The organism is Acinetobacter sp. FB, from assembly GCF_056033405.1.
The window spans coordinates 2,594,362-2,651,891 of sequence record NZ_CM148502.1; the positions used below are offsets into that span (position 1 = coordinate 2,594,362).

Here is a 57,530-nt window from a genome sequence, read left to right on the forward strand (position 1 = left end):
GATTCATTCGTTTAAATCCACAACATCCAAATGTTGATTACGCCTACTATGTTCGAGGTGTAGCCAATATGGAAATGAATTACGACAGTTTGATTCGTTATACTTCATTACAACAATCACATCGTGATGTGAGCTACGTTAAAGTTGCTTATCAAAACTTTGTAGATTTGATTCGTCGTTTCCCAAGTAGTCAATATTCGGTAGATGCTGCACAGCGTATGAAATTTATCGGTCAAGAATTGGCTGAAAGCGAAATGAATGCGGCACGTTTCAATATTCAACGTAAAGCATGGTTAGCTGCTGCTGAACGCGCACAATGGGTCATTGAACACTACCCTCAAACACCACAAACACCTGAAGCACTTGCAACATTAGCTTATAGCTACCAAAAATTAGGCGATCAAGCGACGTCTCAACAATATATTGATCTATTAAAACTGAACTATCCAAATTTAGTTAAGGCAAATGGTGAAGTAAATCTTCGTGCTGCTCGTAAAGAAGGTAGTTGGGTCAATCGTGCCACTTTAGGCTTGCTTGGTCGTGAATCTAAAACGGTACAAGTAAAAGAACAAACCAATGGTGAAACTGAGCAACGCAGCTTAACAAATCGTTTGAGCCTTGGTTTATTAGATAAACCGACAACTGAAGAAATTGATTCTGCTCCTATTGAAGAACCAACTGATAAACCAAGTTGGATGAACCGTTTAAGCTTCGGGCTATTAGATAAGCCTGAGACCAAAGAAACTTCGGGGGCTGATGCTGCAAATTAATTTGCACTCATCAAAACCACAAAACAGGCAAGTCTACCCTTGCCTGTTTTTCATTTTATGCAACAATGAATTCTGACACACTGACTTCAACGAAGATGTTATCTCTCAGTCCCAAATGGTTAAATGTACATGGCAATTCCACAACATACGATTGATCAAATCTTAGATCGAACTGATATCGTCGATTTAATCGGTCAACGTGTGAAGTTAAAAAAGACTGGGCGTACTTACTCAGGCTGTTGTCCATTCCATCAGGAAAAATCTCCATCATTCCATGTGTATAGAGATAAGCAGTATTACCATTGCTTTGGGTGTCAAGCCAATGGGAATGCGATTCGCTTCCTCATGGACATTGATAGTCGTAACTTTGTCGATGTGATGAAAGACTTGTCTAATCAGACAGGCATCGAATTACCGAAAGATAATCACGACAATAAAAAACTTTCTTATAAACGTAGTCCTCAACAAATTGCAGCGGCTCAACCAACAAACACGCCAGTCGCTGAAAATCCAGCACCTATTTCTGTAGCAGACGAATTTATAGATGGGCATTTTGTCGATATAGATCGTGTTATGGATGATCCTTTTGCTCAATTTGATCCATCCTTCTATATGGATGAACAAGTTCAAGAAGGTAATCTCTATGACTTATTGGAAAATGTTGCTCAGTTTTATGAACGTCAACTGCCATCGAGTCAAAAAGCACAAAATTATTTCAAACAGCGTGGCTTATCGGCACAAACGATTCAATTTTGGCGTTTGGGTTATGCACCAGAGGATTGGCAACATTTAGAAAAAGCCTTCCCACAAGATATTGAAGGTTTGAAACAGTTGGGTTTGATTCGTTCTAGTGATAGCGGTCGAGATTTTGATTTATTACGTGAGCGGGTAATTTTTCCGATCCGTGATCATAAAGGTCGCGTGGTTGGTTTTGGTGGTCGTGCGCTCAATGATGAAATTAAACCTAAATATATTAACTCACCAGACTCAGAGGTATTCCACAAAAATCAATTGCTTTATGGTTTATATGAGGGTCGTAAACTCAAAGCCAACGATTGGTTAATGGTCGAAGGCTATATGGACGTGATTGCATTGCAGCAATATGGTATCAATGGTGCTGTCGCAACACTGGGAACAGCCAGTAATGCGGATCATTTAACCACCCTATTTAAACAAAATTCTCGTATTACCATTGCCTTTGATGGGGATGCTGCTGGACAAAAAGCAGCACGACGTACCTTAGAAATTGCGCTACCCTTACTCAATGATGGTCGTGAATTAAAATTCTTTGTGCTTCCAAATGAACATGATCCAGACTCATTGATTCGTCGCGAAGGCTTAGAAAACTTCCAAAAATTATTACAACAGGCACCGCTTTTATCTGACTTTGTGTTTGCTCATTTAACAGGACAGCATGACGTTAGCACGCCTGAAGGTAAAAGTTTAGTCATGGGAGAACTACGTGAATTAACAGAGTTATTACCTAAACATGGCTCATTCCGTTATCTGCTGAGTCAATCTTTCCGTGAGAAACTCGGTCTAGGCAAACGCTTTACCCCTCAAATCAGCCACGATGCCTCTTTATCTTTTAATATTCAAACCAAAGATGAAGATTTTGCAATCGCAATTTTAATGCATCACCCATTTCTCTATATTCATTTTGAAGAATTACTGGCAGTGATTGACCAAACTGAGCTGCTGGCTAAAGTTTTAGCAGTGCTCAATATTGTATTTGATGATTTACCTGATGATCAGGAATTAGCAACCTATTATGTACTCGGTGCATGTAGTCGTTATAGTCATGAGATTGCCGATGTTATGCAGAGAACCAATATTGAGTCATTAACTCAAGCACCTGAGATTGCTGATAAATTGGCTAAGGACTTTTCATTAAATCTACAAGAAAAATATTTAAAATTAAAACTGAGATCACCTATCTCACTCATTGAATCACGCAATTTACGTCAACAATTAAATGAATTAACAAAACAGATTAGCTTGAAGTTATTGTCCTAAGCTAAGTTACTGTCTCGGTTTACGCTCATGCTCAAACACATCCTGTAGATGTTGCTGTAACCATTCAAAATAATCTGGATTTTCAGCTTTAGCAGCTTCTCTTAATAAAATAGAAGTTGGGTGCATAAGTTTCTGTGATAGGCGATGAGCAAACTCCTGCATCACCTGTTCTGCTGCATGACCATGTTGCAGTAACTCTAATGCATGTGCCAATTCTTTTTGGCTGACTTCTTCACTGTGCTGACGATAAGCTTGAATAGTGCTACTCGCCTCTTTCACTTTTTGTTGGGTCATCAATTGAGTAGCCAATTGATTCACCATAATTTCAGCCTCAACAGCCGCCTGACGACGTTGCGCTAAATTTTCATCAATCACACTTTGTAAATCATCTACGCCATATAAATATACGTTATCTAATGATTCGACTTTCGGATCAATATCACGTGGAACAGCCAAATCGACCATCAACATTTGCTGATAGCGACGTTTTTTAAGTGCGGCTTTAACATCTGAATATTGAATAACTTGATGTAAGCTCCCTGTACAGCTCGAGACAACATCTGCTCTATATAAATTCTGGGCAAGTTCAGCAAAAGGAATAATTTCAACCTCAACTTGATGAGCAATTTCTTGTGCCAGTAAATCAGCACGCTCACGGCTACGGTTACAAATTAGAATTTTTGCCACACCCATTTCCGCTAAATGCTTAGCAACCAAACTATTCATTTCACCTGCGGCAACTACCATAACCGTTAACTTTTCAGGGCGGCTAAATACTTGCAATGCTAACTGAGCAACTGCATAACCCATTGAAACAGCATGGCTACCTACAGAGGTTTCTGAACGAACACGTTTCGCTGCATAAAAAGCGTATTCAAAAACACTATTAAGTTCCGGCGACACAGTTTGTGCATCTTTAGATAAAGCCAAAGCACTTTTGACTTGCCCTAAAATTTGTGGCTCACCCAACATCAAAGAGTCTAAACCACTTGCAACACGCATTAAATGTGTAACAGCTTGGGCATTTTCGTAACGATAAACATGATGAATTAACTGTTTTACATCAATATTATTTACTTGGGCTAACCAAGTCAGAACACTATCAGCATCTTCAGTCATGGCATAAACTTCAGTGCGATTACAAGTTGATACAACAACTAAATCATTCAAAGGTGAATGTTTATTTTGTTCAAGCAATAGCGCAGCTAATCGCTCTGCATTGAAAGCGATTTGTTCACGAAGTTCAACAGAAGCTGTTTGATGGTTGACACCCAATGCAAAGAAAGACATATCAGATCATCATTTCGCTAAATTTATGTTATTGTGCAACATCGGTGTCATAAAAAGCATTACTTTGGATCAATAAAAATTGCGTCAGCTATATCGCCGTACCCTTTTTAGCGGCAAGACGATTCGACGGTATTCTACCACAATCTTGTTGTTAGGTAGCATGAGCTCGTATGTCTCTGCGCAAGCAATACACGACATGTATGCAGATAAAAGCTTTGACAACGCATTACAACAAAGTATGGTTGCTGAATTTTCTCTTGCTTATGATGATATTGCAACTGCATTACACAATTATACAGTGCTGGCAATTCGAAGTAATTCAACCACAATCAAACAGCGTGCTTTAGATGTCGCCTTAGAATATAACGATTTTCAATCTGCATTAGATATTGCAACACATTGGGTAGAACAAGAACCCAAAGATGTTCCTGCTTTGTTTTACTTATCACATATTGCCCTGAAAACCCATGAATATGAATTGGCAGCTAAAACATTAGATAAGATATTAAATATTGACCCAACTGCTGATCTCGAACAAATTTTGGCAGGGATTGCACCCGAGCAAGCACAAGATCGTGAAATTTTATTAAATGCCTTACGTACCAGTAAAGAACGTGAAAACCCATCTATCTTAGCTTTAATCGCTGGATTAGAAGCGCAAGATGGCTTATATGAGCAAGCATTAAATAATATCAATAAGGCCTTACGTAAACGTTCAAAATCGACCAGTTTCATTCTGATGAAAGCCAATTTATTAATGGCTTTACGCGACGATGCTGAAACACAAAAATGGTTTGCACAAGCCAGTCGAAAAAATAAAACCAATATTGATATACGATTAGCTGAAGCTCGCTATTACATTCAAATCAATCAACAACAGCAAGCATTAGATAAGCTTGAAAGTATTATCAAAGATTATCCAAAAACTGAAGAAGCTTTATTTATTGCCGGCTTAACCAGTATTGATTTAAAACAATACGAAAAAGCTGAACAATATTTAGTTGAATTGCGTTCTTCAGCAAAATATCAGAATGAAGCTTATTACTATCTTGCAATCAATGCACAGCGCAAACAACATTATGAAACTGCCAAAGCCTATTATCGGCTCGTGGATGGCAGCTTATATATTGTGTCTCGACGCAATATGGTCACTATTTTCGAAAAGCAAGGGCAATTGAATGATGCTTTACGCTTTCTTACACAAGAGCGGGTGAATTATCCACAACATGCAAGTTTTCTCTATCAAGCTCAAGCTGATATTTTAAAAAAGATGGATAATAAAAAAGCAGCTTTGGTATTGCTAGATGAAGCGATTAAGAGCTTACCCGATGACCCCGAACTAATCTATGCAGAAGTATTATTACTGGATCCTTATACCGATCGGGATAAATTAGATAAAACTTTGAAGCAACTTTTAATTATTGAACCCAATAGCCCGACCTATTTAAACGCTTATGCGTATACCTTAGCATTGCAAAATCGTCGTCTAAAAGAAGCACGTAAATATGCAGAACTAGCGCTCAACTTTGCACCTGAACAAGCCTCTATTCTTGATACATTAGGCTATATCGCTTTTCTACAGAATGATTTTGATACCGCAGCCAAAGTCTTGGGACAAGCCTATTCAATTAGCCAAAATATCAATATTGGGGTTCGCTATGCTAAAGCGCTGTATATGCAAGGCGCACTCACACAATTTAGTGAGGTGTTACAGCAATTGAAACAAAAACATGCAAATGCCCCACAATTACAACAACTTGATAGCTTAATCTTACCTATCACTGTAAAAAAGAGTTAAATACATGCGCTTGTTTTCAAAATTATGTGTCGCGATATGTAGCAGTAGCGTTCTAGTATTAACAGGCTGCCAACATCTAAGCCAACCAAATAAGATAATTGCTTCACCACAAGTGCAAGATGAAAATAACTTTAGCTTACAGGGTAAAATAGGTGTACGTACACCACAACAGTCTGGCAGTGCTTTTTTTACATGGGTTCAACAACAAGATCAATTTGATATTGAACTGACTGGAATTTTAGGTGTCGGTAAAACCCAAATTGAAGGAAAATCAGGTCAAGTCACTTTAAATAGTGCCAAAACAGGTCTGATTACGGCAGCTACACCTGAAGAATTACTGGAAAAAGCGACAGGTTGGCAGGCACCGATTATGCACCTTGCCTACTGGATACAAGCGAAGCCTGCAACGCAAAATGCTCAAGCGAGCAAAGACGAACAAAATCGCTTGAAACAGCTCATTGAAGATGGCTGGACTGTTGATTTCAGCTATAACGATAAGCAAATCCTTCCAAATAAACTTTTGTTGAAGCAAGCACTTGCTGACGATAAAGAAAACCGTATTACAATGGTGATTCAAAACCGATAGCTTAGATTCTTTTATGATTAGAGTACCTTCCCCTGCTAAATTGAATTTATTTCTGCACATCACTGGTCGTCGAGACAATGGTTATCATGAATTACAAACTATTTTTCAACTGATTGATTTATATGATTGGATGACTTTTAAGCCAATTGCGGATGCAATGATTCAAATTGAAGGCTTAAACGAGGTTGCTCTTGAACAAAACTTAATCTATCGTGCAGCACAATTACTCAAACCTCATGCAAATGAACCATGTGGGTTAAATATTCAAATCGAGAAAAATATTCCTATGGGTGCTGGTCTTGGCGGCGGTTCATCTAATGCTGCCACCACACTCATTGTACTGAATCAACTGTGGCAATGCGGTTTAAATGAACAGCAATTAGCTGATTATGGTGTGCAACTGGGTGCAGATGTGCCTATCTTTATTTTTGGTCGAAATGCATGGGCAGAAGGCATAGGTGAACATTTATCATTCATAGACTTAGCTCAAAAACAATTCATAATTTTAAAACCTGACTGTTTTATCAGCACTCAAGCGCTTTTTTCACAAAAAACATTGACAAGAGATTCTAAGATCACTACATTTTGCGCCTATCAGTTAGAACCTTTTAATTTTGGAAATAACTTTGAACCTTTGGCTCGACAGTTATATCCTGAAGTAGAAGAAGCAATGCAATATTTAGATCAGTTTGGTCTAGCAAAGCTTACAGGTACAGGTGCTTGTGTTTTTATTGAAGTAACCAGTGAAATGGATATAAAGAAAATTTTGCAAAACGCGCCTTGTAAATCTTACTTGGTAAACAGTCTAGCAGAATCGCCTTTAAGAAATTTTTCAGTTACATGTTAGGGGCGTCGCCAAGTGGTAAGGCACCGGGTTTTGATCTCGGCATCCGTTGGTTCGAATCCAGCCGCCCCTGCCAATTTTCATCTGTAGATATATGTAATATTTAGGGGCGTCGCCAAGTGGTAAGGCACCGGGTTTTGATCTCGGCATCCGTTGGTTCGAATCCAGCCGCCCCTGCCATTACATATTATCAACTTTAGGGGCGTCGCCAAGTGGTAAGGCACCGGGTTTTGATCTCGGCATCCGTTGGTTCGAATCCAGCCGCCCCTGCCATATCTTTAGACAGACTTGTTTTATATCGATACTTGCTCAATTATATTGACATTATCATACAAAACGATTAAAGTTCTGCCGCATTAGGGGCGTCGCCAAGTGGTAAGGCACCGGGTTTTGATCTCGGCATCCGTTGGTTCGAATCCAGCCGCCCCTGCCATCCAAATTCATTATAAGCCAACCGCCAAGGGTGCTTCATGCCCAATCTTGTCGTTTTTAGTGGAAGTGCTCATCCACATTTCGCCCAAAAAGTCGTAAGCCATTTACACATCCCTCTCGGTGCTGCTTCTGTAAGCAAGTTTTCTGATGGTGAAATTTCAGTTGAAATTACTGAAAATGTTCGTGGTAAAGATGTTTTTATCGTTCAATCTACTTGTGCGCCAACCAACGATAACCTGATGGAAATCTTGGTCATGGCTGATGCTTTGCGTCGTGCAAGTGCTGGTCGTATCACTGCAGTCATTCCGTATTTCGGTTATGCACGTCAAGATCGTCGTCCACGTTCTGCTCGTGTTCCAATTACTGCAAAAGTTGTTGCAGACATGCTGACAACTGTAGGTATTGACCGTGTGGTAATGATCGACTTACACGCAGACCAAATTCAAGGTTTCTTCGATATCCCAGTTGATAACATCTATGGTACGCCAGCGTTGTTAGCTGATTTACGTCAACAACAACATGACAACTTAATGGTTGTATCTCCTGACGTAGGTGGTGTTGTTCGTGCACGTGCTGTTGCAAAACAGTTAGGTGATATCGATTTAGCTATCATTGATAAACGTCGCCAAAAAGCAAATGAGTCACAAGTGATGCATTTGATTGGTGATGTAAAAGATCGTGACTGTGTCATTGTTGATGATATGGTCGATACAGCAGGTACGCTTTGCAAAGCTGCGGATGCACTGAAACAATTTGGTGCTCGTCGAGTGATTGCTTATGCGACTCACCCTGTTTTATCAGGCAAAGCGATTGATAACCTTCGTAACTCTGTTATTGATGAACTCGTTGTTACTGACACGATTCCTCTTTCAGATGAAGCAGCAAACTTAGGTAAAATTCGCCAAGTTTCTGTTGCAAGCATGGTTGCTGAAACAATTCGTCGTATCAATAACGAAGAATCTATTAGCGCTATGTTCGATAGTTATCTATAATAGCCCAGCTTTTTTTCTTAAACCCTAGCTCGCTAGGGTTTTTCTATCACTAAACTGGTCGCAAGTTTAGTTACTCAAACTCAATGAGGATATGCCCATGGCAAACTTCGTATTAAACGCTCAAGCACGTGAAGTAGCACAACAAGGGAAAGGTTCGAGCCGCCGCCTTCGCCACGCTGCTCAAATCCCAGCAATCATCTATGGTGGTAGCGCTGAGCCTGTAGCCGTTACTTTAGAGCTTCGTGAAATCGTTAAAGCTTTAGAAAACAACGCTTTCTTCGAAGAAGTTATCGAAATCAAAATTGGTGATAAAGTTGAAAACGTTAAAATCCAAGCGTTACAACGTCACCCAGCTAAAAACACACCTATGCACGCTGACTTCAAACGCGCATAAGTGTTAAAGGCGTAAATTAGTGTCAAATATTTCGCTAATTGTTGGTTTGGGTAATCCTGGTAAAGAATATGCCCAAACCCGCCATAACGCAGGTTTCTGGTTCGTAGAACAGCTTGCAGATCGTTATGGTATTTCTTTAAAGGCTGATCCAAAATTTCATGGATACAGCGGTCGTGGTCAAATTGATGGTCATGACGTACGTTTACTCTTACCTACCACTTTCATGAACCGTTCTGGTCAAAGTGTCGTACCATTTGCCAAATTTTATCAAGTTGCACCTGAAGCAATTCTTGTTGCTCATGATGAACTCGATATGGATCCCGGTATTATTCGTTTAAAATCAGGTGGTGGACATGGCGGACATAATGGTCTTCGCGACATCGTTCCACATATTGGTGCTAATTTCCATCGCTTACGCATAGGAATTGGACATCCTGGTTCTAAAGAACGTGTTTCTGGTCATGTGCTTGGCAAAGCTCCTAGCAGTGAACAAGCTTTAATGGATGCAGCGATTGATCATGCCTTATCAAAAGTGAAAATGCTTGTCGATGGACAAGTTTCACAGGCCATGAATCAAATTAATGCATACAAACCCGCTTAAATTTAAACTGAATTGTTGATCAATCACGCTTGCCATATTGCATTTTTAAGCGCAAAATGCGCATCAAACCGCCTATCGCCAGCGGGAAACGTGACAAGTCAACCAATAAGATATTCATCTTAGGTCTTACTCAGGAGACGCTAGCCATGCTATCTCGTTTATTAAAATGTAAAATTCACCGTGCAGTTGTCACTCATGCAGAACTTCATTATGAAGGTTCTTGTGCAATTGATGGTGTATTAATGGACTTAGCAGGGATTCGTGAATACGAAGAAATCCACGTATGGAACGTAACGAACGGCAAACGCTTCACAACTTATGCAATTCGTGGTGAAGATGACTCAGGTATTATTTCAGTGAATGGTGGCGCAGCACACCAAGCTGATGTCGGTGATTTAGTGATTATTGCAACTTTTGGTGATTTCACTGAAGTAGAAGCAAACCTTCACAAACCACGTTTGGTTTATGCAAATCCAGACAATACCGTCAATCACACGGCAAACTGTATTCCTGTACAAATTGCATAAATACTTAAAAGATTTCTAAAAAGCCAGTCAATAAGAACTGGCTTTTTTATTGCGACTCTAAAAGGAAAATATTAAATACAAAAAAACTTAAAAATAGGCTTTTATTTTACTTAATCGGACTTGTAAAGCAGCCTGACACTTTATTAAATAAATAGAAAATAAAGAAAATTAAATCATATGGATATTATAGAGACACTTCGGAAAGTCAGCGTTTTCTCACATTTAGATGAACATAACTTGGTTAAGCTCGCTTATGATTGTTCAATTAAATATTTACAGACAGGACAGCAACTTTACAATCTCAATGATCCCGCTTCTCATCTGTATATTGACGTGTATGGGCGCATTAAATTAACAACCGCTTCAAATTTATCAACTTATTTAGGTCGTTATGAGATCCTTGGAGAAATGTGCGTAATTTCTAATCAACCCCATCATGGTTCAGTCAAAGCAATGCGGGATACAACGCTTTTGGTTATTCCCCGACAACAATTTATAGATTTCCTTCACGACCAAACCGATACCTTATTTGCCTTATCTCAGTTAATTATTGCTCGTACTCAGCCTGAGTTACAACATGCTCATCCTATGAGCCATAATCGTACCTTATCGATTATTCCAGTATCTTCTCAGATCCCAGCAATTCATTTAGCAGAAAAACTTACTGAGCATTTACAACGTTGGCCTCACGTACGTTTAGTCACTGCTGCTCATGTCGATGCCCTATTTGGAATTGGATTTAGCCAAACGCCACTTGATTATGGTTATGATGATTTAAAATTAAGAGAATGGTTGGCTAGCTTAGAAGAAAAACATTGCTACGTACTTTATGCTGCTCATCAAAATGGTGATGACTGGTCTAAACGCTGCTTGCACCAAGCTGATCGCATTTTGATATTGGCTGAAGCAAATCAAACACCTGTACATACACCGTTAGTAGATAGCTTAAATCAACACGATTGGCAAAGCCAAATTGAATTAGTTCTTTTACGTTCAGAGGGTGATCCATCTCCTTATACCCTTACTTGGAAACAGCTCTATCATGCACGCGCTCATTATTTTATTCATCCATGGGCACAAACAGATATTTGTGCGATTGCCCGACAGATTTCGAGTCAAGGCGTTGGTTTAGTTCTCGGCGGCGGCGGTGCACGCGGCTTTGCTCACATTGGATTAATTCGTGCACTTGAACAATTGCATATTCCAATTGATATTGTGGGCGGAACCAGTATGGGAGCATTTGTCGCTGCTTTGGTGGCCTGCGGTTTTGATAGTATTGAGATGACACATATCGCTTATGAAACCTTTGTGGCAAGAAACTATTTAAATGACTACACCATGCCTAAAGTATCTTTAATTCGTGGACAACGTTTTCACTCTCGCCTACAAGCGATATTCGGTCATCAGCGTATAGAAGAATTAAAAAGAACCTTTTACTGTATTTCAACCAATCTCACGACTGGCGAAGCTGTGATCCATGATCAAGGTGAACTGGCCACATGGGTTGGAACCAGTATGAGTGTGCCCGGTGTCGCCCCGCCTGTTGCATGGCGCGAGAACTTATTATGCGATGGGGGTGTGATTAATAACCTTCCCACAGATGTCATGCAAAATTTGGAAAGAGGTACCATTATTGCCAGTAATGTCAGTTTACACGATGATATTCGCGTTCCGGGTATTGGTTTAGATCAACCAGATCAAAGTGCCCTCCTCAATTGGAATAAACTGATCAAAGACAAACTCCTACATGCTCCACGTCTTGCAGAAATCTTAATGCGAACAGCAACTCTTGCGAGTGATACCATGATCCAAACTGCTGCGATTGAACGTGCGAATCTACATATTCGTATGACAATCAATGGTATTGGTATGTTTGATTGGCATCGATTAGATCAATTGGTTGAGCTTGGTTATGAACATGCACTCGCCACATTAGTTCCTATTCGAGAGACCCTTCCCACTGCATAGATTTTAGCTTGAAGAGTAAATTTGATATCGCTCAAGTAAACCATCTAAATATTGATATGTTTCCACATCAAGTTGCTGCATATAAGTATTCAAAATTTGCTGGCATTGCTGCTGTTTCTCAAGTGGCATGCGACGGACAATATCAAAAGTTACTTCCCATTGCGAACGAAGTAAGGAAGCATAAGCAATATGATGTAGAACCTTAATATCAATTTGAGCAATAGCTGTTGCAACGACTTGCCTCGCTTCATTTTGCATGTAATTTACAACAACCAACATGTCTGTCCATAAATCACATTCATCGGCGGCTTCAACGATACTTTTGATGATTTCAACTTGGCGCAAAGCTGGTAAATTTGCGACATAGGATTGAGCTTGTTCAGATAAACATGCAACTACTGGCAGCATATCTTCCCAAAGTTGGTCTTCTTGCGCAGCCTGAATAATTGCATTTATCACAATTTCCCCTTGCTGTACGGCGAGATCACCTAATTCCTGTTTGAGCTCATAACCAATATGGCTCATTAACGCCAATAGCTTCGGCCAAACTAAGCGTTGTGTCGGATCACTTACAATCAATAATGTCTTTATGATACGTTCCTTCGGTAAAACATGCACAAGATGATCAATACGCTCTCTTGATTCAATATAAAAAGCGATTTCCAATAGATCACTTTCCTTTTCAATGATTTGAGCCACATCCTGTACCACTTCATCAGATAGCATGCCAACAAAACGCCCCATCGTTACAAAGTGTTTTTTTTGTAAAAGAACTTGAGCAATATCCTTAATTTGATGGGTAGTAAAATAAGCTAATAATTCTCTCGCTAATCTAGGATCTAAATAGACTGAAATTGAAGCCAATGTATGTGCTGGTAAATGTTTTGCAATTCGATAAAGGTTCTCTGTAGATAAATGTACTGCGATTTGAGCGACGATAAATGGATCAAATAATTGCTTTACCATAATGGCAGTTAATCTACTTGGCAGCCAATTCACCCAAGCAGCAAGATAACGGAAGCGTGTTTTTTGTTGGCTTTGTAGCAACTCAATAATTGCAAAACGAAATTGTCTTAAGCTTTCAGGTGCTAAAGGAATTAAAAAAGCCAATTGTTGCTCTGAAACATTAAGAATCTGGGTTAATTTTATAATTTCGGCATGAACAGCAAGTCGAGTCATACTCACTTTCCTTATGTTTGTTATTTTTTATTTTTAAAAAGAAAACGTAAAAAAAATGGCATCTGAAATAAACTTTTGTTGATTCTTTGATTTTCTAATTGAATAGTCTGTTCTAATTGTTGATTAAGCCAGTTCATATCCTGCTCAGAAACATGCTTAAAATCTTTAAAACTCATCACAGGTCGATGAAGTTGTTGTGCCATTTTTTCTAACTCTGATTTATGTTGTTGATCCATTTGATTGCCTATTTTATTGTTGTTTTATGACTTGAGTTTATGCTCAATTAACATCCAATACTAGTTTAACTAATAATGAAAGCATCAAATGAACTTCAGCTTATTTCTAGATTTAGATAGAACGATTCATTCTATAAAAAGTTGCCTTTTCTCATAAAAATCTGGCTATAATCAAGGCACATCGCTTCAGGGCGGGGTGTAATTCCCCACCGGTGGTAAGTTAGGCCTTGCAATCAAGTGACCTAACCAGCCCACGAGCCTGTATATATTTATATACTCGCAGATTTGGTGAGAGACCAAAGCCGACGGTATAGTCCGGATGAAAGAAGACGAAACCACTGAAATACGCTTTTCGCGTTGTTTTGGTGTACGCTTATTTTTTACATCAGTCCTGAAATGTTCAACCGTATCCTATTTACGAGAGCGTTTCATTATGTCGAGTTTAATTCAACCCGAACTTTTCTTTTCAGCCCTTTCCCCTGCTGAACAACGTATTCAACAAGCTTTAAAAGATATCCGCCAAGGCAAACCCGTCTTGGTTATGGATGATTTCGATCGTGAAAATGAAGCCGATCTTATTATTGCTGCCGAAACACTGACGATCGAAACCATGGCACAAATGATCCGTGATGGTTCTGGGATTGTATGCCTGTGTCTGACTGAAGAACTGGCAGATCATTTAGAACTTCCCCCGATGGTGGTAGATAATTCTAGTCAATTTAAAACAGCATTTACAGTTACTATCGAAGCGGCACAAGGTGTGACCACAGGTGTTTCTGCCAAGGATCGTGTCACTACGGTTTTGGCAGCAACCAAAGATGGTGCTGTTGCAAGTGACTTGAGTCGCCCAGGTCATGTGTTCCCATTACGTGCACGTAATGGTGGCGTATTAACTCGCAGAGGACATACTGAAGGAACAATAGATTTAGCCCGTTTGGCTGGTTTAAAACCTTCTGGCGTATTATGTGAATTGACTAATCCTGATGGCTCTATGGCATCAGGTATTCAAGTTCTAGCTTATGCTCAGACACATGGCCTTACCGTGATTAGTATCGAAGAATTGGTTCAATACCGCTTAAAACATAATATTTAATGAAACAAAAAAGCCTCGATCATTCGAGGCTTTTTATTGCGTTCATAACTATGATACTTTTCGTTCTAAATTCAATTGATTCACAGTATTAAGCAATTGGCTAAATTGTGCGATCTGAGCAATCGGTTGTACTTGTGCGAGTTCTTCTGCTGTACCATAACCATAATTTACAGCAATGGTTTCAATACCATGGGCACGTGCACCAATCACATCATATTGTCGGTCTCCCACCATAATGCACTGCTGCGCATCCAATTGCTCTTTTTCAAGAATATAAGCTATTAGATCTACTTTATTGGTACGTTCACCTGTTAATTCACTGCCATACATTTCAGTAAAATATTGATCCAACCCAAAATGAGCAAGGATACGTTTCGCATAAACTGTTGGCTTTGCCGTCGCTAAAAATAATCGATAACCTTGTACTTGTAACTGTTGCAACGTTTCTACCACTGTTGCATAGACTTCGTTTTCAAATAAACCAGTCACTGAAAAACGCTCACGATAAGCAAGTAACGCTTGTTCAGCAAAATCATCATCCTGAGTATTGAGTAATTTTGCCAATGAAGCTTTCAACGGAGGTCCAATCGTCCAATCTAAATCAACTTCATCCGCTAAAGGGTGGCCCAGTTTTTCTAAAGCATAACGAATTGAGCGATGAATACCCGCTTTAGGGTCAGTTAAAGTCCCATCTAAATCAATCAGAATATTTTTGATCGTCATTCGTTCAATCTCTTAAAGCCTTACATAACATAGTCGAGAGTTTCTCGAAACTCCCATATACTAGCTTAAATGAGAGAACAAAAGGAAATGGCTGTGCGTCCTACCGTACTATGTTTTTCAGGTTTAGATCCATCAGGCGGTGCTGGCTTACAAGCAGATATTGAGGCAATTGGGCAAAGTGGCGCACATGCAGCAATTGCCTGCACAGCATTGACCATTCAAAACTCGCAACAAGTGTTTGGTTTTGAAGCCACTTCAAAAGAGTTACTACTTGCTCAAGCAAGTGCAGTAGTGGGTGATTTACCGATTAAATGTGTAAAATCAGGCATGCTGGGTACAACCGATAATATTACTGCATTGGCTGAGTTTTTACGTCAACATCCAGATTATCAATATGTACTCGATCCAGTATTAGTCGCGAATAGTGGTGGGTCACTCGGTGATCAAGCAACATTAGTTAAAGCATTTGTTGAGTTAATTCCCTTAGCCACAGTCATTACCCCAAATACAGTTGAATTAAGAGCCTTAACAGGTATTGATGATATTGAACAAGCCACTCAAAAATTATTTGGGATGGGCGCAAAAGCTGTACTAGTGAAAGGTGGACATGAAGATACGCCTGATCATATTCGTAATGTACTTTATGCTGACGGCAAAATGATTGCTGAAAGTCATTGCCCTCGTTTAGACGGACAATATCATGGTTCTGGCTGTTCTTTGGCAAGTTTTATTGCAGGACGTTTAGCCTTAGGTGATTCACTTAAAATTGCTGTCCAACATGCGGAAACGTGGTTATTTGGTGTATTAAAACAAGCTGAGACCCCTGTACCCAATGGGCAAAAAATTCCTAAGCGGTTTTAAAACTTAAATAATAAATGAATAGAAATACATATATTTCTATTCATTTATTCAACATGATCTAACGACAATTCACACCATTATTCAAATCAAATACCTCACCACTTAAACAATTTGGAGCTGCTTGCGCTAGCCAAAAAGCTGTTTCTGCAATTTCTTGTGTTTGGCAGAATTGCTGATTTAAAGTCGCTTCTTTTAAACGTTTTAGTCTTTCAATTGGGATCTTGAACATCATCTGAGTTTCAACAGGACCAGGTGCGAGACTAAAGGTTTGAATATTATGCTGGGCATGACTACGAGCCAAACTACGCATCCCATTAATTAGCCCCGCTTTTGAAATGCCATACCAGATATCAGGATGCCCAATTTGCCCAGCAATGGATGCCATACTAATAATGCGTCCAAATTTCTGATTTTTAAAAATATTCTCCGCCACATCGATACTCAACTGCATCGTATGAATCAGATTTATATTCATAATTTTTTGCATTTCTTCCCACGTATATGAAGCGGCTGTAAGTGTATTCATATAGCCTGCATTATTAATCAGCACATCAAACTGCCCAATCTGCTGAATCACCTTTTCAATTTGATCATATTGCAACATATCCGCTTGCCAATGATGCAAATGAAAATGTGAATATTGTGGAGTATGTCGAGAAATATTATGCACCTCATAATTCTCATCCAAGAATTTTTGAGCAATCGCTTGCCCAATTCCTTGACTGGCTCCAGTAATCAATACTTTTTTCATGCCTAACCTATTATTCATCTAATTCAATAAAACGAGGCAATTGTTGAAAACGTGTTAACCAAGCCTGAACATCTGGATATGGGGCTAATTCTATTTTTCCTTGATACGCTAAAGCCATGTAAGGATAACAAGCAATATCTGCAATCGTGGCTGATTCACCAACCAACCAATTTCTTGTTTTCAAATGTTGATTTACAATTGCTAATGATGCATGTGACATTACAGTCGCATTTTCGATATCAATATTTGGTTTTTTAATCAGATGAAATGCCCGTGCTGTCGATAAAGTAGAAGCAATTCTTTGATTTGCAAAAAACAACCACTCTAAAACATGCGTCATTGCAATTGTTTCTTGAGGAAACCAAAGCTGATGAGCATCATATGTTCTAGCGAGATAGCACAAGATTGCTTGAGAATCATGGATATGCCTGCCCTGATCTTCTAGCACAGGAATCTGCCCTAAAGGATTCAGTTTTAGAAAATGCTCTGTCTTTTGCTCTTGGTCAGCTAAATTTATAGAGACTTTTTCGTAGTCTAAATTCAGAAATGAAAGTAATAATCTGATTTTGTAACAATTTCCTGAGATTACAGTATTATAAAGTTTCATTGTCATCTTCTTTTGTGGTTATATAATTTCAATGTACCGAACGATCGGTACAAAATCAAGTGATATGAGTAGTTTTTATGGATAAACCGACTTTAATTCAATCTTTATTAAGTATTTTCAGAGAATATGGTTATGAAGGCGCTTCTTTATCCAAAATTTCTGAACGGACAGGTTTAGGTAAAGCCAGTTTGTATCATCACTTTCCAAATGGAAAACAACAAATGGCACAAGATGTTTTGAGCTATTTAGAACAATGGCGCGAAGATCATATTTTTATTCACCTACAAAGCAACGCATCACCTATTGAACGTTTAGAAGCTCTGACCTATTCATTAAAGCAAGTTTATGAAAATGGCCATGTAGCGTGTATTTTGGCAGTTTTAACCTTAAGTGAAGCGCACCAAACCTTTTTGCCTCAAATTCAACCCGTCTTTACCAGACTGATTGAAAGTATCTCTATCGTTTTACAAGATGCGGGAATATCAGAAGAACAAGCTTTCGAGCGAGCACAAGATACTGTGATACGTATTCAAGGATCTTTAATCCTATCTAGAGCATTACAAAGCCCAAAACCTTTTTTGCAATTGATGGATAAACTTCCTAAACAATTATTATCTTAAGATTATTTACCACCATTACTTGCATTTAAGCTTAATGTTGTTTTGACATTTTTTAATTGATTATGTGGTTGTAAATTAACAACTTCAATCACATGAAGGTCTTGAGATAAAGGAATCCAGCCAATACTTCTGTAACTTTTATTTTTACCATCATGTCCTGTTGAACATAATGACTGAAATTGCTGATTAAAAACAATTTCATGATTTTTTGATTTTCTTACAATAACTTGCAAGGTTATTGGTTGACCTAATTCTTTTCTCTTCTCTACAGGAATGTTGTTATATTTTATAGTCCCATCACAATATTGGTTAAAAGTATTTCCAACAACAAGATCATCAACTCGCTTTTGTGCTGATTCAAACTCAACGGTTAGGCTTAAGTGGTAAGACTTTGGTACATTTACCTTAAATTCAGTAGTTGCTAATGCGCCTGTATGAGTTAAATCAATCGGCAGATTTGAAAATAATGGAGGAAATACACAAAGACCTGTCATCCACATTGCCACACTTAAAACTGGCTTTTGACATAAAGCATAAGTAAATGGATTCATTTTTTTAATGTTTTAGTAATTTCAATTTTATCTTTTATTTTGAAATAAAAAAGGCGCAATACGCGCCTCTTCTGTCACATTACAATTTATTCAGGGATACGTAAAACTTGTCCAGGAAAAATATCGTCCGCATTTTTGAGTAATGGTCTATTCGCTTCAAAAATTTTATTGTATTGGTTTGGATCGCCATAATATTCTTTAGAAATCTTAGATAAATTATCACCTGATTTTACGGTATAGAATTTACTTTCTGGTTCAGGTACCTCAACCGTCATCTGATCATCGACCTGAGCAACGTGATCAATATTACCAACGGCAAGAACGATCTTTTCTTTATCTGCTTGGCTTTTGACTTGCCCTTTAATGATGGCTGTATCGGTATTTCCATTGTAGGTTACTGATAAACCTTCAATACCAAGACCTAAACTTTTAATCAAACCTAATAATTTATTGGCAATCTCTTGAGCTGAAGGCTCAACAGGTGTAGCTGGAGCAGGCTGAGGTTCTGCTGGTGCTGTATTTTTTTTACCGATGCCTTTAACAAAATCAAAAAGACCCATTTTTTATTTCCTCTGTAATTATTGATTAAGCATAGTCAAAACAGACTTACAATTAGTTATACCGAAAAAATAAAGCATGCGAGTTTCAATTTAACGAGGTCTTGTAAATATATGTATATGCAATAAAACTAATTTTAAGGTTTCACATTTATATATTTTTTAAATATAAAAAGCCACCTTACGGCGGCTTTCAATTCGTTCAAAACTTGAAGCAATTCAAGCATTTTCTCCCACAATATTGGTCATATAATCAATTGCAGATTGAACGGTAACAATTTTCTCAGCCTCTTCGTAAGGAATTTGAATACCAAACTCTCCTTCCAAAGCCATAATAAGTTCAACTACAGCCAATGAATCAGCGCCTAAATCATCTGTAAAGGATGCATTTGGTAAAACATCTTCTTCATTTACACGAAGTTGCTCAATAATGATCTCTTTAATACGGTTTGCTATATTCATAAAATTCCCTTTTGTTGTTATGGTTTAATAAATTATTTTAAATAGCATAAACTTTATACACTCAAATAAATTATTTGCATATTTATAGTTTATTTTTTCTTGTAAAAATATTTATATAGCTATTCAAATCAAGAAGTTCTACATATAAAAAACTAACTTCAGATGACTTTTCAATCATGTAAATGATTAACCTTTATTAGTGACATAATCAACCAGTGATTGAAATGTATCTATTTTTTCCATTTCTTCATCTTGTACTTCAAAACCAAATTCCTCTTCAAGCGCCATACTAAGATCTAAGGTATCTTGACTATCAAAATGCAAATCTTCAACAAAACGAGTGCTAGGTTTCATCTCTACACCAAGACCAAACTTCTCCTCAATTACTGACTTAAGACGCTCTTCTATTGTTTTTTCAGAATTCATAGGGTTTTCCTTATATTTTAATTTTTAATATAACTATATTACTCTCTGTAATTATCAATTCATGAAATATCATCTTTCGATAAACTAAAAGTATGATGGAATTTACGTATCGCCTCCTACATTCATCTCAATATAATTAATAGCATCACGCACTGTAAGAAGTTTCTCTGCATCTTCATCTGGAATTTCAATTCCAAATTCTTCTTCAAAAGCCATAATTAGTTCAACTACATCCAAAGAATCAGCACCTAAATCATCTACAAACGATGCATTAGCTACTACCTCTCCCTCGTCTACACCGAGTTGTTCAACAATAATTTGCTTAACTCGCATTTCGATACTCATAATGTTTCCTTTTATTGTTATGATTTAATAAATTATTTTAAATAGCATAGATTTTATACACTTAAATATAATCATTTCATATTCAGAGTTTATTTTTTCTTGTAAAAATATGTATAAATCCACTCAATTAAAATTAAACATATAAAAAAGCCACCTTGCGGTGGCTTTTCAATCATGCAAAATGATTAACCAAGTTTTTTGGTTACATAATCAATTGCAGATTGAACAGTCGTGATTTCATTAGAATCTTCGTCTGGAATCGTGATGTCAAAATCATTTTCGAAAGACATTACAAGTTCAACCAAATCTAAAGAGTCAGCACCTAAGTCATCCATGAAAGATGCTTCGTTTTTAATCTCTTCAGCACGCATACCTAATTGTTCAGCTACAGCTTGTTTGATGCGTTGTTCGATATCGCTCACAGGAATTCTCCTCATTGCTTGTGGCGTTTTAATTTGCCACTAGTTTAATTGAATATAAAAACTTTTAAAAGTTTATACATCGCCAGTTAGGCCATGTATAGACCACCATTTACGTGTAAAACTGTACCAGTAATGTAACTAGCCTTATCGCTAGCCAGGAAACTCACTGCATTAGCAATATCTTGAGGTTCACCTAGACGACTTAAAGCTACTTGATCAGTCATTTTTTTACGAATATCTTCGCTTAACTGATCAGTCATTTCCGTGGCAATGAAACCAGGTGCAACACTGTTCACTGTAATCTGACGGCTCCCCATCTCTTTGGCTAAGCTACGACTGAATGCTTCAATCCCTGCTTTTGCTGCTGAGTAGTTCGCTTGTCCAGGATTCGCAAAATGTGCAACCACTGAACTAATGTTAATAATGCGGCCAAAACGTGCTTTGGTCATACCTTTCAATACGCGCTTAGACAAGCGGTATACGGCTTTCAGATGTATATTGAGAATATCGTCCCAATCATCTTCCGACATACGAAGCAACAAGTTATCTTTGGTAATGCCTGCGTTGTTCACCAAGATCAGTACTGAACCATATTTTTGTTCAATATCTGATACAAGCGCATCAATCGCTGCACCATCACGAACATCGAGTACAGCACCTGCTCCATGTTCAGCAAAGCTTTCTGTCAGTTTTTGCGCGCCTGATTCAGAAGTTGCGGTACCTACCACAAAATAACCGTCTTGAATGAGTTGCTGTGCAATTGCTGCGCCAATACCACGGCTTGCTCCTGTCACTAACGCAACTTTTCGTTGTTGTGTCATGCAATTTTTCCTTCTGCCACTAACACTGCGTTTAGGGCATCTTCCATACGTGCTTTGCTATCAATCGCAAATGCTTTTTCTATGTTGGGTAATCGCTTGGCAAGATTGCTGAGTACTGTACCTGGTCCACATTCAACCACATACTGCACACCTTCATCTTGAAGATATTGCATGGTACGTGTCCATTGAACTGACTGATATAACTGAGCCGTTAATGCCTGACGTAATTGAGCAACATCTGTCGCGATTTCCGCGTTGACATTTTGTATTACAGGAAGGTGTGGTAGCTCAATGGCAGTTTGTTCCAAAGCTTCAGCAAACTTTTCTGCTGCTGGTTTCATCAAGGTACAATGTGACGGAACAGAAACAGGCAATGCAATCGCTTTACCAGATTGCTCTTTTGCTTCAGCCATGACTTGCTGAACCAAAGCTGTACTGCCTGCAATCACCACCTGACCTTGCGCATTATAATTCGCCGCTTCAACCGAACCTTGACCAGCCGCAGTTGCATTCACTTTTTGGCAAAGCTCGATCACTTTCTCATCGGCTAAACCAAGAATTGCAGCCATTGCACCTGTACCTTGAGGAACAGCACTCTGCATCAATTTTCCGCGTAAATGGACTAATTTAACCGCGTCAGCTAGAGTCATTGCCTCTGCTGCAACAAGCGCACTATACTCTCCCAAAGAATGTCCAGCCAAGTATTTCGGTGCTATACCACCTAACTCTAACCATACACGCCATAAGGCAATACTTGCTGTTAGCAAAACTGGTTGAGTATTTTCAGTTTGATCTAAACCCTCACCACTTTGGGCAATCTGCCAAAGATCAAAACCAAGTGCTACTGATGCTTCTGCAAAGGTATCTCGAACGACACTAAACTGCTCTGCAAGCTCAGCCAGCATCCCTACTTTTTGTGAACCCTGACCAGGAAAAACAAATGCTGTTTTTGTTGCTTGAGCAGCCTGCTCAAGTCGCTTAGTCGACATATAAAAATCCTTAAAATGGTCTATCGCCAGTTTTATCAACACTCATGATTCTACATGAGAATGACAACAGACTCTTTTCCGATGCGGCAATTTACCATTGATTAAATCGTTTTTTAATTGCGAAAAACAACAAAAAAGGGAGCTTTCGCTCCCATTTTTTTTATACTTTAAGCTAACGCTTAATGCATATAACTCAATTATTCAGCATCAGCTGCTTTAGCGAATAATTGACGACCACGGTAAATACCGTCTTTAGTCACGTGGTGACGACGATGAGTTTCACCAGTAGTTTGGTCTACAGATAATGCATTCTCGGTTAAAGCGTCATGTGAACGGCGCATGTCACGGCGAGAGCGACTTTTACGGTTTTGCTGAACGGCCATGATGGCTCCTTACAAAGATCGAAAAATGGATCAGAACAAATTCAGTTGTCTTAACTCAACATGATAACACAAATTGTGTTATGAGTTAAGTTTGCCTTTCAAACTTGCCAAAACATCAAACGGGTTATCCCGCTTTTCTTCGACAACGTCCTGAACGACAGGTTGATGTTTATGCTCACAAACATCATGTTTGGGAGACAAAGGCATCAACAATAACAATTCATCTTCTAGTAATGCGAGTAAATCAATCGAAGCAGGTGTATCAATACTCCCTTTTTTCGACGATTCACTTTCACCTAAAACGATGAAATCAGCATCCTCATCCAATCGCTCTATCAGTGACTCATCATCAATTAAAGCTAAATGAAATTCTGAGACTAATTCAATTTCAACAGATCCCAAACAACGTTGGCATTCCATTGGAACTTTAGTATCAATATGTCCATCTAACCATACAATGCGATGATAAGCATCCATTGATAGCTTACAGTCTATGTTGATCAATTGATCATCAATTGAACCAACAGCTTCTCGAGCAATACGAGCAAAGCGAGACAATGGCAGTGTTCCTGACCATGTATAGCCCTGTTCAGCCCATTTAAATGGCTCGATTTGGCTTGGAAAAGTATTTGCTGACATAATTAAGGCGGCAATTCTACAAATTCATCGGTACTCTGTCAAAGATTAAGATACAATTTTGCACTTCTTTAGACAGAACTCGTGGTAACACAGCAATGCATCTGTTGCAGCCGCAACTTGAAGTAACAACTTCATCACTTGTTAGCCCCCATTCAATCACTGCTCCTATGTTAACACCAGATCAAGTGCAACGCTCATCTTGGAAAACGTTAACAACAGAACCAGAACAGGTTGATTGGCTTATTTTACACTTTAATGATTGGTTTTCCCACCATAATGTCACGCTTGTTAAAGGTGATTTTGAACCAGAATATTTCCCAGCTATAAATCAACAGCCTGCAAAAATCCAATTTGCACATGGTTTCTTTAACAGTGCCTTGCATGAAATTAGTCATTGGAGTATTTCAGGTGAAAAACGTCGCCTTTTACCTGATTTAGGTTATTGGTATGCACCCGATGGTCGTACTGCAGAACAGCAAGCTTTATTTGAACAAGTTGAAATTAAGCCTCAAGCCATTGAATGGTTATTTGCAACAGCCTTTGGTCGAAAGTTTCGTGTCTCTTTAGATAACCTAACGGGTGATAGCGGCAATGGGACACAATTTAAAGATAATGTTTTTGCTCAAGTACAACGTTATTTTTCAGGTGAAGCCACTTTACCACGAGATGCTGCACTTTTTATTCACTATATCTGTGTTTGTACCCGTAATGGCTTACCATTACAACTAAATGAATTTAAACGTGAATTACTTGATTGAATGACAAAATTAACACATCTAAGACTTGCATCTTTACTAGAACAAGTTTCATACTTAATTCAGCCATAAAGATCAGGGAGTTACAATAATAATGTTACATTTACATATTCATCCTGAAAATCCACAGGCTCGCTTAATCACACAAGCCGTTGAACGTATTCGTGCGGGTGATGTGGTGGTTTATCCAACTGATGCAGCCTATGCGATTGGTTGTCAGATTGGGAATAAAAGTGCGATGGAGCGAATAGCCCAAATTCGTGGCTTAGGCCCTAAACATCAATATGCAATTATGTGTTGTGATTTATCGGATATTGCAACTTATGCAAAAGTCGATAATGCGATGTACAGACTGTTAAAAGCCAATACCCCTGCTATTACCACATTTATTTTACCTGCTACCAGTGAAGTGCCTAAGCGCTTAATGCACCCAAAGAAAAAAACAATTGGTCTGCGCATTCCAAGTAATCCTGTTGCACAAGCTTTATTACAAGAACTTGGTGAACCGTTATTAACCAGTACATTGATCTTGCCTGCTCAAAAAGATCCCCTAGATGATCCTTATGATATTGAAAACCAACTAGGTAAACGTATTGATGTGTTTATTGATAGTGGTTTTGGGACTTTATCAACCACCAGTATCGTGGATTTATCTGGAGAAAATCCTGTAGTTGTCCGTCGTGGTGTTGGTGATGTCAGTGCTTTTGAATAGACCTCAAATTCAAATAAAGTAGAAAATGGATTTATTTCAAGTTTTACTAAACATCTATGATTATCAAGATGATCAAACAATCTATGTCATTGAACCTTGGCTTTTAGAATCAACAGCTATTGTTTTAAAAGAGCCACCCGAAGGATTAATACAAGTGAAGCATAACAGCTCAATTTTTGAATATTTTTTAGAGGTATTTGTTGTAAAAGAAATATTGAAAAATCTAGAGCAGCAAAACTTGTGCCTTCGAGACCAATGTCTACATATTATTGAATATGCAATTTATGATGCTTAGTATTTAGTTGAATGATACAAAGTCTGAAAGTCGCTGCTTCTGGAAACCGTGTTTATCAAAATTATCAGGACTCAGCCATTGCTGATAAGCATTTTTTAATTCCGACCACTCATCATCAACAATCGAAAACCATGCAGTATTTCGATTTCGTCCTTTTATGATCCGATCTTGGCGAAATAAGCCTTCATACTGAAAACCGAAGCGTAAAGCAGCAGCTTTAGAAGGCGCATTACTATCATCACATTTCCATTCAATACGTCTAAAACCATGTGCAAAACATTGTTCTAGCAGTAAGAAAATTGTTTCAGTTGACGCCTTTGATTTTTTCATTTTATGTGAAAAATAAACATTACCAATCTCAATCACGCCATGCCCAAGCCTCGGATTTAACAATGCAACCCAACCTTGTATCTCTTCAGCAACTTGAATTAGAAAATGAGTGGAATCTTTAAAGCCGAATAAGTTGTCTAATGAATCTTTTAAGCTATGTTGGCTATGTGGGGCAGAATATGGCAGATAAGTCCAGCATTGCTCATCGGGTTCTGTGGATACAGCCTCCCATAACTGTTCTGCGATCTGATTCGTAACTCCATCTGCTACATCAATCAACTGAACGTATTGTCCAAATAAATTGCCCTGCACGAGTGAAGCTGCCACATTTTCTTCAAGCGAAAAACCTATGGTTTGTCCGAACTGATTCTGTTGTGTTTTTAAATAATTTTTCATGGTGACTTATAGTTTAGAAATGCGATGTTGAATGACCGATTTAAGCACAAGATTTTTATATCATCCATATTCGCTTGCATAAGTATAGAAAATACCCTGAGAACTTTAAGGTTTTTGTAAGTGAGTAATTTATTAAATGAAGGATTTCGATTAGAATAGGCTTGCTTGTAGCATGTGTCACTTTCTTGAACACAAAAAAATCATCCTTTCATGCTTTTGAAAATTCGCGTGGCTTATAAACGGTAATGAATCAAATTCTTCCTTCGACCTTGGAATTAATTCCTTCCATTCGCGTGCTTGACGAGTGGCAAGAAGTCATACCTGAAGATTTGTACATTCCACCTGCCGCATTTGAAATTTTATTAGAGCAATTTGAAGGGCCATTAGACTTTCTGATCTACCTTATTCAAAAAAATGGTTTTGATCTTCTTCAATTAGACATTTCACCGATTGCCACTCAGTATCTTTCCTATATGGATAGTATGAAATCGCTCAATATCGAACTCACCGCTGACTATATGGTGATGGCAGCACTTCTCGCTGATCTAAAATCTAGATTGTTACTTCCTAAACCTAAAGTTGTCGATCAATTTGAAAAAGATCCCAAACAAGAACTTATTGATCGTTTAGAAACCTATTTACGCATCAAACAAGCAGCTGAAAGACTTGGGCAAATGCCGATTTTTGAACGCGATACATTTAGTGCAAATATCAGTATCGGGCATATTGCACCTGTCTATGAAGGTTATGATGCAGATGCGTTACGTGACGCATTATTTTGCGTATTTAACCGTCCAGAGCCGATTACCCATGTTGTAGCTCAAGAACTTGTTTTACTTGAAGAACGAATTGCATTTATTGAAAGCCAACTTGCGTCTGGTGAAGTCTTGAGTTTTGCCCAATTACTTAATCCGCAACAAGGTCGTATGGGTATGGTGGTGACTTTTATGGCAGTGCTTGAACTCACGCGCCAGCAAAAAATTCAAATCATCCATACAGGTGTCGAAGCTCCTTTAACAGTTCAAGGCGTTGCAGCATGAGTTTAGATCCATTTGACACTAATGAAGGAATGTCACTTGAAGATATTCATCACGATGTCTTATTACAGATTGAAGCAATTTTGTTCGCCAGTGACTCACCAGTTTCACTTGCACGACTAAAAGAAGCATTTCAAAACCAATATAATAAACAACAATTACGTCATTTTTTGCAGCAACTTGCGATGTTGCAACATGGTCGTTCAATTGAGTTAATTGAGACGGCTCAAGGGTTTCGTTTTCAGGTGCGAGCAAAGTATCGCAATATTATTGCGCAGGTTTGGCCAGAACGCCCAACAAAATTATCGCCCTCGCTACTCGAAACAGTCGCAGTGATTGCGTACCATCAGCCTGTTACACGTGCTGATATTGAACAGATTCGTGGTGTATCGAATAATAGTCAGATATTGAGAAACTTATTTGACTGGAACTGGATCAAAGAATCTGGTTTTAGAGATTTACCTGGAAGACCTGCGTTGTTAGTCACAACGCCCCAATTTTTAAATGCATTTGGTTTAGCTTCGCTAGGTCAATTGCCTCCCCTGCAGAACGCCAAGGAAGCATTCATGACACTCGATGCACATGCACCGAAGTCTTGAGAGGTGAACTGTTGATCATTATGTCTAAGGTTGTGCTGTCATGAGTGAAAAATTACAAAAGGTTTTAGCGAGAGTCGGGTTAGGCTCACGTCGCTATATGGAGGAAGTCATTGCTGCTGGTCGCGTCAGTATCAATGGAAAAATTGCTCAAGTGGGTGAACGTATTGAACCCACAGATGAACTCCGTATCGATGGTCGTAAAGTTCAGTTTCAGGTTGAAGATGAAATTCGCCGCCGTGTTCTCATTTACTATAAACCAGAGGGTGAAATTTGCTCACGCAATGATCCTGAGAAACGTCCAACTGTATTTGATCATTTGCCTCAAATCGCAAATGACCGTTGGGTAATGGTAGGGCGTCTGGATATTAACAGTACTGGTTTATTGTTATTCACGAATGATGGTGAACTTGCTAACCGTTTAATGCACCCTTCAAACGAAGTTGAGCGTGAATATGCGGTTCGTGTAATGGGTGAAGTCACACCACAAATTCGCAATAACATGCTGAAAGGTGTTGAACTTGAAGATGGTCCAGCCAAATTCGAATCATTCTCTGAAATTGGCGGTGAAGGTATCAACCGTTGGTATCAAGTTGTGGTTAAAGAAGGTCGTAATCGCGAAGTACGTCGTATCTTTGAATCACAAAGCTTAAAAGTAAGTCGCTTGTTACGTACCCGTTATGGCACTGTCATTTTGCCACGTGAATTACGTACAGGTCGTTGGATGGAATTAGATAAAGCTGATATCGACAACTTAGCGAAATCAGTTGAATTAAAACCACGTCAAGGTACTGGCTTGTTTGGTATGGCAAAACGTCGTACAGAAAAAATGGCAGAAAAACCATTGGCTGCACGTCGTGGTGGTTATTTACGTCAGCAACGTCGTGATGATGAACAAGATCAATCACAGCAGCAGCAACGTCCAAGCGGTAATGGCAACAATAACAATGGTCGTAAAACCATTGGTTTTAATAAAGGCTTTAAGAAGTTCTAATTCTTGGCTTTAAAATGAAAAACGCTCTGATTAGAGCGTTTTTTTATGCTTGAATTTTAATGATGATGGTTTACCCCCTGCGGAATAGCATCCAGCAGTTTCTTGGTATATTCATGTTGTGGATGTAAATACAATTCATCCGAATTTGCAATTTCAACCAACTCACCATGATGCATGACCATCACCTGATCAGAAATATATTTCACTACAGATAAATCATGCGAAATAAATATATAACTCAAACCAAATTCATCCTGTAGATCCTGCAATAAATTCAATACTTGCGCCTGCACCGAAACATCCAAGGCAGAAACAGATTCATCACAGATCAAAATCTCAGGTTTTAAAGTCAGACAGCGTGCAATCGCAATCCGTTGTCGCTGACCACCTGAAAATTCATGCGGATAACGATCATAAGCTTGTATTGGTAAGCTCACCCTTTCCAATAGCTCAAGTGCAATTTTCTTGCGTTCGGCATCATTCTGTCCAATGCCATGAATTTTCATCGGCTCCAATAAAATCTGTCCAATAGTAAAACGGGGATTGAGTGACGCATAAGGATTCTGGAAAATGATTTGAATCTTACGCTTATACTGCGAAAACTCTTTCTCAGTCATGGCAAGAATATCTTTGCCACCAATCAAAGCTTGTCCGCCTGTCGCTTCATGCAAACGCATCAATAGCAAACCAACCGTTGTTTTACCTGAACCTGACTCTCCCACTAGACCGAGTGTTTTACCTTTTGCCAATTGAAAAGATACACCTTTGACTGCCTGAAACTCTTCGCTACCCCATAAACCTTTACGGCTATAAAATGACTTTTTCAGGTCTTTGACATCCAAGATAATCTGTTCATCGCCTGTCAAGCCACGCGTACGCTCAGTGATGTTTAATGTCGATAAATTATTGACTTCAACCAGCTGCCCATTTTCCTGCTTCATAAAATCACTAGTCACAGGTAAACGATATGGACGTGATGAAAGCTGTGGGCGACAATGCAATAATGCACGGGTATAAACATCTTTTGGTTGTTCCAAAACTTGTTCAGCCGCACCGCACTCACGGATTTCACCATGACGCATTACGATCACTTCATCAGCAATTTCGCCAACCAGTGCTAGATCATGGGTAATGAACAGCATCGACATTTCATGGCGTTGTCGTAGTGATTCCAACAAATCAATGATTTGCTTTTGAATGGTGACATCTAAAGCCGTGGTTGGTTCATCTGCAATCAATAGCTTTGGTTCACAGGCGATTGCCATCGCAATCATGACCCGTTGCTGCTGACCACCAGAAAGCTGACTTGGATACGCATCTATTTTTGTTTCAGGTGCAGGGATACCGACTTCTCGAAGTAACTCAAGTACTCGTACTCTAGCCTGCTTGCGTCTCATGCCTAAATGAATGCACAACACTTCGGCAATCTGATCACCCACGGTAAATACAGGATTCAATGAAGACATCGGCTCTTGGAAAATCATGGCAATTTCCTTACCACAGATTTTCCGAATCTCTTTTGCAGATAAATTCAGTAAATCCTTACCCTCAAAAGCAACACGACTTTGCGCTGCAATTTGACTTTGTCCTTTCGGTAATAAACCCATCACCGCCAAGGAAGTGACAGATTTACCACTGCCTGACTCACCGACCAAAGCCACGGTTTTATTTTTAGGAATTGAAAATGAAATTCCTTTAACCGTTTCGATCCATTGTTTATTTTCGCCTTTAAAGCTGACCCGAAGATCATCTACCTGTAATAGCGGTGTTTCATTTTGAGGTTGCATAATTTTGTCTCCGCTATTTCAACTTAGGATCTAAAGCATCACGCAATGCATCGGTAAACATGGAGAATGCAGTGACCAGAATAGCCATTGCAATCGATGCCGCAGCCAGTTGCCACCATTTACCCAAAATCAATTCACTTTGCGCCTCATTCAGCATACTGCCCCATGACACCACCCCCACAGGAACACCAAAACCAAGGAAGCTCAGAATCACCTCTGATTTGATAAATGACACCACTAGAATCGAAATTTGAACCAACGCGATATGACTGACATTCGGAAAAATATGTACAAACATACGGCGTAAATGGCTGACACCAATGGCTTTTGCGGCAAGCACATATTCACGCGATTTATGCTTCATATATTCGGCACGAATCAGACGAAATACCCCAGTCCAACCCGTTAGACCTAAAATCAGTACAATCGATAGAATGCCCTTTTGTTGGAGCACCGCAGCAATCGCCAATACCAACAATAGATAAGGAATCGAAGTAAAAATGTTGTAGAACCAGTTCAGAACATCATCGACCCAACCACCGAAATAGCCCGCAATTGCACCTAAGAAAGTACCAATGACCACAGCCAATAAAGCGGATAACAAACCGACCAGAATTGAGGTTTCAGCACCTTTAATGGTTTTGAGCAGGATATCCTGCCCCCACTTATCTGCCCCAAAAGCCAACGTGGTTTTTAACTCTTGTTTTTGATCCAGCAGATGCCCACCAAGCTGTTGATCAATTTGCTGCATATCCTCTGCTAAAGGATCAACCACACCATAATTATCAATGACTGAGCTACCTTGTTGTTCAGCCTGAATTTCGGCATTGAGCTGTTGAATCACATCTTTCAATGGATCAACTGGATTTTCAGGTAATGCCTCTATCTTCTGGCTACTGTCTTTCATTTGATCTGACGCAGTATCCGCCCCTAAAAATGTCGGTGGTGCGTAGCTGACGGCGACTTCTTTATTCCAATTTGAGGCGATTACCCCTGACATTGATAACGCGAGCAGGATGAAATAAAACAGCACCACCAAGAAAGAAACCACGGCGATTCGATCTGATTTCAATCGATTCAAGGCCAAATGCCAGAGTCCTGTTGAAGCAGATGATTCATTTGAGGAGGTTTTGCCTTTAAAAATTGTACTGAGCATCATCGTCCCCTACTTCAACTGTACGCGAGGATCGAGGAGCTTATAAATCAGATCGGCGATCAAGTTAAAAATCATGGTCACAACAGCGATATATACCGTAATCGCTTTAATTACAGGGAAATCACTACGCTCAACCGCAATAATAATTTCACGCCCGATGCCCGGAATACCAAAGAAACGTTCAATCAAGAAAGCACCAATAAGTAAGGCAGGCAGACTAGCCATCACTTCAGTGACAATTGGAATCGATGCATTACGCAAGACATGCACGCCGAGTACCCGTGATTCGCCCACACCTTTGGCGCGTGCTGTACGCACATAATCTTGGTTAATTTCATCTAGGACGAAGCTTCGATATAAACGTAGTGTTGGGGCAATACTCACCACCAACATGATTAAGATAGGTAGCAAAGAATATTGGAATAAGTTTTGACTAAAACGATCACTCCAGCCCTGTACGGGGAACCAACTGAATTGGTATGCCAAGACATACTGGAACACGATGATATAAACCAAAATACTAATCGACATGCCAATAGTACAGAGCATCATCACCATACGATCTGTGAGCGATCCACGAACTGAAGCAACCGCTAAAGCCAGAATAATTGAGATTACCGTTTGTAAAATCGTTAGCGGAATCAATAAAGTTAGTGATGGTCCTATGCGCGTCAGAATAATTTGCGATACAGATTCTCCCGTACTCCAGCTTGCACCATAATCAAACGTCAGAATTTGTTTGATAAAAATCCACAACTGCACATAGTAGGGCTGATCTACCCCCAACTGTTTACGGATGTTATCAATTTGCTCTGGGTTGGACATTTTCCCTGCTAGAATATATGCAGGATCACCACCTACCCAGTTAAATAAAAAGAAGATCAGCAAAATGACACCCAACATGGTCGGGATCATTTGCCATAGTCTGCGTACGACATAAGCGAGCATAATGGCAAATCCTTATTTGACCCGTTGACCTGTAATTTCATTAAAGAAAGCTTTGTTATCTGGTTCTCTGCCTAAGAAGTCTTTGACCAATTGCGCTGCATTCTTTTGACTGCCTTGTGACAGAATGGTTTGGCGGTAGCGTTGTCCCACTTCTGGATTATTCAAGTTATCACCAAAAGCTGACAACATATCGAGTGCCAAGACTTCAGACCACATATAGCCATAATAGCCCGCTTGATAGCCCATCAAATGTCCAAACTGTCCTGGGAACTCAGTGTTCGGAACATAGCCCAATGCGGTTGCGGATTCCATTTTTTTCCACACATCCATTGGCTGTACACTTAGTGCATCAGCGCCATGCAATGCCATATCATATTGTGCATAAAGCGTTTGGCGTGCATACCCCAATCCACGTCCATAATTATGCACAGCTTTTAAACGTTCAATCAGTGCATCATCCACTCTCGGACAAGCAGGATCACAATAGTCAGCGACTTTAGATAAAGTTTCTTTACGGCGCGCCCATTCTTCATACATTTGCGATGGTGCTTCAACAAAATCACGCTCTACTGATGTTCCTGACTGACCCGAATAGCGGGTTTTTGACAAAATTCCATGTAAAGCATGCCCAAACTCATGCACAAAAGTTTCAAGCTCATTGCTGTTTAAACCTTTACGATTAAAATTGGTCACTAATACTGAGATTGGTTTACGTTGACTCAGCGTACTGCCACCATATACGCCCCATACTGCTGCATGACCATATTTACCTTCACGTGGGAACTTATCCATATATAAGCTACCCAATATCTCACCTGTTTTTTGGTCTACAACATCGTAATATTCGACTTCTTGTTGCCATGTATCCACTTTGGCAGCTTTAAACTGAATACCATACAAATTCTCAGAAATTGCAAACAACCATTTCTGTGCAGCGAGTGTTGGGAAATAGTCACGTAGTTTTTCTTGATCAATCTGGTACTTATCTTTGCGTAGTTTTTCGCTCCAATACCCCACATTCCAACGGTTAATTTCAGCTTTTTCCAAAGAAGTATTTAAGGTTTTAGCTTTAAATACACGTAACTCCTGCACCTCTTTTTGCTCTAAAGGTGCCACGACTTTATGGACATCTGCTAAGAAGTTATTCACTGTTTTTGGCGTTTTCGCCATCCGTTTTTTTAAAGCCCAATCGGCATAGCTAGGCTGACCAAATAACTGTGCTAATTCATAGCGTAAGTCGATAATCTGTTTAAGGAGGACTAAATTCTTTTCTGTACCACGACGTGTAAATGCCGTTTGATAACGTTTTCTTGCATCATCACTGTCTGAAAGTTCCATAAAAGGTTGATATTCAGGATATTCAAAACCCAATAAATAATTGCCTTTATCATTTTTCTTTAAGCCTGAAATATAACTTTCAGGTAGTCCTTTTAATTCGGCTGGTGTGAATTCTAATTTTTCAGGATTGTCGCGGACATTACGAGAGAACTCTTGCGAAAGTTTGGTTAGCTCATCCAATATATGTTTTAAACGTGCTCGTTTTTCAGGTACAAGCTGCACGCCTGTATCTTCAAATTGATCAAGAATATCTTGACGATATTTACGATCAATTGGATCTGTTGTTTTAGTATTTTTAATCCGTTGATACAATTTTGGGTTCTGATAAATTTCAGTCTGCAACTGATTGATTTTTACTTCACAATCATCAGCAGCCTTACGAAATTTCGCATCGGGATCCACATTGCTATATAAGCTAATTGGTCCTGCGAAGTCTTCAAAACTCGCCATCAATTGATCCCATTCAGCTAGAATAGGTGCAGCTGTAGATTGGGGTTGAATAGATTGTTTTTCTAATTGAGAAATACGCTGTTGTAACTTTTGTAAATTCGCATCACACCATTCTGCACTATCATTCAGTTTGAAAAGAGGTAGAGTCGCATTTGTATTCTCTGCCCATACACCTTGGCTCATCCCTGTCATTACCAGAGATAACAGACCCAGCATCGATCGTTTCAACATGTTTTTTGCCATTATTATTTCTCTCCAATTTAATTTCATTCATATATTGTTTAGGTTTCTCACGAACCTTCTTTCGACACTATGGTTTGTTTTGTTGAATATCGATATACATCCACTCTGCTGGCAGAATTGGGTGTTTTTTATAGCCAATCACTCGAGGTTGTGCCACGACAGTACGGTAACGAGTCGACATGAATTCTACAGGCGCATAAAACTCGAGCAATCGTGACATTTTGCGATATAACAAATTCCGTTCAGGACCATCAGCAAGTTTCAATGACTGTTCATATAAACGATCATATTCTGGCAATTTAAAACAAGTATGGTTGGTGGCATGAATATTGTTGCCATAAAACAACTGCACAAAGTTGTCTGCATCAGGATAGTCTGCAATCCAAGCGGAAGCTTTAAACATGGTTTTACATTGTTTTTCAGCCTTTAAACCTTCTGCAAAAGGCACAGGTTTAGAGACCATATTGACTTTGAGATTGGCTAATTCTTTCTTTAACAGTTCTGCCATCTGCATACTTCGCGCACTGCTACTGGATGGCATAAATTCAATCACCAGTGGCTTGCCATTCGGCAACATCCGCCAACCATCTTTGCCCACTTTGTAGTTATAACGATCAAGTAATAAATTCGCTGCTTTAATTGAATACGGTATGCTGCTTTTATAAGTGGGATCATGCCCCGCGACACCATAAGGAATCGGTGATTCTAATTTTTTGGCATTCCCTTTGGCTAAAATGCTGATAAATTTCTCTTTGGAAATTGCCATTGCCATTGCTCGGCGTAAAGCAATTTTCTCCTTACTCAAACCACCCACCACAGGGTTTTGTATATTCCAATACAAATAATCAATCGAAGGGTCAGCAATACGTGAAAGTTGAATCCCTTTTTTTGCTAACTCTGGCTTTAACTGACCGTCTTTTAAAGCTTGTGCAGGTAATTCACCATCTAAAGTAAATATATCTAGCCCATCTTTTTGGAACGATAACCATCCTGACTGTGATTCTTCAATCACCTGAATATCAACCACACCAATCTGCGGCATTTTTTTGCCTTGCATCTGTTGTACGATTTTCTGATCTTCAAGATTGGCCGCTTTAAAATTCCATGTATAACCGCGATAATCAGGATTTGCTTTCAAAATAATACGCGAGCCTGGTGTCCATTGTGCGAGAGCATAAGGCCCTGTCCCTACAGGATGTCCCATCACATAGCCTGCTTTATCACGATAATGTTCAATCACTTCACGCGCGACTGCACCTGTTGGCTGATGTGCAAGTAACATTGGAAAATTATAATTTGGCTCTTTTAATCGAATCACCAAGGTATAACGATCAGGTGTTTGCAAGCCAATGATTGACTGATCATAGTTAAATTTTCCATTTTTAGCCGCTTGCTGGATGGCGCTATCCATTCCTGAGATACGTCCCTCAAATAACCAACTACTGGGTGAATGTAAATTTGGATCAAGCAATCGTTTAAACGAATAGGCATAGTCTGCTGCGGTTAATTCTCTCGCTTTACCTTTAAATACAGGATCGGGGGTGAAATAAATTCCTTTTTTTATTCGAATGGTATAAGTCAAACCATCGGCACTTACTTCTGGCAAAGCCACCGCCGTATTTGGAACGAGTTTTGCGGGTGAAGCTAAATAGTCATAGGTATATAACGTTTCAAATACTGAATACAAAATATGCGCTGAATATAAATCTTGTATAGCAACAGGATCAAACCCAGTCTCAGCCACAGGAAAAGCATAACGTAACACTTTATTCGGATTGGCTGGACTTTTTGCTTGTGTATAAGATACACCCAAACTCAATGTTGTGCCCAATAGCACGGCTACAGCATAACTTGGCATCGAATATTTGAATTTTTGCTTCATCCTGAACTCATTATTTATTGTGCTGTGAGGGTGCAATATCTAAATATTGCCAATTGCTATTCATGATTGGATGCGCTTTAAATCCCTGCACCTCTGGTTGAATCACCCAGTTTCTAATGCGTGTATCTTGCAAAATCCAAGGATTATCAGCTTCAACTTGTCGACTCATTTTTTCATAGAATGGCATGCGTTGGTCAGGCGCTAATTTCATCGCTTGCTGATATAAGCCATCATAAGCAGCCGATTTATAGCATGATTGATTTCCACGACCAATATTTGCACCGTACAATAACTGAGTAAAATTTTCGCCCTCTGGATAGTCTGCATGCCATGCGCCACTCCACATCATATATTGACACTGAGTTGCTGCTTTTAAGTTATCGGCAAAATTACTCACTTTAAACTCAGCTCGTATCCCTATCGCATCTAAATTTTTCTTCCAAAGTTCAGAATAAATTACTGAAGAAGAGCCACTTTCCGTATTGATTTTTAGAGTTAAAGCCTTACCATTTGGAAAACGACGATAGCCATCCATTCCTTTTTTATAGCCAAAATGATCAAGCAATTTATTGGCTAAAACAGGGTTATAACCAATACTACTGCGATAATTCGGGTTATGCCCATTCACACCTGCAGGCACTAACATTTCAGCCCTAACAGCCTGTCCTTTTCTTAGAATTCGAATATATTCATTCAGATTAAAAGACATCGCAATTGCACGTCTTAAAGCAATTTTATCTAAACTATTTCCGCCAACGACAGAATCACGCATATTGAACATGGTATAAGTAACTTCTGCCTCTTTGTTGGCATAAAGGCGAATCCCTTTTTGTTGCATCGCAGCATTCAATTGATTGTTTTGATCTAACGCTTTAGGGATAGCGCTTGAAGTTAAAGTATCGAAATCCAATTGTTTCGATTGAAATGCTAACCAGCGCGATTGTTCTTCTTCAATAATACTAATATTCACTTTGCCAATTTGTGGCATACGCTTACCACTCATTTGCTTGACGAGTTGGTTATCCCACGCTGTACCTGTCGATTTAAAATTCCAAACAAAACCTCGATAATCTGGATTGGCAATCAGTTCAATCTTGCTACGTGGGACATATCGACTCAACATATAAGGCCCCGTTCCCACAGGATGCATGCCTAACTGATCTTTATAATATTCAACCACTTCTCTAGCCGTCGCTCCAAATGTACTATAGGCAAGAATATAAGGAAAATTATAATCAGGTTGGGTCAGCTTAAATTGAATTGTATATTTATCTAAGGCTTTTACACCTTCAATCTTAGCATCATAGTCAAAGCGACCTGTTTTATTGGCTTGCTCAACGAGGGCATTCGCTCCGACCAATTTATTATCAATAAAAGAAAAAGAAGGCGCATGATTTTTAGGGTCTAAAATGCGTTTAATCGAGTAAACATAGTCTTCTGCAACCAACTCCCGACGCTTTCCTTTGAAGGCTGGATCATCGGTAAAGTAAATGCCTGACTTTATTTTAAAAGTATAAACTTGCCCATTTTTTTCAATAGTCGGTAAGCTCTGAGCAGTTGCAGGAACTAATTCCACTGGATTTGCTAAATAATCATATTGAACTAAGCGTTCGAAAATCACATCAGCAACATTGCCGCTATAGAAATTAAAGGTTTTGACCATATCAAAACCATCATCAGGTGCTGGAAAAGCAACACGAAGCACTTTTTCTGCTTGAGCAGGTGTTTTTGCAAATCCAATCGGCATCGCTGCAACAATAATTGATACCAAGGCAACCCTAAAAAATATTGACTTCAACTCACTGCTCACATCATTGTTTTTTAATAAATACTCGACTTTTAGATTGTATTCAACTTTATAAATAAACTTACTTTAACTATTTAATAATTCAGAATTTTTATCAAATCATTATTTCATCTAAAAAATTTAACAAGCAATCAAAACATACTTTTGTTTTATCTATTTTATTTCATTAATTACAATTGGAATCAGTTTACTGACCACCTTATAGCCTTGTGGTTTGTTATTACATGCATCGCCTGTGACAGTCGTTCGAATGACATAAGGTGAATAAGGCATGACGTTTAAATAACCCGAATTGTCTCGGCCAGTACGGCAATCTTCTGCTCCCAGTTTTTCATCATAGCGACCGTCATAAGAAGATTCTTCGACCTCCGCAATCAGCTTACTTGTCCATTGAGTGAAATAAACCAAACTTTTACTCGATTCGACTGTGCCTTGTCCTGAACCTGCACTTTCGATTTCGATCAGTTGAATCGGTTTACTTTTATAAACGGTTGGATGCACTTTAAAGCTATTCGATTGACCACCAAACTCCTTTAAAATTCGAGCTTGTTTTAATTTTGGACGAGTTAATACATAACCAGCCCAAAAGTTACGTCCTGCATTTTCAAAACTCACACCAGATAAATAGGCTTCTTCTCCTGAAATCAGTTTTACGGCTTCGGTCGAATCAATTTGAATGGCTTGGGGTGGATTAGCATTTGAATCTTGGAAATTAGTGATCCAACTAATGATAGTTTTATCACTAGGTATGGCAGCATGAGTTGTCGAGATTAGACCTGACAGGCAGAGGGTTATAAAAATAAAATTCTTTTTATTCATTGTTAGTCACCTTAAATTTATTAGTTAAATGGCTTCCAAAATCTATTAGCTATCGTGACGGCGGCATGGATGCCGCCCGTAGGGCTGCGATATAAGGATATACAGTCAGCCCTACAAAGGATTTTTGTCTTGCGCTATTTCCGTCACAGCTCATCATCCCTGAAAAGTAAGACAATGTGGTATTCATTTGAGAAAACTCGGGAAGACACTGTGGTTCCCCCTATTGAATAAGATTCTAAATTTAATGAATTAAATTAGAATTTTTCCAACTCAATCCATTGAGCATCAGGAAAATGCTTTGCCAGATAAGCTTTTAGATAATCAGCCGTATCTTTTGAAATAAGCGGGTCTTTCGACTCATCCTTTAAGTTATACACCAAAGCATGCAAATTCAAACCACGCTGCTTTAATGCCTCTAAACTCAATAAAGTATGATTAATACTGCCCAAACGTCCTGAAGTCACCAAAATCACCGGAAATTGATGCTGAGCAATATAATCAATGGTTAAAAACTCTGTGGTTAAAGGCACCATCAAACCACCAGCACCTTCTAACAATACCACCTCAAAGCGCTGAGCCAATTCTTTGGTCGCTGCTTCGATCTTGGCAAAATCTAAATCACGTCCATCCAAACGTGTGGCTAAATGCGGCGAGGCTGGATACGTAAAAATTTCAGGCATGGTCAGTTTGTCATGATCTTCCTGAAACCAACCCATTCCCATAATTTCACGGTGTTTTTGAATATCTTCAGATATATCTATATTGCCCGTTTGCACTAACTTCTGAGTGATAACACGCTGTCCTTGCTCAGTCCAAAGTTTAGCGAGATAGCCTGTGGCATACGTTTTACCAATTTCAGTATCAATACCACTGACAAAATAAATTGCTGCACTCATGCTGTTCTCCGTGCAATCACATAAATCGGATGATAAGTCAGACGAAACCCCTGCTCATCATAAAACTGTTGATAATCTAAATAAAACTGCTGCAAGGATTGCTTGGTCCAACGATGTGATTGAGCTGTTGCGGTCACGCCTGTGGCTTTTAAATGCTGCAATACCGATTTTGGATGATCAAAATAAATCTGCTTCACTTCTTGCTCAATGAACAGCACTTCAAAGTTCTGCTGCTCGAGCTGTCGTTTTAAAGATTGTAGATCAATATAATTTAAGCCTTGTCCTGTCAACTGCTTAATTTCAGTGAGATTATCTGACCCAAAAGTGGAAAAACCGAAATATGTATTGGGTTTTAAAGCATCATGAATTCGGTGCAATAACGTAGGTAGATCAGTCATCCACTGTAATGCTGAACTAGAAATCACTGCATCTAAGGACTGCGGTAAATGCAGTTGCTCAATATCTCCGATCAACCAATTTACATGTTTAAAATTGAGAAAATGCTGATCAACATCTGCATATAAATCATTTAAAAACAGTTGCTCAATTTGAAAATGGGATTGGAGTAAGTGGGTGAGATTGCCGGAACCACAGCCAATCTCAAGCACAGAGGCTAACTTCTGCGGATAATACACTTTAAGGTATTTAAATAACTGTGCACTAATCTGTTTCTGTACCACAGCATGCTCGACATAGCTTTGCCCTGCTTTGGCAAAACGTTGCGCAACCAGTGCTTTATTGATGCTCACAAACACTCCACCAATTGTTCCAATTCATTTTTTTGCACCAAAGAGGTTAATGAAATACGCAAGCGTGAACTATTCTGTGGCACTGTTGGTGGTCGTACCGGCATGGCATAAAAACCTTGTTGTTGTACATAACGTGCTTTTTCAATCGCAGCTTGGCTTTCGCCCAAGATAATTGGAATGATATGACTGCTCGATGGGCTTGAAAAACCTTTTGCAATCACCGCCTGTTGTAAATACTGACTGATCTCGGCCAAGTGCTGACGCTGTTGCTGCATACTCAGCACTTTATTAAACATAAAATCTGACCATGCCATCGAGATTGGAGGTAAAGCGGTACTAAAAATCAATGGGCGCATTTTATTGATCAGGTAATCACGGATGATTGAATCACAAATGATATAGCCGCCTACCGAGGCAATTGCTTTACCAAAGGTTCCCACCAAGAAATCAATCTGATCCAATACACCATATTGTTCAGCACAACCCAGACCTTGCTCCCCTCTGACACCAATCGCATGGGCTTCATCGACATACAACATGGTTTTGACATAACGTTGCTTTAACTGCGCCAATGCAGCTAAATCCGTCTCGTCCCCATCCATACTAAAAATACTTTCAGTCACCACAATAATGCGTTCAACTTGCTCATCTTGGTGATACTTTTGCAATAACTGTTCCAGATGCTGCAAATCATTATGGCGATAACGTACATACTGAGCAGTCGAAAGTCGAATGCCATCAATCATACTGGCATGTACCAGTTTATCAGCCAGAATTACGGTTTTGCTATCACACAAGGCTGGTAAAATACCGATATTCATGTGGTAGCCACTATTAAAGAGTAAGGCAGCGCGACCAAATGCTTTGCTTAGGCTATTTTCAAATTGTTCATATTCTGCAAAATTACCGGTGAGCAAGCGTGAAGAAGATGAACTAAAGAGCGCTCTTTCGATTTTCAGCGTATCAAGAAATTCTTCTCTTAAACTTAAATCAGCTGCCAAACCTAAATAATCATTGGATGCCAGATTCAACATGGTTCGATCTTGAATGGTAATCCATCGTCCAGATTGCTGATTTGAAGTGAATTGGCGAAAATTGCCCTGTTGCTTAAGTTGCTCAAGCTGCTCGGCATAATGATCAAGCAAGGACATTGGCATTTACTCCTTGCATATTTTTTACCACTTCACTCATGTGTGCTAATAAATAATGGAGTTCATCATCGCTAATCACATACGGCGGCATTACGTAGACCAATTTTCCAAATGGTCGTACCCAAATACCCCGTTCAACAAACTGTTGCTGTAAGGTTTTCATATCCACATTGGTGGTTAATTCAACCACGCCAATCGCCCCTAAAACCCGTACATCAGCAACATGATCGAGCTGTGCTAAATCCGTTAACTGTTCAGCCAGAATCTTTTCAATTCGTTGAATATTGGCTTGCCAATCCTGTTCCACCAATAATTGGGTGCTTCTTAAAGCAACCGCACAGGCCAGTGGATTCGCCATAAAGGTTGGGCCATGCATAAACACGCCTGCTTCACCACGACTAATGCTTTCAGCCACTTGCTTGGTAGTTAAGGTCGCAGACAGTGTCATATAACCGCCCGTTAAACCTTTGCCGATACACATAATATCGGGTTCAACTTGGGCATGTTCCCAAGCAAACATTTTGCCTGTACGACCAAAACCTGTCGCAATCTCATCAAAGATCAATAACAAATTATATTGCTCACACAACGCCTTGGCTTGGCGTAAATATTCAGGATGATAAAAACGCATGCCGCCTGCACCCTGTACAATCGGCTCGATAATCAGGGCAGCAATACTGTGATGATGCTGTTCAATCTGCTGTTTGAGTTGCTGAATATCTTGCGGATTCCACTCACCATCGAAACGACTTTGTGGTGCGGGTACAAAAATTCGATTCGGTAAACTTGTACCAAAAATTTGATGCATCCCCGTGACTGGATCACACACCGACATCGCATTCCATGTATCGCCGTGATAGCCAGAACGGGTCGTAATAAAATTGGTTTTCTTTGGTTTATTTAATGCAGCCCAATATTGCACTGCCATTTTTAACGCTACTTCTACGGCAACCGAACCTGAGTCTGCGTAGAAAATCTTATCCAAACTCGGTGGCGTGATTTTTAATAATAATTTACCTAATTCAATTGCAGGTTCGTGGGTCAGACCACCAAACATGATATGCGCCATTTTCTGTAATTGATCTGAAACCGCTTGGTTAAGTTCAGGATGGTTATAACCATGAATTGCACACCACCATGAAGACATACCATCAACTAAAGTTCGCCCATCTTCTAATTCAATCGTTGCATCGTAGGCACGTTTGACTTTAAAGGTTGGCAATGGATTTAACATCGAAGTATAGGGATGCCATATATGTTCTAAATCAAATAAATCGGTCATCCGTTCTTACTCCTCATCCTAAGCCAATTAAATTCATGGCAGTATCTACGATCATGGAGGCGGCATGGATGCCGCCTGTTAAGCTGTGGTATCAAGGATGCACCATCAGCTTAACAAATGCCTTTGCTTACTTTGGGCAAAACCAAAGTAAGTCTAGCTGAAAGCTTATCCTGAAATTAAATTAAAACTCAGCACGACTCCGCCCTAACAGATTCAAAATCCGTATGCATAATCTTAAACGTGTCAAAATCTAAAATATATTGCGAGAACTTTCAATTCAAGCAAGATTAAGCCGTCTGTTGAATAAAATCTTCAATTATTTGCACAGTCTGCTCAACCATAAAACATGGAAAACCATGAGAAGCTCCATCGATCGAAACAACAGATAGATTTTTTGCAGTCAAATCTTTAGTTTTTCGCATAATTTGGTAAGGAACTAATGCATCATGCTCCGCAAACACATGTAACTGTCTACCCTGATAATTTTCATACAACTCAACCAAATTTAATTGCTCCAGCAACTTTAACCCTTGTCTAAGCAATACAATCGATTGTGGGCGAATCAATTTTTGCATAGCCACGAAGTCTTTTTTTGCCGAACTTGCACCTTGACAGACCAACAAGCCAAACCGTTTTAGCGTAGTAATCGCATCCTGTTCAAATGATTCTTTAAATTGCATAAAGGTTTCAACAGGCATGGCAGTCATCCAATCTGCTTGAGCAACAAAACATGGATTCGACGCTAAAGTGATTAAAATTTTATATTCAGCATACTGTTGTTGAATTTGATCGACCAATAAAGTTGCCAGTTGTCCGCCAAGCGACCATCCGACAATCACATCAAACTTCACTGCAAGTTCGACATGCTGTTGCAATATCTCATTATCCAGCGCATTAAAGATATTTATCCGCTCAACACTATGTCCCTGTTGTTCTAAAGCCTCATGCAAAGGTTTTAATAATTCGGCACCACCGCCCCATCCTGTGATGAGTAGAATCCTATAAGTCACGTGCTTGCTCAATTCCAAAAACTTGAATGCAGTATACTCTCCGATTTATACGAGTCATTATTTTCCTGATCAATCCCTTTCATTATACTTTGCTCAAAAGACACCATAAAACGGATCAAAATTCTTTAAAGAATTTTCTAACCCATATGGTTTCGAAATTTGCTAAAGTAGAGTTTATTACACTTTGAGATCAACATGATGAATACGATAAAGTCCAAAGTTATTATTTTATGCAGTTCGTTTTTTTTACTTGGTATCCCTAGCCTTAGTACAGCGCAAACTTCTATTTTTTCTAAGCAAAATACAGCTCAAAAAGAATGGGTTGGACAGTCTGCGCCAGATTTCAAACTACAAGATCAAAGTGGCAAATGGCACACTTTGAACCAATATAAAGGCAAGTGGATTGTACTTTATTTCTACCCTAAAGATGACACTGCGGGATGTACTCAAGAAGCGAATCAATTTAAATCACTTTATCCTCAATTCTTAAAGTCGAATGCAATAGTTTTAGGTGTTAGCTTAGATGATGTTGCATCACACCAAAAATTTTCACAAAAGCTCGGTTTACCGTTCCCAATTTTGGCAGATGAAAAAGGCGAACTTGCTGGAAAATTTGGCATTGTTAGAAACCTCGGGATTACAAAAATTGCTAAACGTGAGAGTTTCTTGATTAATCCTCAAGGTGCAATTATGTATCACTACACGAGTGTGAATACGCAAACGCATGCTGATCAAGTATTAAAAGATTTAAAAGAAGCTCAGAATAAATAAATTTGAATTAAGTCATATTGAATTTTAAGGGGAATAAAATTGCAGTTAGAACAAGATGAAAGTTTATTAATAAAAACTATACCGTTTAGCTCTTTATCGGGTCTTATATATATCATCATTGGAACACCGAATTGCCTATTTTTATTTAAAGATCCTGTTTTCTTATGGCTCTTATTTTTTCTGCCAGTTTTTTTGACGAATCGCTTAATCATCACCAACAAACGTATTTCTCTGAGAATGTTATTTAAAACACGCACTATAAAAATAAATGAGTTACATCAAAAATCTTATTTAATAATAGACCCATATGTATTTAAAAAGTATGAATGGCAACGTAAGCTATTAGGTCAAGATTTTCAAAAATTTTGGCATTACCGAACTAATATTTATTTTTCACAGGATGAAAATCGCCATAAATTAAGCCAACTTAGACTCTCACTGTTTTCCAAGAGACAAACAGATAAAATTTTGGCAATCCTCACTCAGGCATGGAATCTAGATTCGAATATTAAACAGCCAGATTAAGTTCTAGAATTAGAATTTTTCATTCAAATAGAAAGCCAACTTCTCAGTTGGCTTTCTCATTTTTGATTAGATCTGCGATTGAATATAATTTTGCAAACCAATTAATTCAATTAAACGCAATTGTTTTTCTAACCAATACGTATGATCTTCTTCTGTGTCCGAAAGTTGCTGACGCAACATATCACGGCTGATAAAGTCGCCTTTTTCTTCACACAGTTTGATACCTGTCGCTAGTTTTTCACGCACATGATATTCAAGTGCTAAATCAGCTTTTAAACAACTTACGACATCTGTACCCACATTGATGTCTTCACGATTCATATTAGGTTGAGCACCCAAAAATAAAACACGGCGAATGATTGAATCAGCATGTGAAGCTTCTTCTTGCATTTCATGATCAATACGCTCGTAAATTTTACTTAAGCCCCAATCTTCGTACATTCTTGAATGAATTAAATATTGATCACGAGCAGCCAATTCACCGCCAATGAGCATATTTAAATAGTCGATGACTTCTGGATTGCCACGCATAATATTTACTCCTATCGAATAATAATATTATGGTGAACTTAAATCATATTTGCAAAATTAAATTGTGTAAGTTTATGATTTTTATAAAATTAAAATGAGAAACATACGCATTTACAGTTTTAATTCGCCTAATTTATCTAAATAAAAGAAGCATTTGCATATCATTTTAACCTTTTAAAATAGATAATCTTATTGAAAATCATTTGTTTGATTTTTTGTAACGATTAGCAATGCTTCTTATTACGAATATATTTTGATCAAAAAATCATAAAAAATGACAGCTCGGCTGTTGTTTGTTTGAACAAAATTCGGTAAATAACAGCAATCACAAAAACATAATGCGGAAATAACAATGGATAAAAGTAAGCCAATCTTGGTCACTGGTGCTACGGGTTATATTGCGGGCTGGATTATTGAACGACTGCTTAAGCAGGGTTACAACGTACATGCCACGGTTCGAGATCCATCTAAGAAAAATAAAATTCAGCACCTGTATGATCTAGCAGATAAATCATCAGGACAAATCCAGTTTTACCAAGCAGATTTACTGGAACCAAATTCCTTTGATGAAGCTATGCAAGGTTGTGAAATTGTTATTCATACTGCATCACCTTTTGTAGTCACTAACTATAAAGATGCCGTCAAAGACATTATTGAACCTGCAGTTAAAGGCACAGAAAATGTCTTAGATAGTGTAAATCGTACAGAATCAGTCAAACGTGTGGTTCTCACCTCAAGTATTGCATCAACCTATGGCGATGCGATTGAGATCCAAAGTACAGCAAATAATGAGTTTGATGAAAGCCACTGGAACAATACGAGTAGTGAAACACACCAACCCTATCCATATTCAAAAGTCGCGGCTGAACGCAAAGCTTGGGAAATGGCCGAGCAACAAAGTCGTTGGAGCCTAGTTTGTATTAACCCAGCGTTAGTGATGGGACCATCACTCACTGATGCCAGTCAATCAGGCAGTATCGAAGTATTACAACAATTCGGGAATGGTACGACCTTATTTGGTGTGCCACCGATGTGGAATGGAATCGTAGATGTCCGTGATGTTGCAGATGCGCATGTTGCTGCGGCACTAAATCCTAAAGCACAAGGTCGCTATATCATTTGTGGTGGCACATTAAGCCTGCTCGACATGGGCAAAGCCTTAACGCAAAAATTCGGTTATAGATACCCATTCCCACATTTCACTGTACCTAAAACAGCTTTTTCTTTAGTTGCACCCGTATTTGGTCATTCACGCCAATTTGTAAAACTCAATATGGGTTATCCAATCTACTTTAATTCAAAGCGTAGTGTAAATGAGCTAGGTATTCAATATCGTGATATTCGGGAAAGTGTCTGTGAGCATTTCCAGCAATTACTCGATGATGGTATTGTGAAAAAATATATTTAATGCATTAAAAAAGGCGGCATAAATGCCGCCTTTTTAATCAGTTCGCACTGATTAAAAATTTAAATAAAGAATCAGGCTTCATACTGCTTCAAAAACTCTAAGAACTCTTGCTCATTCAAGACTCGAATGTCTAACTTCTTTGCTTTATCCAGCTTACTACCCGCTTTCTCGCCAGCAACCACACATTTGGTTTTACTGGACACACTACCACTGACACGTGCACCCAAGGCTTGAAGTTTCTGCGTTGCTTCGTCACGCCCCATGCTTTCCAATGTACCCGTCACCACCCAGCTCTCACCATTCAAAGGTTGACGCGTTGGTGCAGTCGGTGCATCCCAATGAATGCCTGCTGCCATTAAACGATCTAACACTTCAATGTTATGCGGTGCTTGGAAAAAGTCGGCAATCCATTCAGCAGTAATATCACCGACATCAGGGGTTTTCTTGAGTGCTTCAATATCCGCAGCTTTCAACGCTTCAAGCGTCTGGAAAGTATTGGCGAGCATACGTGCTGTGGTTTCACCGACACCGCGAATTCCCAAGGCATAGATAAAACGCGCCAAAGTGGTTTTCTTACTTGCCTCAATCGCATCAATCAAGTTCTGAACGGATTTCTCACCCATTTTCTCGATGGTTAATAAAGTGTCACGATGCTCATGCAAATGATAAATATCAGCCACATCTTTGAGTAAGTTGAGATGTAACAGTGACTCGACCCAACGATCACCCAAGCCCTCGATATCCAGTGCTTTACGTGAAACAAAGTGACGAATCGCTTCGATCCGTTGTGCTGCACAATACAGACCACCTGAACAACGTGCCAAGGCTTCACCTTCTGGCATCACTACAGGTGAATCACAGACTGGGCAATTGGTCGGGAGATACATCATCTCTGCATCGGCAGGTCTGAACTCAGCCCAAACCTTCTCAACTTTTGGAATCACATCACCAGTACGGTAAACACTAACGGTATCGCCAACACGCACATCTAAACGATGGATTTCACCAATGTTATGTAAGGTCACATTGGATACTGTCACCCCACCAACAAAGACAGGGGCTAAACGTGCGACAGGTGTCAGTGTTCCTGTACGCCCCACTTGCCAGTCAATATTCTCAACTTTGGTGAGTGCTGCCTGTGCAGGGAATTTATAAGCCGTTGCCCAACGTGGTTCACGACTCAAGAAACCTAATTGTTGTTGCTGTTTAAGGCTATCCACCTTAATCACCATGCCATCAATTTCAACTTTAAGATCTGGACGTTCTTGTTGGATCTGTTCATAACGTTGTTGTACTTCTTCAATCGAAGCACACAGGAATTGACGTTCTGCGATTTCAAAACCAAATTTGGTTAACCAGTGCAAGCTGTCATGCATGGTCTCAAGGCCATGATTGGGCTGACACTGCGCAATTCCATAGGCATAGAACGCCAAAGGCCGTGAAGCTGCGATATTTGGATCAAGCTGTCTTAAACTACCTGCTGCCGCATTCCGTGGATTCGCAAAGGTCTTATCGCCTTTAGCTTCCTGATCAGCATTGAGTTTTTCAAAGCCTTGCTTCGGCATCAACACTTCGCCACGAACTTCAAGAAACTCAGGAATCGCTTGATACTGACTCGATAGAACTTTTGGCAAGTTGCGAATGGTTTTGACATTTTGGGTAATGTCTTCGCCAGTCTCACCATCACCGCGTGTTACACCACGAACTAATACACCATTTTCATACCACAGTGAAATCGCTAAGCCATCGAGTTTAAGTTCAACCTCATACTGGACTTTCTGGTTGGGTAAACGTTCATCAATACGGCGTGCAAAGGCAAACAGATCTTCCTGATTAAAAACATTACCTAAAGACAGCATCGGCACTGCATGAGTCACGCTTTCAAATTTTGACAACGCTTGACCACCGACTTTATTGGTCGGAGTATCCGCCTGAATACATTCTGGATGTTGTTGTTCTAAGGCTTTCAGTTGATGAAATAAATGGTCATATTCACTATCAGAAATGGAAGGTTGATCCATCACATAATAAGCATGATTATGTTTTGCAATCAGTTGAATTAACTGACGCATTTGCTCAATAACTGAGTTGTGTTCCATTTAAATTTCACCATATAAAAGGGCGGAAAAACCGCCCTATAATTTTTACTAAATTTATTATAAAAGATTCATTAGACGGTTGCTTGATTTGGACGATAATCAATCACATGATGACGCCAATGTTCTTTCAACTGCGGCGTAAATTCTAAATTATTTTCATCATAGACTTTGCCATCAACTTCACGTGCAATTAAGCCTGCAATACTGGTCATCATGTCATAGCCTGTCACAGCTTTGCTATTTGGCAAAGCAAGGAAGAATGCTAAACCTTGTACTTGCTCACCAGATAAACTTTCTAAATCAAAACCAGCAGGTCCATTATCTGTGACACGTAATACAGAGAACATCAATGGGCTTGGCTCGTCGGTATTTTCATAACGATGGAAGCAAGACATCTCTCCAAAACGTAGACCGTATTTCAACAATACTTTGAGTGCTTTATCACCTGACAACGCACGGCGTGGATTTGGATAAACATTCAAGGCAATAATTTGCTCTGCTGTTGCCAAAGCACTTTCATCATCATAACGTTGCTGTTCATGTAAATGCACATCTAAAATATTACTTTCACCATCAAATTCTTCAATTTCAACAGTTGCAATATTTGGGTTTAAGCTGAGCTCTGTTTCAGCTTTCTCATCCTCAGCTTTTTCTGGCGTTGCTAAAAGCGCTTCAACTTCGTCTTGAGACTGCGATTCTAGAACTGTCTCTTGTTTATTTGCACCCGAAGTGAGCTCAACGACTGGCTCAGGTTCAATCACAACATCAGTTTCACTCGCTTTTACAATATTTTCCGCAGCATCTGTTTCAACTGGCACTTTTGCTTCAATTGGTGTCGTGTTAAAACTTGGTTCAACGCGTTCAACTGTAGCGGCGACATTGCTTTGTAGAAGTTGATCTCGCACATGACGAGGAATCACAGGTTGCTGACTTTCAGGGTTAACATGAAGATCTGCTTCTAATGACGGCTCAACTGGTTTTGGTTTTCTTAAAATCATGATCAAACCAACGAGCATAATCACAACGGCGATAACAATGCCTATTATTGTATTCATTTCCATATTAGGACTCCGCAACTAACCCGTATTCTTTTGCCTGTTCTAAATCGACAGTCACTAATTTTGATGTGCCCGGCTCTGGCATGGTCACTCCCAGTAAATCAGTTGCCATTGTCATCGCCAATTTATTATGTGTAATGTAAATGAATTGCACTTGTTCAGAAAGCTCTTTTACCAAATTACAATACCGCTGTACGTTGGCATCATCAAGTGGTGCATCAACTTCATCTAATACACAGAAAGGTGCTGGATTTAACCTAAAGATAGCAAATACTAAAGCCAGAGCGGTTAATGTCTTTTCACCACCAGATAATAGTGCCAAAGAACTATTACGTTTGCCAGGTGGACGCGCCATCAGTTTCACCCCAGACTGCCAATCATCTTCAAGGCTTAAAGTCGCTTCACCACCACCAAATACCTTTGGAAATAGCAGTTGTAACTCTTGATTGACCTGATCAAAAGTGGTCATAAACAACTTACGAGTTTCCTGATCAATACTTTTCATCGCGTCTTTAAGCTGATCAACGGTATTTTGTAGATCCTGCATCTGATGACTCAGCTCATCAAAACGCTGTGACACTTCTTCATATTCTTGTGAAGCAGCCAAATTCACTGCACCAATTTTTTCGAATTGCTGCTGCGCTTTTGCAAGTTTTTGCTGATGATCTTTCATTTCTATCGATAGATCAGATAAAGCTTCCGCATTTAATTCTTTCAGCTGTTCCAGATAATGTTCACGATCTGATTTTGCTGCCTGCCATGCTAAACGCTTTTGTTCCAACTGCTCACGCACCTGCTCGTCTTTCTGTTGAGCTTGATGACGTTGTTCTGTGAGTTGCTGCTGTTTCTCTTGTACTTGATTCAATTCCAGCTGCCATTCATTCCAGGTTTTTTGCAGTTTTTCGGTTTGCTGGAATTGCTCGTGGAATTGCGACTCTAAATTCGGTAGCTCAAGCTGAATCGGATCAACAAACTTCTTGGCCTGTTCGATTTGTTCAATAATTTGACGATATTGTGTTTTTAGGAACGAGATATCTTTTTCCAATAACTCAATTTGCTGATTGGCTTGCGAGGTCTGGCGACGCAAAGCTTCACGTTGCTGTTGTTGTTGAGTCAACTGCTGTTGTTGCTCATCCAACTGCTCATTCAAGTTTTCCACCTGAAACTGTAGCGTCTTATAGTTCGGCAACACGGCTTCTAATTTCAATGCCAGTGCATGCAGATCAATCTCCAGATCATCACGCTGCATCGCATCTTCTTCAAGCTGTAGATCAAGCTGTTTCAACTGATCTGCCAATTGCTGTTGCTGCAATACAAAAGCCTGCGCTGTACTTTGCAATTTGACAATTTGCACATCCAGCTGTTGCAGCTCCTTCTGTTTTTGTTTCAGACTTTGCTGTTGTTGCTGCAACTGTTGTTGTTGCTGTTGCAAAGTTTGCTGCTGTTGAGAAAATTGCTGTTCCAACTCAAGCAGTTTGGGTTGTTTTTCCGCAAGTTGCTGTTCAATTTCCTCTAAACGCACTTGATGACTGAGCATGCCCTGCGCAGTTTGACTGTCTTCATCATAGTGCAGCGCAATCACCCAGTCTGCGCCGACATGATAACCATCAAGCGTCAGAATAGATTGTGCTTGCTGGAGATCCGCTTGATATGACAAAGCTGTGGCTAAATCTTCTGCAACGGCTACATGAGCCCAAAGCGAAGATTGTGGCTCTTCGATCCAATCACTTAAACAAGTAAGCTCTGCAATTTGAACAGACTGCTGTTGTGATGATTTTAACTGTCGTGCGATACCCTCTTGGAAGGCTTGCCCATTCTCAATCAACTGCGCTTGTAACCATTTGGCTAAAAACTTCTCAATAATGCTTGCATGAGCTTTAGCTTGAGCGCTTAAACGTAGGCTTTGCATCAATCGAACTGCATGTTGATCATGCTTCGGGCTTTGTTTTGCGACAAGCTGATTTAAGTTCTTTTGTTCAGCCAATAAAACCTGAATCTCAGTTTTGAGGCTCTGTACATTAGCCTTGTGCAACTGTTGTTGATCTTGCTTAGTCTGAACATCCTGCTGTAATTTCTCAATGGCAGTTTCTAATGCAATAATTTCCTGTTGCAGTTGCTGCTGCAATTGTTCTAACTGCGCCTGTTCATCATCCTGAACCTGAGCACGAATCTGAGTGGTTTGTGTTTGCAGGGTCTGCTTTTGCTGTTCAATGCGCAGTACGTTCTTACCGAGCTGTTCAATTTGCGCAGCCATCTGCAACTTTTTTTGTTGTTGCTGATCGACTTGAGTTTTCAGTTGTTCAAATTGCTGCTGTGCTTGCTTATGTTGGGCTTGAACATCGCTAAAATTGTGCTCAGCCGTTTGTGTCTGTTGCTCTAAGGCAAGTAAGCTTTCGTTTTGCTCATCAAATTGAGTTGTTAAAGTTTCGACCTGTAACTCAGATAATTGTAAACGCTCTTTGGTTTGTACTTTCTGCTGTTCAAGTTGAACCAAACTACTGCTGTTTTGCTGGAATAAACTCTGTTTTTGTTCCAAGGTCATTTTTAATTCAGACAGCTTTTTCGCGGCCTGTTGCCATTCATGCTGCAAAGGCGAAGACTGCTGAATTAAACGCTGGAATAAAGCACTGGTGGTTTCAAGATCATGTTCAATGGTCTGAGATTCTGAACGGACTAACTTAAAGTTTTCGCCGAGTGCCGTCATTTCAACAGTATATTCTTGTTGTAGCTTTTGACTTTGATTGGCTTGAAACGAAAGGATTTCGATTTTTAAAGTTCGAATCTGACCTTCTAAGGTCTTATATTGAATTGCGGCTTCAGACTGGCGCTTTAAACTTCTAAGTTGGGATTTTAGTTCAGCAGCAATATCATCTAAACGTGCCAGATTTTGTTCAGTGTGTTCTAAATGCTGTAAAGTCTCACGACGACGCGCCTGATAACGTGACACTCCTGCCGCTTCTTCAATAAACACACGCATTTCTTCAGGCTTGGCATCGACCAGACGGTTAATCATACCCTGTTCAATGACCGCATAAGAACGCGGCCCTAAACCAGTGCCCAAGAAAATATCGGTAATATCACGACGACGACAACGCGTGCCATTTAAGAAATATTCAGACTTACCTTCACGTGTGACTTGGCGACGGACAGCCAACTCGCTATAGGCATTATAAGCCCCACCTAATTTACCGTAGGTATTATCAAAACGAAGTTCGACACTGGCAACACCAACAGGCTTCCGTTTAGCCGTCCCAGTAAAAATGACATCCTGCATACTACCGCCGCGCAACTGACGTGCATTGGATTCACCCATCACCCAACGAATAGCATCGATGACATTTGATTTACCGCAACCGTTCGGTCCAACCACCGCAGTACGGTTTGCTTTGAAATGTAATGTAGTACTATCGGCAAAAGATTTAAAGCCTGAAAGTTTTAAACTGCTTAAACGCATACTGCCCTAACTAGCGGCGTGAGCGTCTAGCCCAAGCCAATTCAATCTGTTTCATACGTGTCAGAGATTCCAACACAAGGTTACGTAAGTGTCGACAAAAATCTTCCATAAATAAAGTCGCTTGTTGTGATTTTCGGATCAAAATAGCATCAATCACTAACTTAAACAGGGTAAAAGATTCCTGTAATTCACGACGTGAAGTATTTAAGGTTAAAAAGTAGCTACGACGTAACGAAGGCAACAGTTCTTTATAAAATTGCATTAAATAGGGATTCGCCACCATATCATGCTGATCTGCTAAATATTTAAAAATCGAATCGTAGAATTTTTCAATGTCCCCGGCACGTACAAATTCAACCAGTTGATCTAATAAGGTCTGTAGCTGTTCAGCCTCGTTAACTCTCCAAGTCTCACTAATTCGTTGCACAATATGCCCAAGTACCATGACATTGGTATCAAACAAAGCTTTAACTTGTTGAGCTGACATTTCAGAAACAATTGCACCACGTCGTGGGAAAATTTCAATTAAATAAGTACGTTCTAGTAGTAGCAAAGCTTCACGAACAGAACCTCGACTCACATCTAATTCTTTCGCAATACGTAGCTCTTGAATACGCTCTCCCTCAACTAGCTCACCACTAATAATTTGTTCACTAATATATTTTGCAATCTGTTCAGAAAGACTATCAGCCTCTTCGAGATTCATGATCCCCTCGCTATCGTTGTTATACGCATATTCCAATGCTATTTGCGCTTTTTTGTTTTAACTGATCTCACTGCATAAATTCTATATCATTGTCTAACAATTTTATTGCTTTTTAAGTCAATCGAAAGATAAAAACAATATTTTGAGGAAATATTTGATTAAAAATTTAAATTCCTTATCTTTAAGATCAATGAGTTAAGCTCACGAAATCGTGTTAACCGAATATCTGAAAATTAGTTTATTTACCAAAAATTTATTGATATAAATCACATAAAATAATATTTTTACCAATATAAGCACATTTTTATTAATTTTACTGAATTGCTCAGTAATTATGAGTAGCATTATGAGTGTTCATCAAGCTGTTAATATTGCAATTTTTGGGCTCAGTCTCAGAACATTGAATGAATTAAAAGAACATGTACAAACTGCTATTCCTAATCATATCCAAGTTAATTGGAGCAATATTGCTGAACCGCAGCTCGATATTTTAATGATCAATCATGTCTTTTTTGATTCACCAAATATCAAAAGCTTAATAAAAAATAACCATATTAATGTTCTACAAATTGCCAATGATGCAGATAAAAATAGTTCAATCGAAGATGACATTCTATATCTACCATTGAATCATCTTCACTCTCTACATCAATGGCTAAATGAGCGCTTATCTAAAAATGCTGCGATAGAAAAAGCATCCCCACCTCAAGCAACCAATACTACAATTCATCGGAAACAAATCAGGGAAGTTCTACAAGAAATCCTCAATCCTAAAAATGGGAAAATTCAGCTATTTGATAACAATGGTTTAGTTGCAATTGCAGACCCTCGTAACGAATGGGTTTGGCAAAATCCGATGCTACAAAAATTACATACAGATCCAAGCTTAAATTACACCTACGCCACACAAAATGACCAACTTTGGATCTCTGAGACACCACAACAAGATTTAAAACAATGGTTATGGAATTTACTTTGGGCATCAAAAGATTTTAATGAACTTTGCCCCCCATCTGCATCAAGTTTCTATTTAGAAATTTGGCCACAACCGATAAATAAAATTCAGCGCCAAGATATTTTACGTATGGCTGCTTGTTTTGCTAAAGGGGCTGAAATTTCAGTTGTAGCCAGCCAATTGAAATTACCTGAACAGCGTGTCAAACAATTTGTTGCAGCAAGTTTGGGTGCAAATTACGGCAAAATTATCAAAGATCATCAAGCCAATTATCATCCGCAAAATAGTCAAAATCTGACTGAACAAAATTTTATGAAAAAACTGTTTGGTCGATTACGTAACCGTTTAGGCTTCTAACCTAGGATAATTCTATGATTTTACAACAATATAAAATTGTCTTTGGTGGAACCATGGGGTCAGGTAAATCCACGGCGATAAATGCCCTCTCGGAAATTGATGTACTCAGCACCGAGGCTTTAAATACTGATATTGAATCGCATGAAAAAATGCTCACCACTGTCGGTATCGATTATGGTGAGATTACTTTAGATGATGGCGTCAAAGTCGGGTTATACGGGACGCCTGGACAAGAACGTTTTGAGTTTATTTGGGCTGTAATTTGCAAAGGTGCAATTGGTACGATTGTCATGATTGACCATGCTGCTGAAAATCCACTACTTGATCTAGCTCAATATGTAGAAGCGTTCAAACCATTTGGCAATAATATTGTGATTGCAATTACTCATATTGACCGAAAACCAGAAAGAACGCTTTCGATGTACCGAGATTGGCTTGCAACACAAGGCGTTAATTACCCTCTGTTTTTCGTCGATGCACGTCAAGAAGATGATGTTTTGCTATTGGTCGAAACCTTAATCGCAACAATTGAAGTACATTATGGGCTTATAACTTAAATTAAACCTTTATAAATAAAGTAGCAGCCAACAACAACTAATAAGCCTGCAAAACACTTTTTTAACATCGCAGCTGATAAGCGATGTGCTACTTTTGCTCCCAGTTTAGCTGTAATAAAGCTCATTGCGCTAATACCAAGAAAAGCATAAATATGAACATAACCAATCGTATTTGGCACATTAATTTGCTCTTTTGCACCAAACCACATAAATCCGATTGCACCAGCAATCGCAATCGGCAATCCACATGCCGCTGAAGTAGCCACTGCTTTCTGCATCACCACACCATGACGGTTCAAATAAGGCACCGTTAGGCTACCACCACCGATCCCAAATATCGCAGATGCCACTCCAATTCCACCACCAGCAATAAACTGTAATGGTGCAGATGGTAAGTGGCGATTTGGATCAATAACAGCATGTGCTCCGCTAAACATTTTGTAAGACATCCACACAGCAAATACACCAATAATTAACTGTAAATGCTGCCCAGAGAGTAAATCGGCCACACCTGCGCCTAAGAAAGACCCCAAAACTAAACCTGGTGCTAAATTACGAAATACATTCCACAAGACAGCGCCTTTTTTATGGTG

At 39.2% G+C, this 57,530-nt stretch carries 60 protein-coding genes, 4 tRNA genes and 1 riboswitch (2 of these 65 only partly in view); of the genes, 29 read left to right on the forward strand and 35 right to left on the reverse strand.

All coding sequences use genetic code 11. The annotated features are described in order from the left end of the window. Together AC0JIQ_RS12305 and AC0JIQ_RS12310 are read left to right on the forward strand one after the other, a co-directional pair. Positions 1-770, forward strand: the 3' portion of a protein-coding gene (locus tag AC0JIQ_RS12305; protein WP_004663507.1) for an outer membrane protein assembly factor BamD. 310 nt of this gene lie to the left of the window's left edge; 770 of the gene's 1,080 nt are visible here — the last part of the coding sequence; its start codon lies off the left edge, out of view; its stop codon occupies positions 768-770. Positions 771-899: 129 nt separating this feature from the next. Beyond that, positions 900-2,786, forward strand: a complete 1,887-nt coding sequence (locus tag AC0JIQ_RS12310) for a DNA primase (RefSeq protein ID WP_474201827.1) — start codon at positions 900-902, stop codon at positions 2,784-2,786. Positions 2,787-2,792: 6 nt separating this feature from the next. Here the strand turns inward: AC0JIQ_RS12310 and hemA are convergent, their stop codons facing one another. Then, positions 2,793-4,076 carry a glutamyl-tRNA reductase gene (gene hemA, locus AC0JIQ_RS12315; protein ID WP_004663511.1) on the reverse strand — a complete coding sequence of 428 codons (1,284 nt, stop codon included), beginning with the start codon at positions 4,074-4,076 and terminating at the stop codon, positions 2,793-2,795. Between the two features lie 79 nt (positions 4,077-4,155). Here hemA and AC0JIQ_RS12320 point away from each other — a divergent pair, with 79 nt between their 5' ends. The 12 genes from AC0JIQ_RS12320 to AC0JIQ_RS12375 all read left to right on the forward strand — a co-directional run bounded on the left by AC0JIQ_RS12320 (position 4,156) and on the right by AC0JIQ_RS12375 (position 12,218). After that, complete coding sequence (locus tag AC0JIQ_RS12320) at positions 4,156-5,874, forward strand: tetratricopeptide repeat protein (protein ID WP_004663514.1); 1,719 nt, start codon at positions 4,156-4,158, stop codon at positions 5,872-5,874. Positions 5,875-5,878: 4 nt separating this feature from the next. Next, on the forward strand, positions 5,879-6,460 hold the full coding sequence (gene lolB, locus AC0JIQ_RS12325; RefSeq protein ID WP_050041349.1) for a lipoprotein insertase outer membrane protein LolB: 582 nt from the start codon (positions 5,879-5,881) through the stop codon (positions 6,458-6,460). A gap of 13 nt (positions 6,461-6,473) precedes the next feature. Then, the gene (gene ispE / locus AC0JIQ_RS12330; RefSeq protein WP_474201828.1) at positions 6,474-7,307 is read left to right on the forward strand and encodes a 4-(cytidine 5'-diphospho)-2-C-methyl-D-erythritol kinase; all 834 of its coding nucleotides are present in this window, start codon (positions 6,474-6,476) and stop codon (positions 7,305-7,307) included. Continuing rightward, a tRNA-Gln gene (locus AC0JIQ_RS12335) sits at positions 7,306-7,380 on the forward strand. The genes ispE and AC0JIQ_RS12335 overlap by 2 nt, the downstream gene beginning before the upstream one ends. A 29-nt stretch (positions 7,381-7,409) precedes the next feature. Continuing rightward, positions 7,410-7,484, forward strand: a tRNA-Gln gene (locus AC0JIQ_RS12340). 18 nt (positions 7,485-7,502) lie between these two features. Then, a tRNA-Gln gene (locus AC0JIQ_RS12345) sits at positions 7,503-7,577 on the forward strand. Positions 7,578-7,662: 85 nt separating this feature from the next. Further along, positions 7,663-7,737, forward strand: a tRNA-Gln gene (locus AC0JIQ_RS12350). Between the two features lie 37 nt (positions 7,738-7,774). Then, on the forward strand, positions 7,775-8,728 hold the full coding sequence (locus AC0JIQ_RS12355; RefSeq protein WP_004663520.1) for a ribose-phosphate pyrophosphokinase: 954 nt from the start codon (positions 7,775-7,777) through the stop codon (positions 8,726-8,728). Positions 8,729-8,825: 97 nt separating this feature from the next. Beyond that, the gene (gene rplY / locus AC0JIQ_RS12360; RefSeq protein ID WP_004663523.1) at positions 8,826-9,122 is read left to right on the forward strand and encodes a 50S ribosomal protein L25; all 297 of its coding nucleotides are present in this window, start codon (positions 8,826-8,828) and stop codon (positions 9,120-9,122) included. Positions 9,123-9,141: 19 nt separating this feature from the next. Continuing rightward, entirely contained in the window at positions 9,142-9,723 is a 582-nt protein-coding gene (gene pth, locus AC0JIQ_RS12365; RefSeq protein ID WP_005158359.1) for an aminoacyl-tRNA hydrolase, read from the forward strand. A 146-nt stretch (positions 9,724-9,869) separates the two neighbouring features. After that, a complete protein-coding gene (gene panD, locus AC0JIQ_RS12370) occupies positions 9,870-10,250 on the forward strand; it encodes an aspartate 1-decarboxylase (protein ID WP_004655255.1) in 381 nt (126 codons plus the stop codon). A gap of 177 nt (positions 10,251-10,427) precedes the next feature. Further along, positions 10,428-12,218, forward strand: coding sequence for a patatin-like phospholipase family protein (locus tag AC0JIQ_RS12375; protein WP_474201829.1), 1,791 nt, complete (start codon positions 10,428-10,430; stop codon positions 12,216-12,218). 3 nt (positions 12,219-12,221) lie between these two features. Here the strand turns inward: AC0JIQ_RS12375 and AC0JIQ_RS12380 are convergent, their stop codons facing one another. Together AC0JIQ_RS12380 and AC0JIQ_RS12385 are read right to left on the reverse strand one after the other, a co-directional pair. Beyond that, the gene (locus AC0JIQ_RS12380) at positions 12,222-13,397 is read right to left on the reverse strand and encodes a hypothetical protein (protein ID WP_474201830.1); all 1,176 of its coding nucleotides are present in this window, start codon (positions 13,395-13,397) and stop codon (positions 12,222-12,224) included. A gap of 20 nt (positions 13,398-13,417) precedes the next feature. Then, positions 13,418-13,633: a hypothetical protein gene (locus tag AC0JIQ_RS12385; RefSeq protein ID WP_005217944.1), complete on the reverse strand. Its 216-nt coding sequence runs from the start codon at positions 13,631-13,633 to the stop codon at positions 13,418-13,420. Between the two features lie 179 nt (positions 13,634-13,812). Beyond that, a riboswitch (FMN riboswitch) is annotated at positions 13,813-13,968 on the forward strand. Positions 13,969-14,066: 98 nt separating this feature from the next. Between AC0JIQ_RS12385 and ribB the strand changes: the two genes are divergently transcribed. Next, positions 14,067-14,726 carry a 3,4-dihydroxy-2-butanone-4-phosphate synthase gene (gene ribB, locus AC0JIQ_RS12390; RefSeq protein WP_474203265.1) on the forward strand — a complete coding sequence of 220 codons (660 nt, stop codon included), beginning with the start codon at positions 14,067-14,069 and terminating at the stop codon, positions 14,724-14,726. A 48-nt stretch (positions 14,727-14,774) separates the two neighbouring features. Here the strand turns inward: ribB and AC0JIQ_RS12395 are convergent, their stop codons facing one another. After that, positions 14,775-15,449 (reverse strand): HAD-IA family hydrolase, encoded by a 675-nt coding sequence (locus tag AC0JIQ_RS12395; RefSeq protein ID WP_005403099.1) that lies wholly within the window; start codon positions 15,447-15,449, stop codon positions 14,775-14,777. Positions 15,450-15,542: 93 nt separating this feature from the next. Here AC0JIQ_RS12395 and AC0JIQ_RS12400 point away from each other — a divergent pair, with 93 nt between their 5' ends. Then, positions 15,543-16,310, forward strand: coding sequence for a hydroxymethylpyrimidine/phosphomethylpyrimidine kinase (locus AC0JIQ_RS12400; protein WP_474203266.1), 768 nt, complete (start codon positions 15,543-15,545; stop codon positions 16,308-16,310). 58 nt (positions 16,311-16,368) lie between these two features. Here AC0JIQ_RS12400 and AC0JIQ_RS12405 read toward each other — a convergent pair whose 3' ends face one another. Next, on the reverse strand, positions 16,369-17,061 hold the full coding sequence (locus tag AC0JIQ_RS12405) for an SDR family NAD(P)-dependent oxidoreductase (protein WP_474201831.1): 693 nt from the start codon (positions 17,059-17,061) through the stop codon (positions 16,369-16,371). A 10-nt stretch (positions 17,062-17,071) separates the two neighbouring features. Continuing rightward, the gene (locus tag AC0JIQ_RS12410; RefSeq protein WP_474201832.1) at positions 17,072-17,668 is read right to left on the reverse strand and encodes a glutathione S-transferase family protein; all 597 of its coding nucleotides are present in this window, start codon (positions 17,666-17,668) and stop codon (positions 17,072-17,074) included. 77 nt (positions 17,669-17,745) lie between these two features. Between AC0JIQ_RS12410 and AC0JIQ_RS12415 the strand changes: the two genes are divergently transcribed. After that, entirely contained in the window at positions 17,746-18,288 is a 543-nt protein-coding gene (locus tag AC0JIQ_RS12415) for a TetR/AcrR family transcriptional regulator (protein WP_474201833.1), read from the forward strand. A 2-nt stretch (positions 18,289-18,290) separates the two neighbouring features. Here the strand turns inward: AC0JIQ_RS12415 and AC0JIQ_RS12420 are convergent, their stop codons facing one another. The 10 genes from AC0JIQ_RS12420 to AC0JIQ_RS12465 all read right to left on the reverse strand — a co-directional run bounded on the left by AC0JIQ_RS12420 (position 18,291) and on the right by AC0JIQ_RS12465 (position 23,883). Beyond that, positions 18,291-18,839, reverse strand: a complete 549-nt coding sequence (locus AC0JIQ_RS12420; protein ID WP_474201834.1) for a DUF5625 family protein — start codon at positions 18,837-18,839, stop codon at positions 18,291-18,293. Between the two features lie 86 nt (positions 18,840-18,925). Next, complete coding sequence (gene lysM / locus AC0JIQ_RS12425; protein WP_004676490.1) at positions 18,926-19,399, reverse strand: peptidoglycan-binding protein LysM; 474 nt, start codon at positions 19,397-19,399, stop codon at positions 18,926-18,928. 216 nt (positions 19,400-19,615) lie between these two features. Beyond that, a complete protein-coding gene (gene acpP / locus AC0JIQ_RS12430) occupies positions 19,616-19,858 on the reverse strand; it encodes an acyl carrier protein (protein WP_046740113.1) in 243 nt (80 codons plus the stop codon). Between the two features lie 186 nt (positions 19,859-20,044). Continuing rightward, on the reverse strand, positions 20,045-20,284 hold the full coding sequence (locus tag AC0JIQ_RS12435; RefSeq protein WP_288401049.1) for an acyl carrier protein: 240 nt from the start codon (positions 20,282-20,284) through the stop codon (positions 20,045-20,047). Between the two features lie 102 nt (positions 20,285-20,386). Further along, complete coding sequence (acpP, locus tag AC0JIQ_RS12440) at positions 20,387-20,629, reverse strand: acyl carrier protein (RefSeq protein WP_005217961.1); 243 nt, start codon at positions 20,627-20,629, stop codon at positions 20,387-20,389. A gap of 185 nt (positions 20,630-20,814) precedes the next feature. Beyond that, positions 20,815-21,051: an acyl carrier protein gene (gene acpP / locus AC0JIQ_RS12445; protein ID WP_004655272.1), complete on the reverse strand. Its 237-nt coding sequence runs from the start codon at positions 21,049-21,051 to the stop codon at positions 20,815-20,817. An 86-nt stretch (positions 21,052-21,137) separates the two neighbouring features. Then, entirely contained in the window at positions 21,138-21,872 is a 735-nt protein-coding gene (fabG, locus tag AC0JIQ_RS12450) for a 3-oxoacyl-ACP reductase FabG (protein ID WP_087546978.1), read from the reverse strand. Next, positions 21,869-22,861 carry an ACP S-malonyltransferase gene (gene fabD, locus AC0JIQ_RS12455; protein WP_474201835.1) on the reverse strand — a complete coding sequence of 331 codons (993 nt, stop codon included), beginning with the start codon at positions 22,859-22,861 and terminating at the stop codon, positions 21,869-21,871. Before fabD ends, fabG begins: the two co-directional genes overlap by 4 nt. 197 nt (positions 22,862-23,058) lie before the next feature. After that, positions 23,059-23,244 (reverse strand): 50S ribosomal protein L32, encoded by a 186-nt coding sequence (gene rpmF, locus AC0JIQ_RS12460; RefSeq protein WP_004638135.1) that lies wholly within the window; start codon positions 23,242-23,244, stop codon positions 23,059-23,061. A gap of 78 nt (positions 23,245-23,322) precedes the next feature. Further along, positions 23,323-23,883: a YceD family protein gene (locus AC0JIQ_RS12465; RefSeq protein WP_004663562.1), complete on the reverse strand. Its 561-nt coding sequence runs from the start codon at positions 23,881-23,883 to the stop codon at positions 23,323-23,325. Positions 23,884-23,978: 95 nt separating this feature from the next. On the opposite strand from AC0JIQ_RS12465, the gene AC0JIQ_RS12470 reads away from it, so the two are divergent. The 3 genes from AC0JIQ_RS12470 (at position 23,979) to AC0JIQ_RS12480 (ending at position 25,645) form a co-directional block, all read left to right on the forward strand. Beyond that, entirely contained in the window at positions 23,979-24,641 is a 663-nt protein-coding gene (locus AC0JIQ_RS12470) for an elongation factor P hydroxylase (protein ID WP_087544725.1), read from the forward strand. A gap of 91 nt (positions 24,642-24,732) precedes the next feature. After that, entirely contained in the window at positions 24,733-25,350 is a 618-nt protein-coding gene (locus tag AC0JIQ_RS12475; protein ID WP_474201836.1) for an L-threonylcarbamoyladenylate synthase, read from the forward strand. A 25-nt stretch (positions 25,351-25,375) separates the two neighbouring features. After that, on the forward strand, positions 25,376-25,645 hold the full coding sequence (locus tag AC0JIQ_RS12480) for a hypothetical protein (protein ID WP_004663567.1): 270 nt from the start codon (positions 25,376-25,378) through the stop codon (positions 25,643-25,645). A 3-nt stretch (positions 25,646-25,648) separates the two neighbouring features. Here AC0JIQ_RS12480 and AC0JIQ_RS12485 read toward each other — a convergent pair whose 3' ends face one another. Next, positions 25,649-26,371, reverse strand: coding sequence for a GNAT family N-acetyltransferase (locus AC0JIQ_RS12485; RefSeq protein ID WP_474201837.1), 723 nt, complete (start codon positions 26,369-26,371; stop codon positions 25,649-25,651). A 245-nt stretch (positions 26,372-26,616) separates the two neighbouring features. On the opposite strand from AC0JIQ_RS12485, the gene AC0JIQ_RS12490 reads away from it, so the two are divergent. From AC0JIQ_RS12490 to rluB, 3 genes are read left to right on the forward strand one after another with little or no spacing between them, the layout of a single operon-like run. After that, positions 26,617-27,411 (forward strand): segregation and condensation protein A, encoded by a 795-nt coding sequence (locus tag AC0JIQ_RS12490; RefSeq protein ID WP_474201838.1) that lies wholly within the window; start codon positions 26,617-26,619, stop codon positions 27,409-27,411. Continuing rightward, positions 27,408-28,007, forward strand: coding sequence for an SMC-Scp complex subunit ScpB (gene scpB / locus AC0JIQ_RS12495; RefSeq protein ID WP_004663573.1), 600 nt, complete (start codon positions 27,408-27,410; stop codon positions 28,005-28,007). The genes AC0JIQ_RS12490 and scpB overlap by 4 nt, the downstream gene beginning before the upstream one ends. 40 nt (positions 28,008-28,047) lie before the next feature. Then, on the forward strand, positions 28,048-28,998 hold the full coding sequence (gene rluB / locus AC0JIQ_RS12500; RefSeq protein WP_474201839.1) for a 23S rRNA pseudouridine(2605) synthase RluB: 951 nt from the start codon (positions 28,048-28,050) through the stop codon (positions 28,996-28,998). Positions 28,999-29,054: 56 nt separating this feature from the next. Here the strand turns inward: rluB and AC0JIQ_RS12505 are convergent, their stop codons facing one another. The 11 genes from AC0JIQ_RS12505 to bioA all read right to left on the reverse strand — a co-directional run bounded on the left by AC0JIQ_RS12505 (position 29,055) and on the right by bioA (position 43,506). Further along, positions 29,055-30,785, reverse strand: coding sequence for an ABC transporter ATP-binding protein (locus tag AC0JIQ_RS12505; protein ID WP_474201840.1), 1,731 nt, complete (start codon positions 30,783-30,785; stop codon positions 29,055-29,057). Between the two features lie 13 nt (positions 30,786-30,798). Next, on the reverse strand, positions 30,799-31,941 hold the full coding sequence (locus tag AC0JIQ_RS12510) for an ABC transporter permease (protein ID WP_474201841.1): 1,143 nt from the start codon (positions 31,939-31,941) through the stop codon (positions 30,799-30,801). A gap of 9 nt (positions 31,942-31,950) precedes the next feature. After that, positions 31,951-32,889, reverse strand: coding sequence for an ABC transporter permease (locus tag AC0JIQ_RS12515; protein WP_474201842.1), 939 nt, complete (start codon positions 32,887-32,889; stop codon positions 31,951-31,953). 12 nt (positions 32,890-32,901) lie between these two features. Further along, positions 32,902-34,920 carry a M3 family metallopeptidase gene (locus AC0JIQ_RS12520; RefSeq protein ID WP_474201843.1) on the reverse strand — a complete coding sequence of 673 codons (2,019 nt, stop codon included), beginning with the start codon at positions 34,918-34,920 and terminating at the stop codon, positions 32,902-32,904. A gap of 67 nt (positions 34,921-34,987) precedes the next feature. Beyond that, a complete protein-coding gene (locus tag AC0JIQ_RS12525) occupies positions 34,988-36,802 on the reverse strand; it encodes an ABC transporter substrate-binding protein (RefSeq protein WP_474201844.1) in 1,815 nt (604 codons plus the stop codon). A gap of 10 nt (positions 36,803-36,812) precedes the next feature. Beyond that, positions 36,813-38,600, reverse strand: a complete 1,788-nt coding sequence (locus AC0JIQ_RS12530) for an ABC transporter substrate-binding protein (protein ID WP_474201845.1) — start codon at positions 38,598-38,600, stop codon at positions 36,813-36,815. Positions 38,601-38,762: 162 nt separating this feature from the next. Then, entirely contained in the window at positions 38,763-39,428 is a 666-nt protein-coding gene (locus AC0JIQ_RS12535) for a hypothetical protein (RefSeq protein WP_474201846.1), read from the reverse strand. 254 nt (positions 39,429-39,682) lie between these two features. Continuing rightward, positions 39,683-40,324 carry a dethiobiotin synthase gene (gene bioD / locus AC0JIQ_RS12540; RefSeq protein WP_474201847.1) on the reverse strand — a complete coding sequence of 214 codons (642 nt, stop codon included), beginning with the start codon at positions 40,322-40,324 and terminating at the stop codon, positions 39,683-39,685. Continuing rightward, positions 40,321-41,073, reverse strand: a complete 753-nt coding sequence (gene bioC, locus AC0JIQ_RS12545; protein ID WP_474201848.1) for a malonyl-ACP O-methyltransferase BioC — start codon at positions 41,071-41,073, stop codon at positions 40,321-40,323. The genes bioD and bioC overlap by 4 nt, the downstream gene beginning before the upstream one ends. Further along, entirely contained in the window at positions 41,070-42,224 is a 1,155-nt protein-coding gene (locus AC0JIQ_RS12550) for an 8-amino-7-oxononanoate synthase (RefSeq protein WP_474201849.1), read from the reverse strand. The genes bioC and AC0JIQ_RS12550 overlap by 4 nt, the downstream gene beginning before the upstream one ends. Beyond that, a complete protein-coding gene (bioA, locus tag AC0JIQ_RS12555) occupies positions 42,211-43,506 on the reverse strand; it encodes an adenosylmethionine--8-amino-7-oxononanoate transaminase (protein WP_474201850.1) in 1,296 nt (431 codons plus the stop codon). Before bioA ends, AC0JIQ_RS12550 begins: the two co-directional genes overlap by 14 nt. 35 nt (positions 43,507-43,541) lie before the next feature. Here bioA and AC0JIQ_RS12560 point away from each other — a divergent pair, with 35 nt between their 5' ends. Then, positions 43,542-43,667, forward strand: coding sequence for a hypothetical protein (locus tag AC0JIQ_RS12560; RefSeq protein ID WP_474201851.1), 126 nt, complete (start codon positions 43,542-43,544; stop codon positions 43,665-43,667). Between the two features lie 126 nt (positions 43,668-43,793). Here the strand turns inward: AC0JIQ_RS12560 and AC0JIQ_RS12565 are convergent, their stop codons facing one another. After that, positions 43,794-44,516, reverse strand: coding sequence for an alpha/beta hydrolase family protein (locus tag AC0JIQ_RS12565; protein WP_474201852.1), 723 nt, complete (start codon positions 44,514-44,516; stop codon positions 43,794-43,796). Positions 44,517-44,711: 195 nt separating this feature from the next. Here AC0JIQ_RS12565 and AC0JIQ_RS12570 point away from each other — a divergent pair, with 195 nt between their 5' ends. Continuing rightward, positions 44,712-45,287, forward strand: a complete 576-nt coding sequence (locus tag AC0JIQ_RS12570) for a peroxiredoxin (RefSeq protein WP_474201853.1) — start codon at positions 44,712-44,714, stop codon at positions 45,285-45,287. 39 nt (positions 45,288-45,326) lie between these two features. Further along, positions 45,327-45,812 carry a hypothetical protein gene (locus AC0JIQ_RS12575; RefSeq protein WP_474201854.1) on the forward strand — a complete coding sequence of 162 codons (486 nt, stop codon included), beginning with the start codon at positions 45,327-45,329 and terminating at the stop codon, positions 45,810-45,812. 66 nt (positions 45,813-45,878) lie between these two features. On the opposite strand, the gene ftn is transcribed toward AC0JIQ_RS12575, so the two are convergent. Next, the gene (ftn, locus tag AC0JIQ_RS12580; RefSeq protein WP_474201855.1) at positions 45,879-46,343 is read right to left on the reverse strand and encodes a heteropolymeric bacterioferritin subunit Ftn; all 465 of its coding nucleotides are present in this window, start codon (positions 46,341-46,343) and stop codon (positions 45,879-45,881) included. Positions 46,344-46,695: 352 nt separating this feature from the next. Here ftn and AC0JIQ_RS12585 point away from each other — a divergent pair, with 352 nt between their 5' ends. Then, complete coding sequence (locus tag AC0JIQ_RS12585) at positions 46,696-47,751, forward strand: SDR family oxidoreductase (RefSeq protein ID WP_474201856.1); 1,056 nt, start codon at positions 46,696-46,698, stop codon at positions 47,749-47,751. A gap of 71 nt (positions 47,752-47,822) precedes the next feature. On the opposite strand, the gene ligA is transcribed toward AC0JIQ_RS12585, so the two are convergent. From ligA to AC0JIQ_RS12605, 4 genes are all read right to left on the reverse strand, one after another. Then, positions 47,823-49,850, reverse strand: coding sequence for an NAD-dependent DNA ligase LigA (gene ligA, locus AC0JIQ_RS12590; RefSeq protein ID WP_474201857.1), 2,028 nt, complete (start codon positions 49,848-49,850; stop codon positions 47,823-47,825). A 71-nt stretch (positions 49,851-49,921) separates the two neighbouring features. Then, positions 49,922-50,911 (reverse strand): cell division protein ZipA C-terminal FtsZ-binding domain-containing protein, encoded by a 990-nt coding sequence (locus AC0JIQ_RS12595; protein WP_474201858.1) that lies wholly within the window; start codon positions 50,909-50,911, stop codon positions 49,922-49,924. A 1-nt stretch (position 50,912) separates the two neighbouring features. Beyond that, a complete protein-coding gene (gene smc, locus AC0JIQ_RS12600) occupies positions 50,913-54,362 on the reverse strand; it encodes a chromosome segregation protein SMC (RefSeq protein ID WP_474201859.1) in 3,450 nt (1,149 codons plus the stop codon). 10 nt (positions 54,363-54,372) lie between these two features. Then, complete coding sequence (locus tag AC0JIQ_RS12605) at positions 54,373-55,068, reverse strand: GntR family transcriptional regulator (protein WP_474201860.1); 696 nt, start codon at positions 55,066-55,068, stop codon at positions 54,373-54,375. Between the two features lie 346 nt (positions 55,069-55,414). Between AC0JIQ_RS12605 and AC0JIQ_RS12610 the strand changes: the two genes are divergently transcribed. Beyond that, positions 55,415-56,380: a hypothetical protein gene (locus tag AC0JIQ_RS12610; RefSeq protein WP_474201861.1), complete on the forward strand. Its 966-nt coding sequence runs from the start codon at positions 55,415-55,417 to the stop codon at positions 56,378-56,380. Positions 56,381-56,394: 14 nt separating this feature from the next. Beyond that, positions 56,395-56,937, forward strand: coding sequence for a GTP-binding protein (locus AC0JIQ_RS12615; RefSeq protein ID WP_346511577.1), 543 nt, complete (start codon positions 56,395-56,397; stop codon positions 56,935-56,937). On the opposite strand, the gene AC0JIQ_RS12620 is transcribed toward AC0JIQ_RS12615, so the two are convergent. After that, a protein-coding gene (locus tag AC0JIQ_RS12620) for a sulfite exporter TauE/SafE family protein (protein WP_004663659.1) crosses the window boundary here: on the reverse strand, positions 56,934-57,530 show its 3' portion. It continues 204 nt past the right edge of the window; 597 of the gene's 801 nt are visible here — the last part of the coding sequence; its start codon lies beyond the right edge, outside the window; the stop codon is at positions 56,934-56,936. The two genes, AC0JIQ_RS12615 and AC0JIQ_RS12620, sit on opposite strands and share 4 nt — an antisense overlap.

What these genes read in the sequence shown, in the direction of transcription:
- AC0JIQ_RS12310 (WP_474201827.1), top strand. Translation starts at nt 900, where the DNA reads ATGGCAATTCCACAACATACGATTGATCAAATCTTAGATCGAACTGAT.
- hemA (WP_004663511.1), bottom strand. Translation starts at nt 4,076, where the DNA reads ATGTCTTTCTTTGCATTGGGTGTCAACCATCAAACAGCTTCTGTTGAA.
- lolB (WP_050041349.1), top strand. Translation starts at nt 5,879, where the DNA reads ATGCGCTTGTTTTCAAAATTATGTGTCGCGATATGTAGCAGTAGCGTT.
- ispE (WP_474201828.1), top strand. Translation starts at nt 6,474, where the DNA reads ATGATTAGAGTACCTTCCCCTGCTAAATTGAATTTATTTCTGCACATC.
- AC0JIQ_RS12355 (WP_004663520.1), top strand. Translation starts at nt 7,775, where the DNA reads ATGCCCAATCTTGTCGTTTTTAGTGGAAGTGCTCATCCACATTTCGCC.
- rplY (WP_004663523.1), top strand. Translation starts at nt 8,826, where the DNA reads ATGGCAAACTTCGTATTAAACGCTCAAGCACGTGAAGTAGCACAACAA.
- panD (WP_004655255.1), top strand. Translation starts at nt 9,870, where the DNA reads ATGCTATCTCGTTTATTAAAATGTAAAATTCACCGTGCAGTTGTCACT.
- AC0JIQ_RS12375 (WP_474201829.1), top strand. Translation starts at nt 10,428, where the DNA reads ATGGATATTATAGAGACACTTCGGAAAGTCAGCGTTTTCTCACATTTA.
- AC0JIQ_RS12380 (WP_474201830.1), bottom strand. Translation starts at nt 13,397, where the DNA reads ATGACTCGACTTGCTGTTCATGCCGAAATTATAAAATTAACCCAGATT.
- AC0JIQ_RS12385 (WP_005217944.1), bottom strand. Translation starts at nt 13,633, where the DNA reads ATGGATCAACAACATAAATCAGAGTTAGAAAAAATGGCACAACAACTT.
- ribB (WP_474203265.1), top strand. Translation starts at nt 14,067, where the DNA reads ATGTCGAGTTTAATTCAACCCGAACTTTTCTTTTCAGCCCTTTCCCCT.
- AC0JIQ_RS12395 (WP_005403099.1), bottom strand. Translation starts at nt 15,449, where the DNA reads ATGACGATCAAAAATATTCTGATTGATTTAGATGGGACTTTAACTGAC.
- AC0JIQ_RS12405 (WP_474201831.1), bottom strand. Translation starts at nt 17,061, where the DNA reads ATGAAAAAAGTATTGATTACTGGAGCCAGTCAAGGAATTGGGCAAGCG.
- AC0JIQ_RS12410 (WP_474201832.1), bottom strand. Translation starts at nt 17,668, where the DNA reads ATGAAACTTTATAATACTGTAATCTCAGGAAATTGTTACAAAATCAGA.
- AC0JIQ_RS12415 (WP_474201833.1), top strand. Translation starts at nt 17,746, where the DNA reads ATGGATAAACCGACTTTAATTCAATCTTTATTAAGTATTTTCAGAGAA.
- AC0JIQ_RS12420 (WP_474201834.1), bottom strand. Translation starts at nt 18,839, where the DNA reads ATGAATCCATTTACTTATGCTTTATGTCAAAAGCCAGTTTTAAGTGTG.
- lysM (WP_004676490.1), bottom strand. Translation starts at nt 19,399, where the DNA reads ATGGGTCTTTTTGATTTTGTTAAAGGCATCGGTAAAAAAAATACAGCA.
- acpP (WP_046740113.1), bottom strand. Translation starts at nt 19,858, where the DNA reads ATGAATATAGCAAACCGTATTAAAGAGATCATTATTGAGCAACTTCGT.
- AC0JIQ_RS12435 (WP_288401049.1), bottom strand. Translation starts at nt 20,284, where the DNA reads ATGAATTCTGAAAAAACAATAGAAGAGCGTCTTAAGTCAGTAATTGAG.
- acpP (WP_005217961.1), bottom strand. Translation starts at nt 20,629, where the DNA reads ATGAGTATCGAAATGCGAGTTAAGCAAATTATTGTTGAACAACTCGGT.
- fabG (WP_087546978.1), bottom strand. Translation starts at nt 21,872, where the DNA reads ATGACACAACAACGAAAAGTTGCGTTAGTGACAGGAGCAAGCCGTGGT.
- fabD (WP_474201835.1), bottom strand. Translation starts at nt 22,861, where the DNA reads ATGTCGACTAAGCGACTTGAGCAGGCTGCTCAAGCAACAAAAACAGCA.
- rpmF (WP_004638135.1), bottom strand. Translation starts at nt 23,244, where the DNA reads ATGGCCGTTCAGCAAAACCGTAAAAGTCGCTCTCGCCGTGACATGCGC.
- AC0JIQ_RS12465 (WP_004663562.1), bottom strand. Translation starts at nt 23,883, where the DNA reads ATGTCAGCAAATACTTTTCCAAGCCAAATCGAGCCATTTAAATGGGCT.
- AC0JIQ_RS12470 (WP_087544725.1), top strand. Translation starts at nt 23,979, where the DNA reads ATGCATCTGTTGCAGCCGCAACTTGAAGTAACAACTTCATCACTTGTT.
- AC0JIQ_RS12475 (WP_474201836.1), top strand. Translation starts at nt 24,733, where the DNA reads ATGTTACATTTACATATTCATCCTGAAAATCCACAGGCTCGCTTAATC.
- AC0JIQ_RS12480 (WP_004663567.1), top strand. Translation starts at nt 25,376, where the DNA reads ATGGATTTATTTCAAGTTTTACTAAACATCTATGATTATCAAGATGAT.
- AC0JIQ_RS12485 (WP_474201837.1), bottom strand. Translation starts at nt 26,371, where the DNA reads ATGAAAAATTATTTAAAAACACAACAGAATCAGTTCGGACAAACCATA.
- AC0JIQ_RS12490 (WP_474201838.1), top strand. Translation starts at nt 26,617, where the DNA reads ATGAATCAAATTCTTCCTTCGACCTTGGAATTAATTCCTTCCATTCGC.
- scpB (WP_004663573.1), top strand. Translation starts at nt 27,408, where the DNA reads ATGAGTTTAGATCCATTTGACACTAATGAAGGAATGTCACTTGAAGAT.
- rluB (WP_474201839.1), top strand. Translation starts at nt 28,048, where the DNA reads ATGAGTGAAAAATTACAAAAGGTTTTAGCGAGAGTCGGGTTAGGCTCA.
- AC0JIQ_RS12505 (WP_474201840.1), bottom strand. Translation starts at nt 30,785, where the DNA reads ATGCAACCTCAAAATGAAACACCGCTATTACAGGTAGATGATCTTCGG.
- AC0JIQ_RS12510 (WP_474201841.1), bottom strand. Translation starts at nt 31,941, where the DNA reads ATGCTCAGTACAATTTTTAAAGGCAAAACCTCCTCAAATGAATCATCT.
- AC0JIQ_RS12515 (WP_474201842.1), bottom strand. Translation starts at nt 32,889, where the DNA reads ATGCTCGCTTATGTCGTACGCAGACTATGGCAAATGATCCCGACCATG.
- AC0JIQ_RS12520 (WP_474201843.1), bottom strand. Translation starts at nt 34,920, where the DNA reads ATGGCAAAAAACATGTTGAAACGATCGATGCTGGGTCTGTTATCTCTG.
- AC0JIQ_RS12525 (WP_474201844.1), bottom strand. Translation starts at nt 36,802, where the DNA reads ATGAAGCAAAAATTCAAATATTCGATGCCAAGTTATGCTGTAGCCGTG.
- AC0JIQ_RS12535 (WP_474201846.1), bottom strand. Translation starts at nt 39,428, where the DNA reads ATGAATAAAAAGAATTTTATTTTTATAACCCTCTGCCTGTCAGGTCTA.
- bioD (WP_474201847.1), bottom strand. Translation starts at nt 40,324, where the DNA reads ATGAGTGCAGCAATTTATTTTGTCAGTGGTATTGATACTGAAATTGGT.
- AC0JIQ_RS12550 (WP_474201849.1), bottom strand. Translation starts at nt 42,224, where the DNA reads ATGTCCTTGCTTGATCATTATGCCGAGCAGCTTGAGCAACTTAAGCAA.
- bioA (WP_474201850.1), bottom strand. Translation starts at nt 43,506, where the DNA reads ATGACCGATTTATTTGATTTAGAACATATATGGCATCCCTATACTTCG.
- AC0JIQ_RS12560 (WP_474201851.1), top strand. Translation starts at nt 43,542, where the DNA reads ATGGCAGTATCTACGATCATGGAGGCGGCATGGATGCCGCCTGTTAAG.
- AC0JIQ_RS12570 (WP_474201853.1), top strand. Translation starts at nt 44,712, where the DNA reads ATGATGAATACGATAAAGTCCAAAGTTATTATTTTATGCAGTTCGTTT.
- ftn (WP_474201855.1), bottom strand. Translation starts at nt 46,343, where the DNA reads ATGCGTGGCAATCCAGAAGTCATCGACTATTTAAATATGCTCATTGGC.
- AC0JIQ_RS12585 (WP_474201856.1), top strand. Translation starts at nt 46,696, where the DNA reads ATGGATAAAAGTAAGCCAATCTTGGTCACTGGTGCTACGGGTTATATT.
- ligA (WP_474201857.1), bottom strand. Translation starts at nt 49,850, where the DNA reads ATGGAACACAACTCAGTTATTGAGCAAATGCGTCAGTTAATTCAACTG.
- AC0JIQ_RS12595 (WP_474201858.1), bottom strand. Translation starts at nt 50,911, where the DNA reads ATGGAAATGAATACAATAATAGGCATTGTTATCGCCGTTGTGATTATG.
- smc (WP_474201859.1), bottom strand. Translation starts at nt 54,362, where the DNA reads ATGCGTTTAAGCAGTTTAAAACTTTCAGGCTTTAAATCTTTTGCCGAT.
- AC0JIQ_RS12605 (WP_474201860.1), bottom strand. Translation starts at nt 55,068, where the DNA reads ATGAATCTCGAAGAGGCTGATAGTCTTTCTGAACAGATTGCAAAATAT.
- AC0JIQ_RS12610 (WP_474201861.1), top strand. Translation starts at nt 55,415, where the DNA reads ATGAGTGTTCATCAAGCTGTTAATATTGCAATTTTTGGGCTCAGTCTC.
- AC0JIQ_RS12615 (WP_346511577.1), top strand. Translation starts at nt 56,395, where the DNA reads ATGATTTTACAACAATATAAAATTGTCTTTGGTGGAACCATGGGGTCA.